This is a genomic window from Chryseobacterium sp. FP211-J200 (assembly GCF_001643375.1).
In the GTDB taxonomy this organism is placed as follows: Bacteria; Bacteroidota; Bacteroidia; order Flavobacteriales; family Weeksellaceae; genus Epilithonimonas; species Epilithonimonas ginsengisoli.
In genome coordinates, this window is record NZ_LSHB01000056.1 from 230687 (window position 1) to 288357 (window position 57671).

Consider the following 57671-nt stretch of genomic DNA (forward strand, 5'->3'; position numbering starts at 1 on the left):
TAACAAATGCGGAATGCGATGCAAATCGTGAGGCGCGATGGCAAATTTGGTTTCAGGAAGTTTTTTGACCAAGAGTTGGGCGATATCTTCCTCAGTTTGCCAAGAACTTCCGAAAACAATCAATTTCTGACTGCCTTTAAACTCTTCAATAAAATCGAGATGATTATCTCTATCCAAGAACTGTTTCACGCGGTCAAATCTTGTATCGCCGGAAACGGAGGAATTTATCAATCCGATATTTTTTGCCAGAGCTGAAGATTTGATGGTTTGATGAAAAAACCAGTTGATGTTATTTTTCAGTTGTTTGGCGAACCATTTTCCATAATTTTCAAAGAAAATCTGATGTTCATAAAACAAAGCAGAAATCACATAAATTTTTGTTTCTCTATTTTTCAGTTCAATTAAAAGATTGTACCAATAATCATATTTCACAGTGAAGAAAATCTGACAATCGAAGCTGGAAACAAATTCCTGAATTTCTTTATTTTTATCAAAAGGCAAATAACAAATTGCGTCTGCCATATGTTTTTTCTTCTTCACATTTTCATAACCGGAAGGTGAAAAGAACGTGATTAACACTTTATAATCCGGAAAATGTTCCTTCAGTTTCTCGAGAACTGGTAAACCTTGTTCGTATTCACCTAAGCTGGAAGCATGCATCCACAGGACTTTATCTTCTCGGGAAAAAGCATTTCTTACAATTTCCAAAGACTGTTTTCTGCCTCGGATTCCTTTTTTGGTTTTGCCATCGATGAGTGCAAAGACCTTCATCCCGAAAATCATCAGGCGGACGAAAAGATTGTATAGAGATTTCATCTTTTATTTTTCTAATGCAAATCTATCATTATTTGTGGAAGGATTGGATATGACCAAGAATTCCAAATCATTTTCTGTGTCATTTTCTATCAAATGAATTTGATTTGGCAGAATATGAAATCCTGAATTGGCGTAAACTTCATAAATATTCTCGTCTCTGTGAAATCTTGCTTTTCCTTTGAGAATAAAGAAAAACTGTTGTGCATTTCTGTGAAAATGAAGTTGCTCTTTCGTTTTTGGAGGCATCATTTCTTGTTTGATAGAAAGGTTTTCTGAGTTTAATAAAACCCAGCTGTCACAATTATTTCCCCAAATGTAATGCTCGGAATTTTCTTTTGAATTTATCATCGTTTGTTTTTCTGATTCAGGCAAATTTAATTATTAAGTAAGGATAACATTAAAATCTAAACGCAAAGTTCGCCAAGATTTTTTGAAATTATTGAAAATACTTTAGATTCGCAAAGACGTAAAACTCACCAAAGAAATACGAATTATTAAAACGTAATTTTGTCATTCCGTAGGAATCTAAACCGTCTAGATTCCTACGGAATGACAAAACAGCATTTCAATGCTGAATCTTGTTTTGTACTGAAACCCGCAGCCCGACTTGAGTGGAAATCCTTTTTTGCTTGTAATCAGGTTCAACTTAACTGGAATCGTGAGCAAAAAAGATTGGGAACGGAAGGCGGAAATAGCTGCCCAAATAAATCAAATCATAAGTTGTTGAAAATTATTGTAAAAAAGTTTTCAAATACTTGTGAAGCAAAATAAAAGCTGTATATTTGCAATCTGAAAATTTAATAGTAATTACGAACTAAATATATTAGTGATGAGTAAAAGAACATTCCAACCATCTGAGAGAAAAAGAAGAAACAAACACGGTTTCCGTGAAAGAATGTCTACACCAAACGGAAGACGAGTGTTGGCAGCTAGAAGAGCGAAAGGAAGAAAGAGCTTAACTGTTAGTGCATCTCGCGCTAAGAGATAATTTCTTCAAAAATTATCATATACAAAAAGTGTCTGGACATTGTTTCAGACATTTTTTGTTGTTAAAATTTCCCAAAATTGAAAGCAGGAAAATAAGTTTTTGCTATTTTTGATTTTCACAACCTTCAACTTGAAATTATGCCGCATAGAAACGACCCGGGAGTAGATATTATAGATTTGAGCAACGCTAAGATTGTTCAGAAAAACTTCACCGTCCTGAATGATGTTGACCTTCATATCAAGAAAGGGAAATTCTGCTACCTTATCGGAAAAACTGGCTCTGGAAAGAGTTCTCTTTTGAAAGTTCTTTACGGACAATTGCCTTTGCAAGGCGGAAGCGGACAGGTTGCCGGTTTCGATTTGAAGAAATTGAAGCAGTCAGAAGTTCCCAACTTGAGAAGAAAATTAGGAATCGTTTTTCAGGATTTTCAGCTTTTACCAGACAGAAATATTGAGAAAAATCTTCTTTTTGTCCTACAAGCGACTGGCTGGAAAGATAAATTGAAAATGGAAGCGAGAATTGATGAAGTTCTATCCAGCGTTGGGATGAAAACTAAAAAGCACAAAATGCCTCATCAGCTTTCTGGTGGAGAACAACAGCGTGCTGCGATTGCGAGAGCGTTGTTAAACCATCCAGAATTAATCCTTGCGGATGAGCCAACGGGAAATCTTGACCCAGAGACTTCCAACGATATTATGACACTTCTAAAGAATCTTGCGGAGGAAAACCATTGCGCAGTGGTGATGGCAACGCACGATTATCATATGATTCAGAATTATCCTGGCGAAGCAATCCGTTGTGAGAATGGACAGGTTTCTGTTTTGGATACGGCGGAACTTTTTGAATAATTATAGAAGTTAGAGATTAGAATTTAGATGTTAGATTTAGATTCTAATGTTTTTAAAATATAGAACCTTTCTGAAAATTTCAGAGAGGTTTTTTTGTGAATTGATGGAAGTCTTTTGTAAGTTCGAGATATTCATCAGAGTAAACTCTTGGAGATTTTTCTATGACGAAGTTTTCTATTTTAGCTTCTGAATTTTTAAATGAATATTCTAAAACTAAACGTTTCGGTTCCGAGGTTTTTATGCCTTTAATAATGACTTTTCTTTGGAGAAATAAATTATTGTTAAAACAAATCTCAGTGAATTCCTTCTCGGAATCGATTGGAATGATGACTGTGAAAAGTCCATTTTCGGAAAGTAATTGACTTGATTTTTTGATTAAATCAGAGAAATTCAATTCTAATCTTTGTCTTGCGAGAATATCTTTTTCGGATGAATTGATTTCAAAATATGGAGGATTTGAAATGATTAAATCAAATTTCTCCTCAGTTTCGAAGTTCTTTAAATCTTGAAGTTGGCTTTTGATTCTATCAGAAAAAGGAGAATTTATGAAATTGGTTTGAGAAATATTGACTGCTTCAGAATTAATATCGATTGCTAAAATCTTAGCTTCTGGGTTTCTTTGAGCAAGCATTAATGAAACAATTCCGGTTCCTGTACCTATTTCCAAAACTTTCTTCGCTTCGGAAACATTAGCTAAAGCGCCGAGCAAAACTGCATCTGTTCCCACTCGGAAAACGTCAGCGTTTTGTTGAATATCAAACTGTTGAAATCGAAAAGGTTTCATTAATTACATATTTGAAGGCATAGAAATCGTGAAGGTCGCGCCTTTGTCAACTTCAGAAACCACGGTGATTGTGCCATTGTAATCTTCCACCATTCGTTTCACCATTGTGAGTCCGATTCCCATTCCGCTGTTTTTGGAAGTGAAATTCGGGTCAAAAATCCTATCGAGTTTATCAGTCGGAATCCCAACTCCATTATCCTGAACGGTAATTTTGATTCGCTTTTCGATTTTCTCGAGGTCAACGTTGATGACGGATTTTCTATCATCGGACTTTGCCTGACTGGCGTTGGTCACGAGATTGGTAATGATCCTGGTCAGATAATCTTTATCGATTTTCATCCGGATATCATCGTGATTGGCGTGGACAAAAATATTTTCGTCACTGAAAATCGTGAGCGAATTTCGAACTTCCTTATTCAAAGAAATTTCTTCATCCGTCTTTTCCGGTAATTGCGCAAATTGAGAAAACGCACTCGCTACTCTACTGATAACATCGATTTGACCGATGACAATCTCACTTAGATTCTTAACTTTATTGGTAATATTCGGGTCGTTCGGGTCAAACTTTCTCTCGAAGTTTTGCATCATCAACTTCATCGGTGTCAACGGATTTTTGACTTCGTGAGCAACCTGCTTAGCCATTTCCTGCCAGGCGGATTGCTTTTCGATGTAGCTTAATCGTTCGCGCTGGTCGGCAATTTCGGCAATCATTTTATTATAAGCTTTCACCAAGGCATTCAGCTCATCATTTTTATAATATTTGATGGGTTGCAGATTTTTATCAAACAAATTAATCCTGCTAATCATCGATGTAAACCTGACAATAGCTTCCGTCAAATTGTTGGAAATAATCCAACTGAGCCAAATACTGAAAATGATAATCAAAATATTAACGCCAATAATATAAGCAAAGTAATGCTTGAAAACTTCCATATAAGCGCTCTCGTTGTGATAATACGGAAAATAGATATAGCCAATATCTTCCAGCATATTGTTTTTCAGAACCATATAAGAAGAGACGATACTCGCGTCCAATTTCTCGTCATAGGATTTGTCGTCGTATTGTTTTCCGTTTTTGCGTATTTCATTCAGGACATTGGCAGGCATTTTCTTTTGCTCCACAAGATTTGGGTCTTTGTTGGAGAGGAGATAATTTCCTTTCAGGTCATAAATGATAATATCGTGCTTGTTGATATCCGCAATCTCGTAGATTTCGTTCTCCAAAACCTTCGGAATATCATAGGTCTGAACCTGAGAATGGCCCAGCGCATAATCCAAAGAAGCCAAAAGCGCCTGTGATTTGTTCTGCATATCGGTCTTGCTCACCTTCTTAGCATTGTCCCGAAGAATTACGAAAGACAAAGCCGCCGAAGTGACAACACTCAAGATACAAATTGTGAGAAAGCCGATGAAAACCCTGTTTCTTAATCGGTAACCTTTATAATCACTTAATGGCATTCTGTTTTTTCAATAGTTTGGCAACGTACTTTCCGATAATATCGAATTCCAGATTTACCACATCGTCTTTCTGCAGGTTTTTCATATTCGTGAACTCCCAGGTGTACGGAATTATCGCCACAGAAAACTTCCCGTCTCCGCTCTCAGCAACCGTCAAGCTTATACCATTCACCGTAATTGAGCCTTGCGGAACAGTTGTATATTCAGCAGATTCGTCGTAATTGATGGTAATGAAATAACTTCCGTCCTGATTTTCGATGCTTTCCACAGTTCCCGTTTTGTCCACGTGACCTTGCACGATGTGTCCGTCCAGTCTTCCTTCGAAGCGCAAACAACGTTCCAAATTGACTTCCGTACCCACATTCCAAAAATTAAGATTGGTTTTTTCCAGCGTTTCGTTTATGGCCGTCACTTTATAAGTATTCTCCGTAATTTCAACAACCGTAAGACAGCAGCCGTTGTGAGCCAGACTTTGGTCGATTTTCAGCTCCTGAGTGAAAGGTCCGCTCAGCGTAAAATCTATATTACTTTCGTTTCTGTCAATTTTTTCTACTTTTCCCGTAGCTTCAATGATTCCTGTAAACATTCTTTCTTAATATTTTTAAATTTTTAGGAGCTGTTTCCCGCTTTCCACTATATCTTTTTCGCCATCGCTTTTTTCAAGCCACCGCAGAAAAAGGATGCCGTTGCAATCGGGGCTATGGGCTTTGTCATCCGTAGAAACTTTAGCCATTTAAATTAGCATCCGTTTCATAAGAAAAACTACCTAAAAAATTGTAATTTTGTAAATTCTTTATAAATGTCAAAGATAAACAAATGAGCTCCAAACACCATAAAATCAGAGTAGGAATTTCAATCGGCGATTTCAACGGAATCGGTCCGGAAATCATCCTCAAATCTCTGAAAGATAAATCCATCACAGACTTTTTTACGCCCGTCATCTTTGGTTCAGGAAAATTGTTCACTTATCAGAAAAATGTTTTTAAACTTCAGACCAATTTCAATTACATCAACGAAGCGAAAGAAGCTCAGGCGGGGAAGATCAATATGGTGAATCTGACCAAGGAGAACAGCAATATAGAATTTGGAGTCCCGACGGAAGAATCCACAAAAATGGCCATCGACTCTTTGAACGCAGCAACAGAAGCGCTATTAAACAAAGACATCGACGTTCTTGTAACAGCGCCAATCAACAAAGACGAAATGATGAAATATGGTTTTGCTCACGCAGGCCACACCGGATATTTCGAGGAAAAAGCAGGCAAAAAAGCCGTAATGTTTATGGTCAGCGAAGGTTTGAAAGTTGCTGTTTCCACGCATCACATTCCGGTTTCGGACATTGTAAATCACATAACGAAAGACAATATCAAAAAACAAGTGAAACAATTGGTTGCTACATTGAAAGAAGATTTCTGCGTAGAAAAGCCAAAGATTGCCGTTCTCGGACTCAATCCTCACGCTGGCGACGGTGGCGTTATCGGAAAAGAAGAAATCGAAATCATTCAGCCTGCTATTCAGGATTTATTTGACGAAGGCATTATGGCTTTCGGTCCTTATCCGGCGGATAGTTTTTTCCAACCAGAGAAATATAAAGCATTCGACGCAGTTTTAGCGATGTATCACGACCAAGGTTTGGCGCCATTCAAAACGATTGCTTACGAAGAAGGCGTGAACTACACTGCTGGCTTGCCTTTTATCAGAACTTCGCCGGACCACGGCGTTGCCTATGATATTGCGGGGAAAAATATCGCAGATGAGACTTCATTTTCCGAAGCAATTTTCACAGCCATCGATATTTTCAAAAGCCGAGACGAATATCAGGAATTGAGAGCGCATCGCCTCCGCCCGAAAGCGACACACGCAAACCACGGAGTAGACGAAGATTTACCGAAGGAAAGCTAAAACTTTCTTCAAAATTGAGACATTAAAATAAGTTTTTGGAGGACTAATTTTTTGCAATTCAAGTATTTCCAAAAAATATTTTGTTATTTGAAAAAATTAAATTATTTTTGCAAACCATTTTTATGGACAGATTTAGAAACTACGACATTGCTTTTGTAGGCTTAAAAGCTGGAAAGCACGATTTCAATTACGAAATCAATCAGGAGTTCTTTGATTTATTTGAGACTGAACAAGAGTTTTTCAACCCGGAAATTAGTGTAAATGTTCTTTTGGACAAGCATACTACATTTTTGGAATTCATATTCAAAGTTTCAGGAACGGTTCAATTGATTTGCGACATTAGCAATGATGAATTTTCCGAAAACATAGAAAATGACTTGAAAGTTCTTGTGAAATTTGGAGAAGAATACGATGACAGTAACGAGGATGTTATTACCATCAACAGAAAAGACAGCGATTTCAACATCGCAAACCTTATCTACGAAACGGTGGTTTTATCAATTCCAATGAAGAAAGTAGCACCTTCTGTAAAAGACAATGATGAATATCAGAATCTTTTAGATAAATACAGTCCAAAAATAATCGAGGAAGAAGAGGAACAAGTTGACCCACGATGGGCAGCTTTGAAGAAATTAAAAGATAACAATTAAGAAATAACAATATAATTCGAAAGAATTTTTTAAAAAGTACTAACAAATGGCACATCCTAAAAGAAGACAGTCGTCTACAAGAAGAGATAAAAGAAGAACACACTACAAAGCTGTAGTTCCTCAATTGGCTAAAGACGCAACGTCTGGCGAAATGCACCTATACCACAGAGCGCACTGGCACGAAGGAAAACTTTATTACAGAGGAAAAGTTGTAGTAGAGAAAACTGTAGAAACTATAGAAGAAAACTAAGAATTATCTTTGATAATCTTATACTTAGCATAAAAAACCACTCGGATTTTATTAATTTGGGTGGTTTTTTATTATATTTGGCGTTCAAAACATTTAAAATTTTATGGATATAAAAGACATTCAGAATCTTGTAAGATTTGTAGCAAAAGCAGGAGTTTCCGAAGTGAAATATAAAAATAAAGACTTCGAAATCTACATCAAAACACCACTTGGAGGCGAGCCTGTAAGCTATGTAACACCACAAGTTTCTTATCAAACTCCTTTTTCTGCACCGGCTGCAAGTCTAGTTTCTGCTTCTAACGATAATTCTGAAGCAGCAAATGCTGCCGATGACAGCAAATATATTACTATCAAATCTCCGATGATCGGGACTTTCTATAGAAAACCATCTCCAGACAAAGAGGTTTTTGCAAACGTAGGCGATTCTGTAACAGAAGGAAAAGTAGTTTGTGTGATCGAAGCGATGAAGCTTTTCAACCAGATCGAATCAGAAGTTAGCGGAAAAATCGTGAAAATCTTGGTAGAAGATGCTTCTCCTGTAGAATATGATCAACCATTATTTTTAGTAGACCCTTCTTAATATAATTGATAGATGATGATTGATAAGTGATGATTTTCACTTTATCTCAATTTTTAATTCTTAATTTTTAATTATAAAAAGATGTTCAAAAAAATATTGATCGCAAACCGTGGCGAGATCGCAATGCGAATTTTGCGTACGGCCAAAGAAATGGGCATAAAAACAGTAGCTGTTTATTCAACTGCTGACAAAGACAGTCTTCACGTTCGTTTTGCGGACGAGGCTGTTTGTATTGGTCCGCCAATGAGCAAAGATTCTTATCTTAAAATACCAAATATCATTGCTGCTGCAGAAATTACAAATGCAGACGCGATCCATCCAGGTTACGGTTTCTTATCAGAGAATGCAAATTTCTCAAGGATCTGTGCTAAGAATGGCATCAAATTCATTGGAGCAAGTCCTGAGCAAATCGAAAAAATGGGAGACAAAGCTACGGCTAAAGCAACCATGAAAGCAGCTGGAATCCCTTGTGTTCCAGGTTCTGAAGGTTTGATCGATTCTTACGAAGATGCTAAGAAAACTGCTCTGGTTGTTGGTTATCCGGTGATGATCAAAGCAACTGCCGGTGGTGGTGGAAAAGGAATGAGAGCTGTTTGGAAAGAAGAAGATCTGAAAGAACATTGGGATTCAGCAATCCAAGAAGCTGTAGCGGCTTTTGGAAACGGCGGAATGTACATGGAAAAACTGATCGAAGAGCCAAGACACATCGAGATCCAGGTTGCTGGAGATCAATTTGGTAAAGCTTGTCACCTTTCCGAAAGAGATTGCTCTATCCAAAGAAGAAATCAAAAACTAATTGAGGAAACGCCTTCTCCTTTTATGACGGATGAACTTCGTGAAAAAATGGGAGCTGCGGCTGTAAAAGCAGCAGAATATATTTCTTACGAAGGTGTTGGAACAATAGAATTTTTGGTGGACAAACACAGAAATTTCTATTTCATGGAAATGAATACGAGAATCCAGGTTGAGCATCCAATTACGGAACAAGTTGTTGATTTTGACTTGATCCGTGAGCAAATTCTTCTAGCTGCCGGAACGCCCATCAGTGGAAAAAATTATTATCCGAAAAGACATTCTATCGAGTGTAGAATCAATGCGGAAGATCCTTATGCTGATTTCCGACCATCTCCGGGAAAAATCACTGAACTTAATATTCCTGGTGGAAATGGTGTAAGAGTTGACACTCACGTATATTCTGGATACACGATCCCATCCAACTACGATTCTATGATCGCTAAATTGATTGTTACTGCTCAAACCAGAGAAGAATCGATTGCGAAAATGAAACGTGCTCTGGAAGAGTTCTATATTGAAGGAGTGAAAACTACGATTCCTTTCCACAGACAATTATTGGAGAACGAAGATTTCCTTGCTGGAAACTACACGACCAAGTTTATGGAAGACTTCGTGATGGACAGAAGTTTCGATAATCATATCTAGAAATTATCATTAATAAAGATATAAATGCCTGACTTTAAAAGTTGGGCATTTTTATTACCGTCTATTGAATTCAAATTTATTATTTTTACAAAAATTAAAAGTTATGTCAACAGCAGTTCAGGAAAAAAACTCACAATACTTCATCGACCTCGAAAACCAATATGGCGCGCACAATTACCATCCACTTCCAGTGGTTTTGGACAAAGGTGAAGGTGTTTTTGTTTGGGATGTAGAAGGTAAGAAATATTATGATTTCCTATCCGCCTACTCTGCTGTCAATCAAGGACATTCTCATCCAAAAATTGTGGAAGCATTGGTCAATCAAGCTAAAAAATTGGCTTTGACATCAAGAGCTTTTTACAATTCAAATCTTGGAGAATACGAGAAAAAGATCACAACGCTTTTCGGATTTGATAAAGTCCTTCCGATGAATTCTGGTGCTGAAGCTGTAGAAACAGCTGTAAAATTAGCCAGAAAATGGAGTTATGAAGTCAAAGGAATCTCTGAAAACGCTGCAAAAATTGTAGTTTGTGAAAACAACTTTCACGGAAGAACAACAACAATCGTTTCTTTTTCTAACGATCCAGATGCCAACCAGAATTACGGACCTTTCACGCCAGGATTTGTAAAAATCCCTTACAATGATCTGAATGCATTAGAAGAAACGTTTAAAAATGATGCTCAAAATATTGCTGCATTTTTAGTTGAACCAATTCAAGGTGAAGCTGGCGTTTACGTTCCAGACCAAAATTACCTCAAAAATGCTTCACAACTTTGTAAAAAATACAACGTACTTTTCATCGCAGACGAAGTGCAAACCGGGATTGCAAGAACTGGTAAATTGATAGCTTGTCATCACGAAAATGTTCAGCCAGATATTTTAATTTTAGGAAAAGCACTTTCCGGCGGAATGTATCCTGTTTCCGCAGTCTTAGCCAATGACGAGATCATGAATGTCATCAAACCAGGACAACACGGTTCAACTTTCGGTGGAAATCCGATTGCTTGCGCTGTTGCAATTGCTGCATTGGATGTTGTGGCAGATGAAAATTTATCAGAAAGATCTGAAGAACTAGGAAAACTCTTCCGTTCTGAAATTGAAAAATTAATTGAGAAAACAGACTTGATCACGAAAGTTCGTGGAAAAGGTTTGTTGAACGCAATTTTAATTAACGATTCTCCGGACAGCAAAACGGCTTGGAATCTTTGCGTTAAACTAAAAGAAAACGGATTGCTTGCAAAGCCAACACACGGAAACATCATTAGACTTGCACCTCCATTGGTCATTACCGAAGAGCAACTTTTGGATTGTGTTAAAATTATTGAGAAAACAGTATTAGAATTTCAAACGTCGTAGTTTGTATGAAAATTCTGATCATTCAAAAGAAATTCATGGGAGACATCTTGGTCACCTCTACCGTTATACCTTTGCTGAAAAAAAAATATCCGGACGCTGAGATTACTTTTCTTTTAGATGAGAACTATAGACAGATCTTGATTGGAAACCCCTTTTGGGACCATTTGATCTTTTGGAATAAGGAGAATTTTTCGGAAATGCTTTTCGATATTAGAAATCGAAAGTTTGATGTCGTCATAGACCTTTATTCCAAGATCGACACAGGATTCTTGACCTTCTTTTCCGGAGCGGAAAAAAGAATTGGCTTTTTTAAAAAGTACACGCAAATTTTTTATAATTATCCCATCAAAAGAAAGAAAGAATCTATATCAAAGAATATCACTTTGGCTATCGAGCATCGCTTGCAACTTTTAGAACCTCTTGGCATTTCTTTCCAAGAGGTTTTTCCTAAGACTTTTCTTTTGGATGAAGAAATTGAAAATGCTAAAAAACTCCTTGCTGACCATCAGCTCACCGAAAGTGATGATCTGATTATGATCAGTACATTTGGTAGTAATGAAATAAAGACCTATCCAATAGAATACATGGCGAATGTATTGGATCAAATTGTTGATATCGCACCGCAGTCAAAACTTCTTTGCAATTATCTGCCACATCAAAAAGAAAAGTTCATCAAGTTATTTGGTCTGATCTCTCAGAAAACCCAGAATGCTGTTATAAAAGATTTCGAAACAAAGGATCTAAGGGAATTTTCAGCGGTTACGAGTCTCTGTAAATGTTTGATTGGTAACGAAGGTGGCGCGACCAATGTCAGCAAGTCTTTGGGCATTCCTACATTCACTATTTTTGCACCTCATATAGAACCAAAAGGTTGGGCTTGGACAAGTCAACCGGATTTGGATAGATTTTTGCATTTAAACGACTTTGTGAAAGATTCAAAAGATTACAAGGATTTCAAACCCGAGTTTTTGAAGCTTTTTTTGAAGGAATTTTTAGAAAATGTCACGAAATCACATCCATAAATGTTTTAATAATCAGGGAAAAACAAAACTTCTAAAAGTAGAATGACAGAAAGTAAAAAGATTATATTACTCATAACCTTTGACAATTGGGGATACAACCAATATATTGCAGATGCTTTGGAAGAGAAATCTCATACGGTAAAACACATTAATTTTCATCAATTCCAATATCAATATCCCAGCGCTGGGCATAAGATATTTAATTTTTTCACTAAAAATTTGGGAATTGCAAATCTGAAATACATCCATTACCATAAGGTGATCTTGAAAGAACTGGAAAACATCAAAAATATTGACACTTCGATTTTCATCAAGGCTGATTTTCTTTCTCCGAAAACAATTCGGGAGATAAATGCGCGTTCAAAAAAATCGGTCTTGATCATCAGTGATTCTATCAACAGATATCCTAAGACGAAAAACATACTGCATCTTTTCGATCGTGTCTTTTCCTTTGAGAAAAAAGATTGCGAACGTTACAAATTGGACTTCAAAACCAATTTTATTTACAAATATATCGAAGAGGCAAAAACAAATCTTAAACATAAGGTATTCAACATCAGCTCGTTTGACAAAAGATTTCCTATATTTCAAAAAATAGCAAGATGTTTGGCAGAGAAAAAAATCGATTATAAGATCATCATTTTTACCAATAAAAATATTGATGATCCCTATTTGGAATTCTCAAAAAAACCTTTGTCAATATCAGAGATCAATAAGATCATGCAAGATTCAGAGGTCTTGTTGGATATCCACAGAGATTGCCAGCAAGGTTTGAGTTTCCGTGTCTTTGAAAGCTTAGGTTTCCAGAAGAAACTGGTAACCACCAACAAAGATATCGTTAACTATGATTTCTACAATCCCCAAAACATCTTTGTCATCAAAGATATCAACGACATCAATATTCCAGAACATTTTTTCAAAAGCCCTTACATTGCTGTTTCAAAGCAGATTATCAATAAATATCTAATAGAAAATTGGGTGGATGAGCTAATTCATTGATCTAATTTTTGGAATTGATTATTAATAATCCCAATTTTGTGTTTTAAATAAACAATTGTACAGTAACAGGTTTTTGCTAAAAATTTAATGATAAATTATAAAAGTCATTCAAAGATCATCATATTTTGTCCACCCAAAAAAGTTACGGGCGGGCCAGAAGCCTTGCACCAGTTATCTCATAAGCTGCATAAAATAGGCCTGAAGAATGTTTTCATGCATTATCTTCCAAAACGGCCAAATCCAAAAGCCGCGAACTATGCTATATATGACTCAAAGGAGATCAACATTGTACAAGATCATCCCGACAATATCATGATCATCCCAGAATCTATGACTTTTCTGATCAAAAAATATCCGAAAAGCCAAAAAATCGTATGGTGGTTGAGTGTAGAATTCTATAAAATATTGGTGGATTACAGAGTAAGGAAACAAAATATTTTCAAGAAATTATTCTACAAACAGTTTGACAAAGAATATCATTTTGAACCTCTACCCAATGTTTTCCATTGGGCACAATCATTCAGGTCAAGTCTATATCTCAAGGAGCATCATATCCCGGAAAGTCAAATCGATCATGTGTGTGATTATATCAATCCTATTTTTCTGCATGATAGTAGACAAATCAAAAAAAACCTTCGCAACAATAAAATTTTGTATAATCCAAAGAAGGGAAAAGAGGAGATTGCTTTGCTAATCCAGAATTCGCCCGAATTGGAATGGGTTCCGATTCAAAACATGACTGCAGATCAAATCAAAGAATTGATGTCACAATCATTGCTTTATGTTGATTTTGGAGAAAATCCGGGACGTGACAAGATGCTAAGAGAATCTGTTTCTCAGGATTGTTGCATTGTCTCCGGAAAAAATGGATCATCAAAATACTATGAAGACCTGATGATCCCAGATGACTATAAATTTGAATTTAGTGAAGACATAATCACTGAAATCATTTCTAAAATAAAGGCAATTTTGGAAAACTATCAGGGGCATATTGCAGATTTTATCATTTACAAAAATGAAGTGATGAAGGAAGAGATTGTTTTTGAGGATAAGTTGAAAGAAATTTTCAAGTTATGAATCCAAGGAAAATTACCATCATCTACCCGTTTGCATATGGTTATATTGACCTGGTTGTTAAGGAATTGAAATCACATTCGAATATTACTGTAACAGAGATCAAGACCGACACTATTAAATATCAATATCCAAATCCTTTTGCAAAAACCTGGAATGGCATCACAAAACTTTTTGGAAAGAACATCAAGAAAGAATATTTCAGGAATCAAATACTTGGTCAAGTTAGGGAGAAACAGGATATTACATTCATTATACGACCTGATCTTTTTGACGTTTCTTTGTTGGAAAAACTAAAAAAAAAGACTGAAAATTTCATTGCTTACTATTACGATAGTTGTAAAAAGTATCCAAAACAGGTGGATCTAATTCCTTTTTTTGATGAGATCTATTCTTATGAAAATGAAGATATAGAGAAATATAACTTTATTGAGACTTCAAATTTCATCTACGATGAATCGATTGTAACAGAAGATATTAGATATGATATTTTTAATATTTCATCTTATGATTCCAGAATCGATGAGATCAACAGGATTGCAAATGCTTTATCTGATGCGGGACTCAAAATCTATTTCATATTATTCTACTTCAAAAAATTATCGTTTCCCAATCTTATTTCTGTCACAGAATATCTTTCTCTTAAAGAAACAAAAAAACTGATTTCTGAGTCCAGATCTATGCTTGATGTCCAGCGAATTGACCAGAATGGCTTATCTTTTCGTACATTTGAAAGTCTCGGTTATCGAAAAAAGTTGATCACAACCAACAAAATGGTAAGGGAATACGACTTCTATCATCCGAATAATATTCTTGTTATCAACAGTAATAAAATTGACACAAACGAAATAAAAGACTTTTTGAGATTACCTTATGTGGAAATTCCGCAAGACATCCTCAAGAAATACAATTTGAAAAGTTTCACAGAAAAAATATTCAAGATCTAAGATGGGAATTAAAAGAAAAATAAAGAATTACATTCACATTAAAAAGCATTATCCGCTCTCGGAAAAAATAATTGCTCACGATGTAGAAAAAAAAACAATCTTGATTGTTGAGAGTCAGATTCCCACTTTTGATAAAGATTCTGCATCTAACAGGATCACTGAGATTGCGAAATTTTTAGCAAAGCATTATAACGTTTATCTAATGGATTGGCGAAAAGCAATCCCTGACGTAGATTCCAAAAAATATATCCGAAACCTCAATGACCATAATGTAATTGTTTACACGCCTTTCATTAATAAATTTGGTATTTTGAAAGGTAAGAAACATTTCATCAATGATCTACTTCCCAAGATTGATCATGTCTGGTGTCACAGACCCGAACTTTTCGAATATTATCTGGATTTTTTCAGAAGCAAGGCTCCAAAAGCGAAAATAATCTACGACATGGTAGATATCCACTACTTGAGAATGGAAAGAGGTCTTGAGATAAAATATGATAAGAAAAGAGCAAAAGAAGTAGAATATTATAAACATATTGAAACAGAACTTAGTAAAAAGGCGGACAAAATCGCAGTGATCAGTGACAAAGAGAAAGAATTCATGAGGGCTTTTGTAAACGAGTCAAAACTTTTCACTGTAAGCAATGTCCATAATCTGAAAGTCAAACCGGAAGACATGCCTGGTTTTGAAAAAAGAAGCGGCATCTTTTTCATCGGCACTTTTTTACATGACCCGAATGTAGATGCGGTAGAAATTTTGCATCAAAAAATAATGCCTTTGGTTTGGAAAACGTTACCTGATCTGAAAATCTCGATCATTGGTTCAGAAGCTCCAGAGTCCATTTTAAAAATGAATTCCGAGAGGTTCGAAGTGGTTGGCTATGTTGAAGACATCATTCCGTACTATAAAAAATGTTTTGCATCTGTCTCTCCTTTAAGATTTGGCGCAGGTGTGAAAGGAAAGATAGGGCAAGCTTTGGAATATACACTTCCTGTTTTGACGACCGAAATCGGGGCAGAAGGTATGTTTCTTCAAAACGGGTCAACTGCACTAATTGCAGGAAATGATGATTATCAGACATTCGCAGATAATATTATTAAGATCTGTACAGATAAAAATACCTGGGAAAAGCTACACAACAATTCTGAAAAAGCCATTTTTCCGTTTTCTATTGAGGCTCAGAAAGAAGAGATCTTTCAAATGTTAAAATAATATTGCATGCACAAATTAATTCTATTTATTAAGAGTTATCGTCCCGATTTTAACAATACTGAAAATTTACTGAAATCGATTCAAAAGTACAATTGCGATAATATACCTGTCTATCTTTCTGTTAATGATATTGATTATGACTATTTCAAAGAAAATTTGAAATATCCTACTGCGAAAATATTGAGAGATAGCGAAATATTCGAATATCCTCCCGATGATGGTTGGAGATATCAGCAAATCATTAAGTCTAATCTTTATCGTTTAAATATTTGCGAAAATTATCTTTGCATAGATTCGGACTCAGAATTTATCAGAAACTTTTATTATTCTGATTTTATGTATAATGAGAGTACACCTTATACCATCATGCACGAATCAAAAGGGTTTTTAGAAACTATGGAAAACATAGGGATAGATTCTGAAAATATATTTTTCAAAGAAGCATTACGAATTACCAGACCTTTTTTTGGAAATACTGGAAAGGAATGGGATTATGGTCCGTCACCCTATCTTTGGAATTGCAATGTATGGAGACATTTCAATGAAGTTTTTTTAAAAAATCAAAATATCAGTTTTATCGATTTTTTTAATAAAATAGACAAAAAAACACCACCCTCGGAATGTGTTATTTATGGAGAGTATCTACTTAAAACAAAACTAATTGATATTTTACCAATCGAAGGGCTTTTTAAAGTTTATCATTATCAGAAACAGTTTAAGTTAGAGAAGAAATTTCATAACCTAGAAAAGTTGAAAAAAAATTACATCGGGATCATCTTTCAAAGTAACTGGTCAAATAGAAGAAAAAAATGGTATAAGTTTTTATAAATGCAGGATGAAATAATTTCTTCAACTCGATTCTAACTGTCAAAATAAAAAATGGCTTTTATTTTTTTTATAAAACTCCAAAAAATCATTAGATCATAAACGAAAAAGCCGTTTTACAAAAATGTAGAACGGCTTTTTTATTTAATCTTACTCTCTATCATACTCATCCTCCAATCTCACAATATCGTCTTCACCAAAGTAAGTTCCTGTCTGTACTTCTATGAAAACAACTGGTTTGTCTGTAAGATTCATGATTCTATGTTTTGCTCCTAATGGGATGAAGATACTCTGTCCGTAAGCCAAAGGAATCTCTTCGCCGTCCAGAACGATTGTTGCATTACCTTCGATAATTGTCCACTGTTCCTGTCTTTTGTGATGGAACTGGTAAGATAATTTCTGCCCAGGATTGACTTCAATCCTTTTCAATTTATAATGAGGTTCATCTGCTAACACAAAATATTTCCCCCAAGGTCTTTCGCCTATTTCTAACATCGTTTTTATTTTAATTAACAAAAATAGTATTTCGAAAAAGATTAACCAAATTCAAAAGGCAAAATGCTCAGAATTTCTTAATTTTGCACCACAATTTTTTAGTCGTTCAGATGGCTTTTAAAAATCAATATTAATTATGAAAAAAGTAAGAGTGCGATTTGCACCCAGCCCAACAGGCGCTTTACATCTTGGAGGTGTACGAACTGCTTTGTATGATTATCTTTTCACTAAGAATCAAGGCGGTGAATTTGTTCTTAGAATCGAAGATACAGATACGGCAAGATATGTAGAAGGTGCTGAAGATTATATCATGAATTCTCTGGAGTGGTGCGGAATCATTCCTGACGAAAGCCCAAGAGTTGGCGGACCATACGCACCTTACAGACAATCTGAAAGAAGAGACATCTACGACAGATACAAAGAGCAGATCCTAAAAACAGATTATGCGTACTTGGCTTTTGACACGCCAGAGGAATTGGATGCGATCCGTAAAGACTTCGAAGCGAAAGGTGATGTTTTCTCGTACAATCATCAGACCAGACAACAACTTAAAAATAGCATTTCTCTTTCTCAGGAAGAAGTTCAGAAATTATTGGATGCAAATGTTCCCTATGTAGTTCGTTTCAAAATGCCGGTTGACAGAACTTTGAATCTTCAGGATATCATCAGAGGAAATTTTTCAGTAAATACAAATACTTTGGATGACAAGGTTTTAATTAAAAATGACGGAATGCCAACTTACCATTTTGCGAATGTAGTTGATGATTTCGAAATGAAAATCTCTCATGTGATCCGAGGTGAAGAATGGCTACCATCGATGCCTTTGCACGTTTTACTATATGAGGCAATGAATTGGGAAGCTCCGGAATTCGCTCACTTATCATTAATTTTAAAACCAGAAGGTAAAGGAAAATTAAGCAAAAGAGATGGCGCAAAATTCGGATTTCCGGTTTTCCCTATGAATTTCAAAGATCCTGAAAGCGACGAGATCTGGAAAGGCTACAAGGAATCCGGTTATTTTCCGGAAGCTTTTATTAATATGACAGCTCTTCTAGGCTGGACACCTGCAAATGACAGAGAAATCGTTTCTATGGACGAGATGATCGCTGAATTTGACCTTCATAAAGTTCATAAAGCGGGCGCAAGATTCGATCCTCAGAAAGCAAAATGGTTTAACCAGGAATATCTTAAAACTAAATCTAATGAAGAAGTTTTAGAATTATTAAAAGAAGTTGAAGAAGTAAAAGCTTTAAATATTTCTGATGATAAACTTTTGAAAATCGTTTCATTGATGAAAGAAAGAGCAACATTCGTCATTGATATTTACAACGATGGAAAATTCTTCTTTGAGGCGCCAACTTCTTACGACGAAAAAGCATTGAAGAAAGCCTGGAACGATACAACTTCTGCTATTTTAAAAGACTTTGCCGCTAAATTGGAAACTTCAGAATTTGATCCTGAAACTTTGAAAGAAGCCATCCATCATTTTGCTGAAGAACATTCTTTGGGAATGGGGAAAGTCATGATGCCACTTCGATTAGCATTAGTTGGTGAATTGAAAGGACCTGACGTTCCTGATATTATGAACATTATCGGCAAAGAAGAAACTTTGAAAAGGATAGAAAAAGCAATTGGCTCAAATTAATTACCTTTTTCAAAATCGATTTATAAAAAAAACATTATTTTTGAGGGTTTAATCCAAACAAAACATGGAATATTTAGAATTTGAACAACCTGTAAAGGAATTGATAGATCAGTACGAAAAATGTGTGCAACTTGGTACAGAAAGCGGCATTGATGTAGATGAATCCTGCAAAAAGATCAAAACAAAAATAGAAGAAACTAAGAAAAAAATATACGGAAACCTGACGCCTTGGCAAAGAGTTCAGTTATCGAGACATCCGGATAGACCTTACACGCTTGATTACATCAACGGTTTGGCAGATGAAGGTAGTTTTGTGGAACTTCACGGTGACAGAAACTTCGGTGACGACCCAGCAATGATCGGCGGAATTGCCAGCATCAGTGGAAACACAGTCATGCTTATCGGAACTCAGAAAGGAAGAACGACCAAAGAACGCCAGCACAGACGTTTCGGAATGTCGAATCCTGAGGGATACAGAAAGGCTTTACGTTTGATGAAGTTAGCAGAGAAATTCAACATCCCTGTGGTAACTTTGATCGACACACCTGGTGCATATCCAGGATTGGAGGCTGAAGAGCGTGGACAAGGTGAAGCGATTGCCAGAAACATCTTCGAAATGTGTTCTCTTAAAGTGCCAATCATAACGATTATCATTGGTGAAGGTGCAAGTGGTGGCGCATTGGGAATTGGTGTTGGGAACAAAGTTTACATGATGGAAAACACCTGGTATTCTGTGATCTCTCCGGAAAACTGTTCAGCGATCCTTTGGAGAAGCTGGGAATACAAAGAAACGGCTGCAACGACAATGAAGTTGACAGCGGAAGATATGCTGAAACAAGAATTGATAGACGGCATCATTCCAGAGCCATTAGGAGGTGCGCATTATGACGCTGCGACTACTTATGAAAATGTGAAGAAAGTGCTGTTAAAAGACATTAAAACATTATCTAAGCAAGCGCCAGAGAAATTGGTGAACGACCGTCAGGAGAAATTCATTGCGATGGGAGAATTCAAAGGGTAACAGTTGGCAATTTGCTTTTGGCTTAACACCTTTTAAACCTAATAAAATATAACCCTTTCAGAGTTTGAAACTTTGGAAGGGTTTTTATTTGTCTATATATGAATGAATGGAAATCTTGAATTCGTAAAACCAATGTTCAATATTGCGAAGCTGCAGCCCGACTTGAGTGGAGCTCTTTTTTGGATTGGGAAAAGCCTTGGCAAAAAAAGCGGGAACGGAAGGCGGAAATAGCTGCCCAAATAATTTTAAAGATTTAAATCAATTCAATTATAAATACAAAAAAAGCGGCTTCAAAATTTGAAACCGCTTTTCTATTTTAGATAAAATCCTTCAATTATTCAGCATCGAAATCAGCATCTGCGTCTGCAGAAACTTTTTCGCCTTCTTCTTTAGATTTTTCTTTGTCTGCTTTTCTTTGAGATAAACCTTCTTTGATAGATTCTGAAACTACGCTCAACAACATATCAATAGATTTGGAAGCATCATCATTTCCTGGGATTACGAAATCCACTTTTCTTGGATCTGAGTTGGTATCTACGATACCGAAAACTGGGATACCCAATTTTTTAGCTTCAGTCACTGCGATGTGCTCTCTCATAATGTCAACTACAAAAATAGCTGAAGGAAGACGAACCATGTCTGAGATAGAACCTAAGTTTTTCTCAAGATTTGCTCTTTGACGATCCACTTGTAGTCTCTCTTTTTTGGATAAAGTTTCGAAAGTACCGTCTTTCTTCATTTTATCGATAGAGTTCATTTTCTTAACTGCTTTTCTGATAGTTACAAAGTTGGTAAGCATACCACCTGGCCATCTTTCTGTAATATAAGGCATGTTAAGTTCAGCAGCGTGTTTTGCTACTACTTCTTTCGCTTGCTTTTTAGTAGCCACGAAAAGAACTTTTTTACCTGCAGAAGTTAATTTTTCCAAAGCTACACAAGCCTCGTCCAATTTAACAGCTGTTTTATGTAAATCTACGATGTGAATACCGTTTTTCTCCATGAAAATGTATGGAGCCATATTTGGATTCCACTTTCTAGTCATGTGACCGAAGTGTACGCCAGCCTCTAAAAGGTCTTTTACATTTGCTTTTGCCATGTTTTCTTGTTTTTTGTTAGTTTACTTTCCGCTTTTCCGCAATCAACTTTACTTTAGATGGGAGTAAAGTTTGGATGCTAAACGTAACGGGCAATATTTTGTTGATAAATAGAACCAAGAGTCGAGAACCAAGAAGAAAACATAAAGTCCTGAATCTTGTGTCTGAAATCTTGAATCCTGAAATTAACGTTTTGAGAACTGGAATCTCTTTCTTGCTTTTTTCTGACCGAATTTCTTTCTCTCAACCATTCTTGCATCTCTAGTAAGCAATCCGTGTGGCTTAAGAACCAAACGATATTCCTCATTGATCGCGCATAATGCTCTAGAAACTCCTAGTCTGATAGCCTCAGCTTGTCCAGTGATCCCTCCTCCGAAAACATTCACTTTAAGATCATATTGATCAACAGTTTCTGTCAACAAAAATGGCTGATTCACTTTATAAACCAAAACATCCGTACAGAAATAAGTTTTAGCATCTTTACCGTTTATGCTAATAACGCCAGTTCCTGGCTTAACAAAAACTCTTGCAACAGAAGTTTTTCTTCTTCCGATTTTGTGTACTGTAGACATATTAATTATTTGAATTCGTTAACATTGATTACTTTAGGCTGCTGAGCTTCATGTTTGTGTTCTGTTCCTTCATATAAATAAAGGTTTTTGAACAAAGCAGAACCTAGTCTGTTTTTAGGAAGCATCCCTTTGATAGATCTTTCCAAAACTTTCAGTTCGTCTTTTTTCTTAAGCTCCTCAGCAGTCATAAACTTCTGACCACCAGGATATCCTGTATGCCAGATGTAAGTTTTATCTGCCCACTTGTTTCCGGAAAGTGTAACTTTCCCAGCGTTCAAAACGATCACATTGTCTCCGCAATCTGCGTGAGGTGTGAAGTTCGTTTTGTGCTTACCTCTCAAAATCTTTGCAACGGTAGAAGCTAATCTTCCCAACGGTTGCCCAGCAGCGTCTACAACAACCCATTCTTTATTTGCTGTAGCCTTGTTTGCCGATACTGTTTTGTAACTTAATGTATTCACAATTTATCGTTTACGATTAAACATAATTTTCCCTTACGGGTGTGCAAAGGTAGCAAAATTTTTTCGCCTGAAAAATTTATCTGTAAAAAAGATTTTAAATTTCTAATAATTAATGAGTTATTGATCCAGATTTATTCTGAAGTCTTTAAAATTAATTAATATGAAGTCTATTATATAAGTGTCCTTTTTTATATTTTTGGTGAAAATTCTAAAATGAGCCACGGAAAACTGAGAGAAGAAAAAGACTGCCTGAATTGCGGACATACAGTTGAGGAAAAGTACTGCCCCAATTGTGGACAGCAAAACATCCAGACCAGACAGCCTTTTCATTATCTGTTCACGCATTTTGTAGAAGACTTTACGCATTACGACGGGCAATTCTGGGGAACTCTCAAAAACCTGCTCTTCAAACCCGGGAAACTCACGACCACTTATCTGGAAGGAAAACGTCAGATATTTGTTCCGCCAGTTAAGCTATACATATTTGTCAGTTTCATCACGTTCTTCCTTTTTGCTTTATTTCCGCCGTTCAATATCAATTTTGAAGGAAAGGGATCCTCTAAATTATTACCTCAAAAAAGCAAAATCACCGAATTACAGAAAGCCATTACCGATGCTAGGGCTAAGGAAAAACTAGAATATAAGGACAGTCTATATATTAATAAACTCAACGCTGTCCTCCAGGATTCTGCCAAACTAAATGAGATAGAGGGGACATTTGACATGAACAAGTCTTTGGATGACGACATAAAAGTTTCTGGGTACAACAACAAAAAGTCTTTTGATTCTGCAGCTGCAAAAAACCCGTCATCTTTTGATTTTATAAATATTCCATTTGCCCATAAATATTTCGAGCTCAAAGAAAAAGGGATTAAAAAAGGCGATATTCTTAAAAAATTATTCGAAACCTCTTTTCACAATCTTCCAAAAGCACTTTTCATCTACCTGCCGATTTTCGCCTTGTTTTTATGGATATTCCATAATAAGAAGAAATGGTGGTATTTTGACCACGGTATTTTCACCTTACATTACTTTGCGTTTTTACTTCTTAACATTCTGATTTTTTCGTTCCTGAACAAATTAACAGACTTTACTGACATTGGTTTTATTAATGGACTCATCCGTTTTATAATGTTAGTTTTTATGATTTACAGTGCAGTCTATTTCTTCATAGCACATCGCAGAGTATATCATTCTCACGGCGTCGTCAGTTTAATCATCGGCTTTATACTGTTTTCAATCAATTTGACCGCATTCTTATTCTTAGTTGTTGGACTGGGAATGATAAGTTTCCTGATGATTCATTAAACAAAATAAAAAAGCCAGATTTCCTAAGAAGTCTGGCTTTTTAAATTATATAATTAAGTTTAATACCTCAACGATTTGCTTTCCCTAAAACTCGCTATCATATAATAAGCTACGAAAACTGTAGAAAATTTGATGATGGAGGAAATCGCAGTCTCAAAATCAAAACGAATCAATCCTAAAACAACAAGGAAAATAATGCCTATAAAGGAAATTCCCATTTTCTTTGGCAAAGCCCAATCCGGATGGTCAACGAAATAAGCCAATCCCCAACCGATTCCAAAAGCAGAAGCCACATAAAGTTCTACCCAAAAATCCACTGGACTTCCCGTAAGACGTCTCAAGAAAAAACTAATTAACGTTCCGACCACAAAATACATCAGCGCTTTTACCATTTCAAATCATTTTTGCAAAAGTAAGAATTGTAAATTTTATAATGTCTCGAAACCACAAAATAAAATCAAATTAGAAATATTTCCAAAAGAGCAAAAAAGGAAAGGTTTTAATTTCACTCATCTTTTTTGAACTTTTGAAAAGCTAAAAACAATATCGCTTTGGTGACTTTTGTGGTTTAAAATTAAAATCAATCAACACCAAAATCTCCTCAACAAAATTCCTTAGATTTGTGTAAACGATATTTTTATGCGCGAAGTTCGGCTGAATTCTATTCTGGATAATGACTTTTACAAAATCACAATGCAAAATGCAGTCGTGAAATTATTTACCAACGAAATTGTAAAATACGAATTCATCAACCGCGGAAAGCACGAGTTTCCGGAAGGTTTTGCAGACGAACTCAGAAAATCTGTCAACGCAATGGCAGAACTGAAACTTACCAAGGACGAAAAAAAATACCTGAAAGTTACCTGCCCTTATCTAGCCCTTCCCTACCTCGATTTTCTGGAAGGTTTTCATTACGACCCTTCCGAAGTGAAGATTGAACAAATCGGCAATGAACTGAAAGTTTCCGTCGAAGGACTTTGGTACAGAACGATTCTTTGGGAAGTTCCTTTGCTGGCACTTATTAGTGAACTGCATTACGAAATGAATCATCTGGAAAGGCAAACCAACGAAGAAGTCATTGACAAAACCGTGGAAAAAGCCGTACATCTCACAGAACTTGGTGTTCCGTTTGCTGAGTTTGGGACTCGAAGAAGACATTCCTACAAAGTTCATAGACTGGTAATGGATGCTTTGATTCAGGACAAGAAATCAACTTTCACTGGAACTTCGAATGTTCATTTAGCAATGCTTTACAATGTAAAACCAATCGGTACACACGCGCACGAATGGTTTATGTTTCACGCGGCGGAATTTGGTTTCAAGATGGCGAATTCTATCGCGTTGGAAAATTGGGTGGATGTTTACCGTGGTGATTTGGGTGTTGCGCTTTCCGATACTTATACCACGGAAGTTTTCTTCCAACAGTTTGATAAAAAATTTGCGAAGTTGTTTGACGGCGTTCGTCACGACAGCGGCGACCCTTTGGAATTTGCGGACAAAACGATTGCGCATTATCAGAAACAAGGCATCAATCCACTATTCAAATACATCATTTTCTCAGATGGTTTGAATCTCGAGAAAGTGGAAGAAATCACGAATTACTGCAAAGGAAGAATCGGAATCTCTTTCGGAATCGGAACCAATCTTACGAATGACGTTGGACTCAAACCAATGAACATCGTGATGAAACTCATCAGCGTAAAAGGCATTAATAATGAATGGATTCCAACCGTGAAACTCTCCGACGAAAAAGGAAAATATACTGGCGACCCGAAAATGATCGAGTTGGCGAAGGAGTTTTTGAGGATTAAGTAAAATGTAAACAAATCAAAGAAGTCCATTAAAATGACAACTTTTCCAGTAACAGCTTCAACATTATCAGAAACAGATTTAGGAAATTTTATTAAAGAAAAATATCGATTTAATGAAAATTCTGAGTGTAAGCTGTTCCGAACTGGCGTAAATCACACTTACTTTTTGTCAGACTCCCAAAGTAAATTTGTTATCAGGGTTTATTGTCATCAATGGAGAACGAAAATAGAAATCCAAGAGGAATTAGAACTTTTAAAGTTACTTCAAAACCATAATCTTTCGATTTCATTTCCAATTCCTGATAAGGCGGGAAATTACATTCAGGAAATAAATGCGCCGGAAGGACTTCGATATGCTGTTGTTTTCTCATTTGCAGAAGGCGAAAAAATGAGATTTATGACCAATGAAACCTGCTTTGCCATTGGTTCACTTATAGCTAAAATCCATAATATTACAGCAACAAAAAAAATCGAAAGGATAAATTACGATTCTGATGTTCTTTTGAATAAACCTTGTGATTATCTGAAATCTTATTTTTCTGAAGATTTGGACGAAATGAAATATCTGAAGGAAATTAGTGCCAATATATCCGGGAATTTTAAAGAAAGTAATTTGTCTGAAAATCAAAAAGGAATTGTACATCTGGATATTTGGTACGATAATTTGAGTGTTAATTCCAACAATGAAATTACCATTTTCGACTTTGATAATTGTGGAAACGGATTGCTAATTTTAGACATTGGCTATTTCTGCAAACAATTATTTTTTATTGAATCTGACAAAAAAGTATATGAATCAAAAGTTGAAAGTTTCTTGAATGGCTACAGAAAAGAGAGAAATCTGTCGGATAATGAACTTAAATTGATTCCGGCCGCTGGAGCATCAATTTTTGTATTTTATCTTGGTGTTCAGGCTCAGAGATTTGATTGGTCCAATATATTTTTTACTGAAAACTATCTTAAAATGTTTGTTGGGAGAATAAAAAATTGGATAGACTATTACGAGGCTAATGAAGAAACAATAACTACAAATGGTTTAGCGTGACGCCTATTTTTCATTAATCATTCCACTTCTACTATATATTATCATTATCCCGACAACTTTCTTTTTAATAAATTTAAAATCTTAAAAAAAATAAAATTAGCGAAGGAGTTTTTAAGAATAAAGTAATATGACAACATAACTTAACAATGGGAATGCAATTGATTTTGTGTTCCCATTTTTTATCTAAAATATCAAGTCATCAAACAAATGTTAATTTTATTTAAAATTAATTTCTGTATCGAAAAAAAAAATTAAATTTACAATAAGTGAAAGTTTAAAATTTAAATGCCGGAAAAATCAACAAAAATCCTTTTGGCATTAATTTTACTGCTTAAAAAAAACATAAATTAATTTAATACTATGAGAAAAACAATTAAAATCGCTGCTCTTGCCTTAATGGTTTCAATGACGGCTGTTTCTTGTAAAAAGAAAGTCTCTGATGCAGAATTGACATCACAGGCAACTACCGTGATCACTTCTTACCCTGGAACTTCTGTGGAAGTGAAAGAAGGAAAAGCACACCTTAGCGGGGTTTTTGCAACCGAAGCTGACAAACAAGCCGCTATCGCAGCACTTAAAAAAGTGGAAGGCGTGAAAGATGTTCACGATATGGCTACTGTAGCACCCGTGGCTGCTCCCGTAGAAGTGAATATGGTAGACGCTGCTGTTCTAGCGAAAGTAAACACAGCTCTGAAAGATATCCAAGGTGTGAAAGCTGAAGATGTTGCCGGAACTTTGACATTGACAGGAACTACAACTGCTGCTAACGCAAGAAAAGTAAAAGAGTCTGTAGATGCTTTGAAAATTGGTAAATACGATAACAAAATAACAGTTAAATAATTATGAGCTTACAAGATAAATACGCAAGTGTAGTTTCTGCAGCTCAGTCTGCTGGACTTTCTGACCTTTCTGTTCAAGAGCAGGATGGCGTTTTGTACATCACAGGAAAAGCGGCTAACAGCGCTTCGAAAGATTCTGTTTGGAACGCTTTGGGCGCTATCGATTCTTCTTATACTGCGACCGACATCAATATCGATGTTCAGGTTTCTGGATTGGCAGCTGGTGCTTCTTTGACGGTTGCAACAGATGATTCTAATCTTAATATCCGTCAGGAACCATCTACGGATGCGGCGGTTGTTGGAAAAGCAGTAAAAGGGGAAACAGTGACGTTAGTAGAGCAATCTTCTGACGACTGGTGGAAAATCAAAACAGCTGATGGCGAAGAAGGTTATGCTTATGCAAGATATTTGAAAGCTTAATTTCAAAACGATTTAAAATCATATTAAAACCTCTGAATTTCAGGGGTTTTTTCTATTTTTAACAATTGGCATTTAACATTGGTCTTATTTCCAATCTAACTTCTAACCATTAAAAACTATTGATGAGAAAACTCCTTTTTCTTTTGATTCTGATTTGCCTGAGACTAAGTGCCCAAACTTACAACGTGAGCGGAAAAGTGACCGACAATAATAATTCGCCATTGGAAAACGCAACGGTTTCATTAATCAAACAAAAAGATTCTTCCATCATCAATTTTACCGGAACTAATAAAAACGGGAATTTCAGCTTTAAAGTTCCAACCCAAAACGAGCCTTCGTTTCTACAAATTACAGGCGATAAACTCAAAACCTATTCTAAAAAGTTTGAGGTCATTAATAAGGATGAAGAACTTGGAAGTATCAAATTAACAAAAGATTTGATAACGAGTATCGAAGAAGTTCAAATTACCGTTTCGCCTGTCAAAATCAAAAAAGATACAGTTGAATATACAGCGTCCTATTTGAAAGTGAAACCTGATGCGAAAATTGATGAATTACTGAAGGAAATTCCTGGCGTAGAAACGGATGAAGACGGAAAAATCACAATTAATGGAAAACCTGTCAATAAAATTCTCATCAACGGGAAACCGTTTTTCAACAAAGACGGAACGATTGCTCTGCAGACTTTTCCCGCAGACATCATCAAGAAAATCCAATTCACAACTTCGAAAACCAAGGAAGAAGAATTCACAGGAAGAACGTCGAAATCCGACAGTATGACGGTCAACTTCAATATCGATGAAAAGAATAACAAAGGAAATCTCAACAATCTGAGTCTCGGTTACGGAAGCAACAAACGTTATGAAGGCAATCTTTTTATGACAAGATTCCAGAAAGACCGCAACATTGCATTGATAGCCGCTTCCAATAACATCAACACCACCGGATTTTCCGTCGATCGCTTTTTTGACAGCGGCACCAAAAGTAAAAATTCTGCCGTGAATGGTCGCGCCGCCAACAGCGGAATTCTACGAACTTCGATGATTGGAATTAATTATGCGGATAAAATCGGTGATAAATTAGATCTGGAAAAACTCAGTCTGCAATATAATGACAGCAACTTGGAAACCTATTCCAAAACGTCGAGGACGACTTTTCTACCAGATTATAAATTGGATAAGAACTCGGAGCGGAATGGAAATTCGGACACGCGGAAATTCAATGCGAGTACGGATGCCAATATTAAAATCGATTCTCTGACAGACGTCACGATTTCTGCCAATTTTGCGAACACTTCTGTTGATAATGTGAGTGACAGCAATACTTTTACACTTCGGGACGACGAGAACCTGAACAGTAGTAAAATTTCTGTGAGAGGCAATTCTGAGAACAACAACTTCAGTCCGACGATTGGTTTGACGAGGCGGTTCAAAAATGAAAGACGGTCACTTTCGGCTTCCATCAATAATACGTTTGCGCAAAGTGTGAACCGGAATTACAACCTTCAGGAAACCTTGTTTTTCCAAACGCCTGAAGATAATGATTACCGAAATCAGTTTTCTCAAACCAAAAATTCCAGAAATAGTTTCGGAGCTGACTTCAAATATTTTGAGCCGATCTCAGATTCGGCGACGGTTTCTTTGGAAATGAATTTTGACCATCAGAATTTGAGCAATGAAAGAATCGTGAATGATTTTGACACTAATTCAAATGAATATTCAATTTATAATTCATTGTTATCGAATACATTAAATCAAAATAATGATTTTCTGAATACAGAAATCAATTACAACCTCAACAAAGAAAAACTGACGTTCCGCGCTGGCGCGAACCTTAATTATTCCAAACTTGACGTCAATTCCATTTACAATCAGGAAAATACGCCGCTTAAAAAGAATTTTGTTTTGCCCGAATATAGTTTGATGTTCCAGTACAAATTCACAAGAAGCAAGAGCCTGAGAATTACGAACAACGCCAATTACACGATTCCGGCGGCAATGGAACTGAATCCTTTTATTGATATTTCAAATCCGCTAATCACAGTTCAGGGAAATAAAGATTTGAAAAGTACTTGGCAAAACTCGACGAACATTAACTATAATTCTAATGATGTGGCAAGAGGAATCAACTTTTTTGCCTCGATGAATTTCCGTTATATCAATAATGACATTGTGGATTTTTCTTACTTTGATGAGTCCGGGAAACAGTTCAGCACTTACGCCAACATCAGCGGAAACAAGCGTGCGAACTTCAACACGTCGTTTTCCAAAAGTTACAAATGGAACGGAAACCGTTTGAGAATTGCGCCAACTTTCTCCACAAGTTACAGCTACAGAAAAGGTTTTGTAGATGCCACGCAATTCACGAATGAGATTTATACGCTTTATCCAAGACTGAATGTGACGCTCAATTGGAAAGACATTATGGATGTCCGCTCGTCCTTCGGAATCAATTATTCTTACTCGCATTACACCAATTACAGTCTGGATAAAACGAAAATTGCCAACCAAACGGTCAATATCGGAACGACCAATTATTTCCTGAAAAAGGACCTTTTTTGGGAAAATGATTTCCGATACGCGAACAATTCCAACATTTCTGCAGGTTTCAACCGAGCGTCTTATTTCTGGAATTCAAGTTTGACTTATCAATTTTATAAAAAACAGATGATGTTGAAATTCAAAGTTTATGATTTGCTGAATCAGCGTCAAAATATCACAAGAACGATTGGAGATAATTATGTAGAGGATAAAGAAGAACTGATTTTGCGACGTTACTTTATGCTGACTTTGATTTTTAAATTCAATAAAATCGGTGGCGGCAAATCTTAAAAATCAATTTATTTTCCCCAACCCTAAAGAGAGTAAATTGATTTTTCGCTCCCTTTAGGGCTGGGGAAAACGAAAAATTAATTGACGTTTATAACTTAATACAAAACCTCTTTTGTCAAAATACTTTCAATATTATCCGGGTAATTGACCTCGATCAAATTCTCAGCATTGATCCAATTCCTGATTTTGGTCGAATCCAATTTGGTCGAATTGGCAACGCCCATTTTTTCCAGCGCAAAAGCATTACATTCCTGTTCGTATTGATTTTCGATGGGGATCACGAATAATTTTTTGTCCATAAACATCGCTTCAGCAGGTGTTTCGAAGCCGGCGTTGCAAAGGATTCCTTCACAAGATTCGAATAGTTCCAGATATTTCTTCTCATCAATCGGGAAAATCTCGACATTGTTGAACTTCTGATGTTGCTTGGCATATTTAGAAAAAACCTTCCATTGGACATCAATTCTCGTCAGGAAATTAGTGATCACTTCATCCGAAAAACTAGGAAGATAAACGAGATAATGCCCCTGATTTGTCGGATTCAGATTTCTGATTTTTTGTCTGATGACCGGCTTTTTGATATGCGAATTATAATTCTCGAAATGAAAACCGATCTTCTTTTTACACGGCACATAATGATTTAGGATCAAACTTCCCAGCCAATCCTTTTTCTCAGGTTTCGGCGTTTCTTTAAAGGTCAAAGAAGCTTGATGACTGAGTTCCACAATTGGTAGGTTTTTTAATTTTGCAGCCCAACCCGTCAATGGTTCAAAATCATTGATAATCAAATCATAAGCAGACAAATCTAAATCCTTGATAACTTTCGCCGCCTTGCAGAAATTATTTTCCATAAAAGTCTTTTTATAGGATAATCCGCCTGTTTTATTATAAAGTAAGGAAACACCTTTGAAACGGAAATCGATATCAAAATCCGATTTCAACTGCGTCTGATGGCCGCTTATCAAAGTATCTACCAATGCGTGTTTTTTGAGAATCGGAATGATTTCCTGAGCTCTGGCGAGATGTCCGTTTCCTGTGCCTTGGAAGGCGTATAATATTTTCATTATTTGTGTTTTTATATTATTTGAGTCACGATTTTCATTAGTTCCTCATTATTCATTTCTTTTAATTCCTCAGGTTCATCATCAGTTAAAGTGTGCTTTTCATCTTCATAAACAAACAATTTCCATTCGCCATTTTGATATTCCAAAGCAGAGAGATTTTCCACCCAATCGCCGGAATTCAAGTAAGTACATTTTCCCTTTTTACCAATTACTTCACGAATTTGAGGCTGATGAATGTGTCCGCAAATCACGTAATCGAAGTTATTTTCTATTGCCAATTCGGAAGCCGTCAGTTCAAAATCACCGATATATTTCACCGCTTTTTTGACATTATTCTTAATCTTCTTTGAGAATGAATATTTCTCCCTTCCGATTTTCTCAAGAAACCAATTCACGAGATTGTTAAATGCAATTAGCAAATCATAACCTTGTCCGCCCAATTTCGCAATCCATTTGGAATGCTGAACAGACGCATCGAAAACATCGCCGTGAAAAATCCACGCTTTCTTGTCTCCGAGTTTCAAAACATGTTTGTTGCACAACTTCAGTTTTCCCAATTCAAAATCGGTAAAGTTCCGGAATGCCTCGTCGTGATTGCCTGTGATGTAGAAAACCTCCGATTCTTTGGTCGCAAATGATATTAATTTCTTTACTACTTTGAGATGCGATTTCGGGAAATAAGATTTCTTGAATTGCCAAATATCAATGATGTCGCCATTTAGAATCAAAGTTTTCGGACGGATGGAATTGAGATAACGCAATAATTCTTTCGCCTTGCAACCGTAAGTTCCAAGATGCACATCAGAAATAATGACAATTTCAACATCTCTTTTCATATTTGGATTAAGGGCGATTTCATTCACAATCAGATTTATACAAAGAACGATTTCTAATTTGAACTGTGCGTGAATGCTATTTTATATTTGATGATGCGAAACCCGATGAATTTGCTGATTGTCTTAATATTAATTTAAAAAATAAGTGGTTATTCTCTCAAAAATATTAGTTTTGTTCAGTTACAATTTACATTGGACATAAAAACTGTTTTGAGTTTCAATCGCTGTGAATTTTATCGCAAAGATTTTGATTGCTGAAAATAGTTCTAGGAAGCAGAGGTTTTGCTAAAGCAAATTGATGAAGCGAGCGCTTAGACAACGAATTCATTCGTTTCTTTGCTCTCTAAATATTGAGCCGCAAAAAAGAAACCCTTGCGTTAAAAAAATTAAAAGTTATAATAAAAGTTATGAAAGGTCAGAATAAACTGTTTATCGCAATTATCGTCGCATTGATTTTGGGCGTTATTTTAGGAGGAATCGTCCACACCAGTTATCCGGAATCAAATGCAGAATTTGCAAAGAACATCAAGTTGCTGGGAACGGTTTTTATCCGCCTGATTCAGATGATCATTGCGCCGTTGGTTTTCTCAACCTTGGTTGTAGGAATTGCAAAGATGGGTGACATCAAAATGGTGGGACGCGTTGGAACAAAGGCGATGCTTTGGTTTATCTCGGCTTCTCTGGTTTCATTGTCGATTGGTTTGGTTTTGGTCAATTGGCTGGAACCTGGTCACGTGACACAACTTCCGATTCAGGATGTCTCGTCCGCTTCTGACATTGTAAAAAACAGCAAAGGATTTTCTGCGGAAGACTTTGTGACGCACATCATTCCGAAAAGTTTATTCGAAGCTTTTGCTACTAATGAAGTTCTTCAAATCGTGGTTTTCTCCGTGATGTTCGGGATTGCGCTTTCTGCAATGGGCGAAGATTATGTAAAACCAGTTATTAAAGGCTTAGACATTATCGCTCACGCCATTTTGAAAATGGTAGGATACATTATGTGGGTTGCGCCGTTGGGTGTTTTCGGAGCGATTTCTGCGGTCGTTGCCACGAATGGTTTTGAGATTTTCAAAGTCTATGCAATTTACCTGAGAGATTTCTTTTTCGCACTCGGCATTCTTTGGCTGGTGCTTTTATTAGTTGGTTATATGATTCTCGGCAACCGACTTTTCGAATTGTTGAGAAGAATCAAAGAACCTTTGTTGATTGCATTTTCTACCACAAGTTCCGAAGCCGTTTTCCCGAAATTGGTAGAAGAACTGGAAAGATTTGGTTGCAACAGCAGGATTGTTTCTTTCATTTTGCCTTTGGGCTATTCCTTCAATCTGGACGGAAGTATGATGTATATGACCTTCGCCTCGATTTTCATCGCACAGATTTACGGCATCGATATGCCACTGGGACAACAAATCATAATGCTTTTGGTCTTAATGTTAACAAGTAAAGGAATCGCTGGCGTTCCCAGAGCGAGTCTGGTAATCATCGTCGCTGCGTGTGGAATGTTTGATATTCCGGTGGAAGGCATTGCTTTGATTTTACCAATCGACCATTTCTGCGATATGGGAAGAAGTATGACAAATGTGTTGGGTAATGCTTTGGCAACGTCTGCTGTGAGTAAGTGGGAGGGACAGTTGGAGAGTTAGTCTAAAAGTTTGTCTTATGGATATTGACATTAAGATAAGAACTCTTCGAGTAAAATTAAGAAAAAATTCTAAAGAAATTATAAAAGATGTTTTAGAAAGACATCTGCCTAGAATTACTTCAACCGCAAAATCAAAACAAGAACTTTGTGCTTTTTGTGCAAACAAAAATAATCTTACAAAAGAACACGTATTACCAAAATGGACATTTGAAAACTGTACTGAAAAATTCTTTGTCACGGGAATAAATGGGAGCGAACATACATATAATAAAACAACGATTCCTGTTTGTGCAGAATGTAATAATAATTTATTAGGGAGTTTTGAAAGCTATATAATATCTGTCTTAAGTAAGACTGATTTATCAAAATATTTTTTTACTGATGACGAATTACAAAATATAATCCGTTGGTTAGAGATTACTGAATATAAATTTCAACTTTTGGAAATTCGCAGGAAGTATATAAAATCAAAATCAGCAGCTTACATAGAATATTTAAGAGATGTTCCTATTTCAATTATGCGACAAGATATTGATTACTCGCCAAGTAAAGCAATAGGTCAAATTAGAATCGCTCAGAGAAGAGTAACAGAAAAATCTAAAGTTAACAATAAGAATTCTTTAGTAGTATTTAAAACAACAAATAAAAGTTTCCATTTTTTCCATCATTTGAATGATTTTATTTTCTTAGAATTACCTAAGTATAATATCGCATTATTTTATTTTTATTCTCGAAAATTTGAAAACGTGGAAGTTGCGAAAGACGAAGCAATGAAAATTATAAACAAATTTTATAATTAATAAAATAATCCCTTTGTTTGGATTCTTTCAGAATGACAAAATTGTGTTTAAACGATGTAATAAATCCAAGCTCACAATTGTCCTTATGTCGTAAACCGATAACTAATGAAACAAGCCTTCTTAATCCTATTCTTTTTAAATCTTTCATTTTTAGGATTTTGTCAAAAAACAGAGCAAACAAAATCCATCGACAATTACCTGCAAGACGTGATGAAAACTTATGAGATTCCAGGTTTGGCGGTTGGTGTTGTAAAGAACGATAAAATAATTTTTCAAAAATATTACGGCAGAGAAAACTTGGAATCTGATAAAAAAGTGGATTCCAATTCGCTTTTCAGGGTTTATTCTACCACGAAACTGATTACCAATGTTGCTGTTTTCCAACTGATTGAAAAGGGACAACTTTCGCTTGACGATAAAATCTCGAAGTATTTTGACAATCTTCCAAAAGAATGGCAAGATGTGAAAATTAAGAATCTTCTGTCGCATTCATCTGGCATTCCGGATTTTGAACGAAATAATTTACCCACAAATCTTTCCAATGCTGACGTTTTTGAACGACTATCCAAAGAAAAAATTGAATTCGAGACGGGAAATCAGTACAGTTATAATCAGACCAATTATCTGCTTTTGGCGATGACTATCGAAAAAATTACAGGACAAAAGTTTGAAGATCATGTTTTGAAAAATCAATTTTCTGATGCTAAGAATAAAATCATATTCAATTCTGATTCTTTTGAAGAAATCCCGAATCGCATTCAGTTTTACAGATATAATGATTCTCTGAAACAGTATAAAAAATCCACGCATGTTGGAGGTTTGAGAGCTCACCCTGCGAATGGACTGGCAATTTCCCTTCCCGATTTTCTGCAATGGAGCATCCATTTGGATAAAAATCAATTCCTGAAAGACGAGACGAAAAAGCTGATGTGGAAACCGTTTGATTACACCAATAAACAAAATGTTTTTGCACACGGCTGGGAAATTACCAAAACTGGAAATATAATGTCTTATGGGTTTTCCGGCGGAAATGTAAGCGCTTACAGCATTTTCCCGGAGAATGATTTGTCTATCATTTTTATGTCTAACGGTTACAAATACAATTCTTTTCCTCCTTTATATATTATAGTCAACCATATTGCAGGGTTGGTAGATAAACAATTGGCCAATCCGTATTGGTCAAGAGAAGAATCGGTAGCTTCTGAAATTATCAATAAGCCTGATGTCAAAAAAGAGATTTATGGTTATCGGATTGAGAATGATAAAGTGATTTTCACTTACAAAGTCCCAAAAGATTTAAACTCTGAAGCTATTGATAAAATGTCTGTTGCAGGTTCATTCAATGATTGGAATCCTGGGAATACAGCTTATCTAATGGTTTTAAAAGACAAAAATACGTTTGAATTGGTTCTGCCTAAATCTCAATTTGAGAAAGGCAAGACTTACGAGTTTCGATTTGTGATGAACAAAAATGGCTGGTTCACGACGCCTTACAGCGCACTCAACACCAATGGAAAACCTGATGATAATAATTTGACTTTGAAGGTTGATTAATCATATCTTAATTTTGAAAACACTTCGACTCCGCTTAGTGTGACATCGCTAATACTAATGCAGTAATTCAACAGTGTCAGTCTGAGCGGAGTCGAAGACTTGTATCTATTAAAAACATCCCTTATTGCATTTAGATTGACTTCGTCGAACCACTTTGTTAGGTTTCCTACGGAATGACAAAATTGTATTTTATTGACAAAATCTTGATTTGAAGTGGAAATTCCTAGCCCTGATGGTAGTGGAAATCCCACAGCAAGCGATGGGAAAGCGAAGGCGCGAGGAATTGCAACGGACAGCAGGTTCCCGGCTCCTAAAATGAGTTGGAGTGTGGAAGCTTTTGAGAGTTGGTGAGTTTTTACGTTACGCTTACATCTCGAACACTAATACGCTCCAACCCTCCGACCCAACATGCCTGTCAAAAATCATCAGCATAGACAAAATCACAAATCGTATTGATACTAAATTAATTTTAAAATCCGTAAATTTGCAGGATCAAGAATCAAAATTTTTATGCCGACGAAATCAAAAGTTCAGGAATTCCTGAAAGAAATAGAAGTGGAAGACCTGGTAAGTAATTTTCAGGTGATGGGAGACGATATCTATATTGATATGACGTCCCATTCTCCGGCAATGCACGAGAAAAAGAAACTGGAAGTGGCTATGAAGCAGGCATTTGCTTCGGAATTTGGAGAGCAGATCAATCTTAAATTGAAGATTACTTCTCCGGAATTACCTGCAACGCCAGTAACAAACGAAATCAAAGGAAAGCAAATCGCTGGAATTCAAAATATAATCGCAATCGCTTCCGGAAAAGGTGGCGTTGGGAAATCTACGGTCGCGGCGAACCTTGCGGTGACGTTGGCAAAAATGGGTTTCAAAGTTGGATTGCTGGATGCGGATATCTACGGACCGTCTGTACCGACAATGCTTGATACAGAAGGTCAAAAACCAATTTCTGTGGAAGTGAATGGCAGAAACCTAATGAAACCAATCGAGAATTACGGTGTGAAAATGCTGTCAATTGGTTATTTCTCAGGTGCAAACCAAGCGGTTGTCTGGAGAGGACCAATGGCTTCGAAAGCGTTGAATCAGATGATTCGTGATGCAGATTGGGGCGAATTGGATTTCTTGTTGATTGACCTTCCTCCGGGAACTGGTGACATTCATTTGTCTATCATTCAGGAAGTTCCAGTGACTGGAGCGGTGATTGTGAGTACGCCTCAACACGTTGCTTTAGCAGATGTGAGAAAGGGAATCGCAATGTTCAATATGGAAAGTATCAACATTCCGGTTTTGGGATTGATAGAAAATATGGCTTATTTCACACCGGAAGAGTTACCTGAGAATAAATATTATATCTTTGGCAAACAAGGTGCTCAGTTTATGGCAGAGGATCTGGGAATTCCGGTTTTGGGAGAGATCCCATTGATTCAGAGTATCAGAGAAGCTGGTGACGTTGGAAGACCAGCGGCGCTTCAGGAAAACTCTAAGATTTCTGAGATTTACATCAAGACTGCTCAGAATATGGTAGAAAGTCTTGTTGAAAGAAACAAAAATCTACCTGCAACCGAAGCCGTTAAAATTACAACGATGGCTGGTTGTTCTCCGAAAAAGTAGTTCGGAGTCATTAAAAGGAAAATATATAAAATGGATAATAATACAAATCAAATTCAGGAAGAACTGGTAACCAAAGTGATGGATGCTTTGGAAAGTATCCGTCCGTTTTTGCAGAAAGACGGTGGCGATATCGAATTGGTTGATGTTCAGGAGAAGAAAGTGTTCGTAAAACTTTTGGGAAGCTGCTCTAGTTGCGGCATCAGTAGTTCTACGATGAAGCTGGGTGTAGAAAGCACCATCAAGCAACACGCTCCGGAGATTGAAGAAGTCATCAGCGTTTAAAAAATAAAAATCCCGATTCAAAACTGAATCGGGATTTTTTTTATTCTACTATTTCAGCATCCTGAATTTCATGATTGCCTTTTCTAAGTTGACTTTCCCAAAGCAGGAATTTATCCACTTCTTTCATCAACATTGGAATAGCCAAAGCTAATATTGCCAAATCATCCAAAGCACCTACAACAGGCACAAAATCCGGGATGATATCAATTGGCGAGATGACATAGATTAAAGCCAAAGCTGGAATTAATACATCCGTGAATTTCATTTTATATTCGCCTCGGTACCATAGTTTGAACATTCGAACAACAGAAGGAATCTTTTGGAGGAATCCTTTGTGTTTGATGGCTTCTTGAGCCAGTTTTAATTTTGAATATTTCATTTTTGTGTTTGTTTTTTATTTTTCGACTAATCAAATTTCGCAAATTCTATTCCAATCAAATCATAGAAAATCGTAATGTTTTGTTAATTAATCACTAAGTCAATCGGTCAGTCAGTTTTGCAAATTGTTTCTCTGCACTTTTTCCTTCGTAAAGGATATCATAAACCGCATTGATAATCGGTAATTTCAACTTCTTCTCCTCACAAATCGAGTAAATCCCTTTCGTAGCGTAATAACCTTCTGCGACCATACTCATCGATTGGATGGCAGATTTTACCGTATAGCCTTTTCCAATTAAGTTTCCAAGATTTCTATTTCTTGAGAATAAGGAATAGGCTGTTACAATCAAATCGCCTAAATAAGCGCTGTCATTCACATCTCTTTTCTCGGGATAAATGGATTCCAGAAAAATTTCCATTTCTCGAATAGCATTGGAAACATAAACCGCAATGAAGTTGTCTCCATAACCCAAACCGCTTGCAATCCCCGCTCCTATTGCGTAGATGTTTTTCAGAATTGCAGAATATTCGTTTCCGAGTATATCGCAGCTTGTATTGACCTTAATATAATATGACGACAAAATGCTCTGTAAAACCTCCGCATCTTCTTTGGAAGCAACAGCAACCGTCAAATAAGACAATCTTTCCATTGCAACCTCTTCTGCGTGACAAGGACCAGCAATCACCGCTTGATTTTTGAATCCGATTTTGAATTGGTCTTTCAAATAATGTGCAACGATATCATTGTGTTTCGGAACTATCCCTTTGATGGCTGAACAAAACAACTTGTCCTGATATTCGCAGGTCAGTTTCTCCATGGATTCCGCCAAATAGATGGAAGGAACCGCCAAAATGATCACATCAGAATTGGACACTAGTTCGTTGATATCAGTTGTTATCTGGAGTTTTTTCAGATTGAAAGAAACGGTAGTTAAATAAGTGGGGTTGTGCCCACGCTGTTCTATGGCGCCTTTCACGAATTCGTTTCGGACGCACCAGTTCACGGTTTTACAGTTTTCTGCAAGCATTTTTACAATGGCTGTTGCAAAACTTCCGCTTCCCAAAACGCCTACACGTACATTTTTAGATGATTTAGTCGATTTCTTAGTCATTCTTTATCTGCATTTTCAATTATAAATATCTATTACTTTCCAAGATTACAAATCTAATGTAATTTGTGAATTTACCTAAATCTAAATTCCATTTTACAATATTTTAAGAATAATTAACTTTTATTAATCTAATTTACATTCATAATACCGATTAACATTGATAAAAATAAAATTTTATTACTTTTGCAGTCCATTTTAAAAATGAATTAATGGTCCAATTTCTGAAATCAAAAAAGAAAAAAAACATAGTTCTTATTCTATTATTGATTGCTTGCTTTGTTCAGGCTTTGATCATCGCCAAATTATACAATAGTGCGGATGATAAAGTTTACCAGGTCAACCTTGTGAAAATCAATAATGAGAAGGACAGCGTCGACCACCTCCAACTGAAAACCGATCTGGCAGTTGTCGATCAAAGCATCAGAAGCATCGATGGATTCTTGAAATCGAAAAACGTATCTGACCTTAGAATCGAAAAACTAGCGCAAGACAGTCTTCAGAACGAGGTTTATCTTGCAAAAGTCAGCAACCGCTACAGCCAATACCTGATCGACCTGGAACAAAAATTACAGCAGGTTCCTTTGGGAATTCCGACCGATGGTTACATTTCCTCTAATTTTGGAATCAGAAAAAATCCAATTCCACCGAAAGTTGATCTTTCAAAAACAGAACATCCATCACACATTGCTGAGGAAAAAGACAGCTTAGGAAATGTCATCAAAAGACAGGCAATCGTAAAAGAAGACAAAAACGCATCCAGCAATGCACCAGCTGAGAAAGACCAAATGCAGTTCCACAAAGGTCTGGACGTTGCCGTAGCTTACGGAAGTCCTGTAAAAGGCGCTGCATCTGGAAAAGTGATTTTCGCTGGCGTAAAAGGTGGTTATGGCAATTGTGTCATCATAGAACACGGGAATGGTTTGGCGACACTTTATGGCCATCTATCCGAGATTTTGGTTGAAGCGAATGACCGAGTGAAAGTAGGCCAAATCATCGCAAAATCTGGTAATACTGGACGATCCACGGGACCTCATCTTCATTATGAAGTTCATAAAAATAATCAACCGATCAATCCAAGGTTATTTTTGAATTTTTAAAATCATCTAACAATGAACTTTTTGAATTTGGAATATTTGAAAAATGGGTCTGAGATTCAGAAAAGGATATTTCAGGTTTTAGAAAATAGTCAGATCTTTCAAAAACTTAAATCTTACAAACCGATTCTTGCGGGGACTTTTCCTATTGGAATCAATATTGATGGAAGTGACCTTGATATTATTCTGGAAACTCGTGATCTTGAAACTTTAAAGAAATTATTGATCAGTGAATTTCAGGATCAAAAGCAATTCAGCATCAATTTGATTGAAATCAATGAAGTAGAATCTCTGATCTGCAAATTCCAACTGGGAGAATTTCCTGTGGAGCTATTTGCCCAAAACCAACCGACCCTTCTTCAAAATGCTTATCTACACATGATAAAGGAGTTTGAAATTCTTGAAAATGAGGGTGATGAATTTCGAAAAAAAATCATTGAACTTAAAAAACTCGGTTTGAAAACCGAACCTGCATTCGCCAAATTGTTAGGATTAAGCGGAAATCCTTACGTTGAACTTTTAAAGTATCAGTCATAAAAAAAGCGACCCAAATCTGGATCGCTTTTTTATTTATCATTGAGAATTAATTATTTCTTCAATTCTTCAAGAAACTCGTCGTGAGAGATCACAGTTTCTTTCTTTTTAGATTTTTCCAAGATCACATCTTTCAATTTTGCCATAGCAACTTCAGAAGAGATCTGTCTTACTTGGTTTTCGTCTTTCAACATTTCTGCTGCATATTTCTGAACTTCATCGTCACCCAAGTGGTGGATTCCGTAGATTGCTAGTTGGTTTCTTACCAATTGCTCAGCTTGTCCAAGAACTTCTGCATAGTCTAATTGGATATCATTATCGTTCATCAATTTCCCTTCTAGGATCTGACCTTTGATAATGTTTTTCTCGTTTTCAAGGATCTCTTTTGCTTGCTCTTCAGAAGTGATGTTCTGGTTTGAGAACAACAACCATTTGATTAAGAAAGCTTCAGGTAATTTGATCTCTTCTTTCTCATTTACTTGTTGAAGGATCTTGTTTACGAAATGAACATCAGCATTTTGTTGGAAATATTCGTCCAATTCAGTTTTCACTCTAGCTTTCAATTCTTCTTCAGTTGTGATCACGTCTTTACCGTAAACTTTGTCGAACAATTCCTGGTCAAGTTCTGCCAATTTCAATCCGTAGATATCTTTTACAGTCACTTCAACCTCGTTGTGGTGAAGGTGTTCTGCATCTTCTTTGGAGAATCCTAATTGAGTTGCCAATTCTTCTTTAGCTTGTAGGTCTTCTTTAGAAACTTTTACAGATTCGTCTTTTTTCAATTTTTTCACCAAATCGTAAGCTTCTTTCTGATCTTTAGAAATAGTTACGTTTTTTGGAGCGTGGTTGTGCTCACCTTCTGCACCTTCTTCTACAACTTGAGAGATTTCCAAAGCTACATAAGATTCTTTACCAATTTTTTCTTCTGGCAATCTTTCTGCGAAACGCTTTTGCATATTCTCAACACTTGTAGAGATCTCTTTGTCAGAAGCTTCTACTTTGTAATGAGGCGCTTCATATTTAGCAAGATCAACAGTGAATTCTGGCTCATATCCAACTTCAAAAGCTACAGAAAGAGATTCTGCATTGTGATTGAAATCGTTTACTGGCTGAGGAACTGGCTGACCTACCAATCTAAGTTTGTTCTCGTTTACATAACCGTTCAACGCTTCAGAAACCTGTTTGTTGATCTCTTCGAAAGCGATGCCAGCTTCATATTGTTTTTTAACCATACTCAATGGCACTTTCCCTTTTCTGAATCCAGGAACCTGCGCATTCTTTGCATAGTTTAGTAGTTGCTTTTCAACTTTTTCTTTATAATCAGATTTTTCCAATGTTACCGTAAGCAATGCACTTACATCGTCATGGTTTGTAGCTGTAACGTTCATTAATTGAAATTTTTAGGTTGCAAAAGTAGTCAAATTCTAAGGAACTTCAAAATTAAATGCACGCCTGGTTTTTATAAAAAATCATAAAGTTTCATTAAAAAAATAAAGATGCCTTAAAAAAGACATCTTTATTTTCAATATAAATATGAAATATGGGATTAATGTGCATCAACTGTGATATCAACATCGGTCTCGCCACCTGTAGTTTGACCTAACTGGTTAGCAGCTGAAGGATAATTTTGGTTAACAGTTGCAGGACCGTGGATCAATTTGATATTCATTTTTCCAGTTTCCTGAGCAGAATTAACAGTCCATTCTGTTCTAAGACCCAGTTTTTGCCCGTCTGTTCTTACGATATCATTTGCTGCTCTTAACACAACAATGTCCGCATTGGCAGGACCAAATGTGATGAAGTGGTGATCTTTCTCCTCCTCGATCTCATCAGAAGAATGGTAATGGTCGTCGTGCTTGATCTGGAAATCTAATACAGCCGAGTAAGTATCACCTGCGTGCAAATGCAAATGTCCGTCTGCAACTCCAGAAATCACGTTTACAATTTGAACATCAGACGCATCTGCTTTATTCGTAAGCGTTAAAACTACTTTTCCTATTTCGTCGTGCTCGTGAACATCTTCTGGAACAGCGTCGTCGTCATTTCTACAAGAGAAGATGAAAAGTGAAACTAATAGGACTAATGTAATATTGATGAATTTTTTCATTTTGATTTAAATTTTAAGTTGTTGTTATTAAAAATTGTATTTCAGAGTCACCACGAAATTTCTTCCTGGCTCGAACATATAATATCTGAGTCTGTTCAGATATTCCTTGTACTCTGTGTTAAATAGGTTGTTGATCCTGAAATTAAAATTCAGGTTTTTGAATAGGTCTGCTCCAATGGAAGCATTAAATAAAGTATATGCCGCCGGCGTAGAACTGAAGTCAACGGTTTCATTATACTCTACGCCGTCTTTAATAAATGTCACTGGAAGATTTCTTATCGGGAAACGATTTTGTTTGAATGTATTTTCATTCTCAAGACTGACGTAGAAATTTTTAGGTTTGCTGAGATTGATCTCGATTGAATTTCGAAGTTTTCCCGGCATCATTAAGATCAACGGCTCATCATTCGAAAGGTCGTCACCTCTCAAAATACTGAAACCTGATTTCCATTTTAGATTATCCAAAATATTAAGCTCTGCATCTGCATCCAAACCATAAATTCTAGCTTTGATTTGTTGATACGACCAAACCGGAAAAACGCCTCTGTTCGTATTCAAAACACTTGTCGGGATCTGGTTGACGAAATTGTCAGACATCATCACGTAAGGATTTGCCTCGATGTGAAGACCTCTCAACACATCGAAATGACCTGCCAAGGAAAGATTCACATTATAAACCGTTTCTTTTTTGATGTTAAGATTTCCTTCTTCCATCACAGCGGCTGAGTGGTGCAATCCGTCTGAAAAAAGTTCCGCCGCATTCGGCGTTCTGTCCGCTCTGGAAAGGTTTAACTTCAATTCAAAATTCTGAATAGGCTTATAATCCAACCCGAAATTTGCTGAGAAATTATGATAATCCAAAATTGGTCTTGTTAAAATTCTGCTTCCTGATTCACTCACAAAAAACTCAGGGAAAATGTCTGCATAATTGTCATTCCATTTATCGGCATCATAATATTTGTAAGCGTCATATCGGCTGAAGTCATACCTAACCGCAGCTTCTGCATTCAGTTTTGAATTGAATCGATATTTAAAAACAGAAAACGCGCCTGCGTCATATCGATAATAATCCGGAATCAAACGTCTCGCTTTTGTAGCCGGATCTGGGAAATTATCCTGAAAACTTCCGGAAATTCCACTTTCCAAACTCCAGTCCGAACGTTCTATCAAATGAACCAAACTCGCCGAATGGGTGATCAACCTTAGATCCATCGATGGAACATTGCTCAACTCACCTCGTCTGATGTCGTATTCTTTTCTGCGGTTCAATTGGAAGCTGTATTGAAAAGTCAGTTTTCCAAATTCTGCAAAACGTCTGTACGCCGAAAGCTTAGCAATATGATGCGCCACTTCCTGTTTCGGGTTGTCTATATTGTGCGTGAACTGATCCAGATAATAAGACTGTCCGAAATTAACCGCGTTATAAAAATCTTCCGGACTTGCTAAATGTGCGCCTTTATAAATACCAAATTCCTGATTGGTTCCACTGTAAGAGACATCAAAACCTTGCAAAAAACTATGTTTCCCAAAAGAGAAATTGAAGGAATTGAATTCCATTCCCGTGTTCTGCAGCGTGTGATGAGGAACATATTGGTCACCTGTTTTTCGGTAACTTCCGCCGGCTTTCACAAACCATTGGTTTTCCCAAACTTTAGCGACGTTTGCACCAAGCTCGCCTCCTCTACCATTGGAAATACCGGAAAGTCTTACACTTCCCATCACCGTATCTTTCTTTGGTAAAATAGCTGGCTCTAAGACGACAACGCCGCCGACACCTTCGTTTCCATACTTCAACGCGGAAGCACCTTTCACAACATCGATGTGTTCAAAATCATTGACATCTACATTTGGTGCGTGTTCTACGCCCCATTCCTGCTCGGCCATTTTCACACCATTATTCAGGACAGAAACTCGGCTTCCATACAATCCGTGAATGACTGGTTTCGAAATGTTATTTCCTGTCTTCAAAGCTGTAACGCCAGAAATTTTAGATAAGAGATTTCCCAGGTTTTCTGTGGAATTTCTTTCGATTTCGGTTTTATCCAGCGTTTTCATGATCACAGAACCTTTTGTCTTGTGACTTCCGTGGAGGTTTACGGTTTCGATTTCGCCAATATGATGTTCCAATGTGATTGCCAAATGCAAATCCTTATCAATTTTTACATTTTCAGTATAATCATCGCAAGCGGGATGTTTGGCAATGAGCTGATAAGTTCCTGCAGGAATTTTGTTGAATGAAAACTTGCCCTTTTTATCGGTCTTAGTCGAGAATTCTCCAATTTTGACCACTGAATTTTCCAGCATGGTCTTGTCGTGAAAATCTTGGACGGTTCCTTCAACAGCGTAAGTTTTCTGTGCGTTTGTCATTGCAAATCCACAAAAGATAAGCAGTAAACTATATATCAATTTCATTATAAATAGATAGATTTTGTACTTTTAAGACATTGATATTCAATCAAAATAATTGAATATTAAAATTCTAAAAAGTACGTTTCGTTAAAAAAATTGGATTTTACAATGTAGAATTACATTGATAGGTTTTGAACATTAAAACTAATAAGCGTCATCAAAATGGAATCAATCATCCATTAAGAATCATTTAAATCTTAAAAAATTCAAAGTTAAAATCCGAAAAGAATCTAAAAATTATGAAATGGCGGGTGGACCGCGAAGTTGAAAAGTGAATTTGGTCGCTGACCATATTTTTTCCTGTACAGAAAAAGTTTGTTGTGTCTCGTGTGTGTGGTTTTCAAAATGGAAAGAAAACTGCTCCGGAACCAAAGAATTACCCGTTGCTAAGAAATGACAAGCCAAACAATCGCCGGATTGACCTTTTGAAATGTCGGATGAAAACGTTTTTTCCGTCTTTTTGAAACCCGAATCCCTGAAAAAAGATTCGCCTTCGTGGCTGTGTAACTGAGAAGAAAACAAAGCAACAAAAAGATACATCCCGGCAAAAAATACCGAAATAAAATTCTTGAAAGATTGACTTCTCCTGTTCAACATAGCCACAAAGGTAGAACTTTTTAGTATTTTATATATGATGTTAAATCAAAATTATTTCTCTTCTTCGAAATACAAACGGTAATATTTTCCTTTGTCGTCTTGTCCGGTTTCCAATTTGTCTCGGTCGCCGTGGATGTAGATATGGAAATTTTTATCGAGCTTGATGATGGATTTGAAATGGCGTTGTTGTTTCTTAACAGCTTGATTGTTAATGGGAAAATCTTCCGAAATCGCAATCTGCATATCACTCTCATAATCAGATTTGAAGTTCGAAAAACTTTCTATGACACTATCATCAACCAAGACTTCTTTTACAAAATCATCGTATTTGAATTCTTCTTTTTCTTTGAAGAAATTGATAGACTTATTCAAAAAATCTGCTTGGTCTGCTTTAGAAACCTCAAATTCCTCAGGCAATTTTTGGGTAATGAAATCTTTATAAACTGACAAGGTTTCCTGCGTGTGGAAATACTCGTTGTCGCGTTGTTTCACTTTCAAAAAATCCTCAAACCAATAATAGATGTCGCCATTTTTGTTGTTGTCGATCACAGACAAAACGTAGCCACTTTCTTTCTCGCTGTTGTAGATCAAAGTCGCTTTATCGATTTTTGACAAGCTGATCCCGAAGTCTCTTTCGATTTCAAAAGATTCGTCCTGAGGATTGATTTTCAGGAAACCTTCTCTTTTTTCGGTTTTGAAAATCCCGATAGAATCCGTCTTCTCACTTTTCCCATCTGCAGACTCAAAAACTTCGCCTTCAAAATAAACCACGAACAATTCGCCCGCCTGAACTCTCGGATTTTCCGCTGCTTCGTAAAGATGCTTGGCAATGTTTTCAGATTCCCATTGGAACTTTGCTTTGTCTTCAAAAATCTCGGAAATAGAACTGTAAACCGGATTGTTGACCAAATAAGAATCGCTGTAAAACTGAAACTGCTCCTCAGATTTGAAAGCATTGATGAAGTAATTCCCCAGCAATTCTGTCATGTCCTCATCCAGCTGAAGCTCCTGCTGAGAAAGCGTTAAAGATTCCCCATTGATTTTATTCCCGACTCTGTGAACTGTGATTTTTGAAAACATTTTTTATCTTTTGAGTTTGCAAAGATAGGTTTTGAATTATTTTATTTAGAAAAAAAATTAAGGTAAAACAGAAATAATTATCTTCGTTTCAAAAAGCTTTGAAACTATGAATTTACATCTCTCAAAAAATTGCACACTCTTTTTCCTATTAATGACATTCATTTTTACAAACGCCCAAACCATCGAAGAAGAAGTTGCCAAAAAATCATGCGAGTGCATCCAGATGAAAGTTTCAACTAATGGGCAAATTTCGAAAGCAGAAACTCAAAAATGTGTAACGAAAAGTGGTGATGAAGTTTTGAAATCCAAAGACCTGCAAGAAGTGAAAAGGCTCACTAAAAATATGGAAGAAGTAGTCAAGCGGCTGAAAATCATCTATAAAATGGTAGAAAAATGTTTGCCTAACTCTCAATAAAAAAACCTCAAGTTTTCACTTGAGGTTTTTTACTATATCAGAAAGGGTTATTATTTTTTGATCAGTTTCACACCTTCTGCTGAATTGTTGATCTTAACAATGTAAACACCAACTGACAGATCAGAAACATTTACTTTGTTATCAGAAGCAATATTAGAAATAGATTTTACTAATGCGCCTGCAACATTATAGATTTTAACCTCTGAGATAGATCTTGCAGATTGTAGCACTACGAAATCTTTAGCCGGGTTAGGATATACAGATAATTTTTTATCAGAAGAAACATCATTCACAGCCAGTTGATTATCTACACAAGTCACTTGTGTAGGAACACTGCTATTAGTTGCAGTTCCATCACTATTACCTAACTGCCAGTAGCTATCAGCTCCCCAAGTAAATAAAGCAGTATCAGTCTTTATTCCTCCAGAAGAATTCTCTCCAGATCTTACAGGGATATTTTTCCAAGTGTTTTCTGTTCCCACTTTGGTAGGAGTACTCACACTTGTCGTAGTTCCAATTCCTAATATTCCATATCCATTGTAGCCCCAAGTCCATAGAGAGCCATCAGTTTTAAGGGCAGAAGAAGACTCGTTTGTAGCTCCAATTGCAGCCCAAGTTGTACCAGGAATTTGTTGTGGAGTAAAATATTGAGTTGTATTACCTAGCCCCAAATTTCCATAAAGACTTCTTCCCCATGACCATAATTCTCCGTTAGTTTTCAATCCAAGTGTATGATGTAAACCTCCAGCAATTGCTTTCCAGTTTGTGTCTGTACCTACTTGTGTAAAAGTATCAGTTTGAGAACCAACAGAAGCTGGAGTTCCTAAACCATTTTGCCCTTCAGCATTGGCTCCGGCTGACCATCATGTACCATCTGTTTTAATTGCAAATGAATTGTAATAAGTAGCAGTAACAGACGCCCAGTTTGTTGCTTTTGTAGCTTCTTGCTGGAATGTGTTGTACGAAAACGTGCTGGTTCCTACACCAAGACCACTGTAGTCATTATAACCAGCACCCCAAAGAGTCCCATCTGTTTTAACTATCAGAGTGTGGTAGTACCCTGCAGAAAATGCTTTAACATTTTGCTGGATCAATGTTGGTGCAGAAAGATCTGTATTATGTCCTAGTCCCTGTTCTCCATAATAATTAGCTCCCCAACCATAAAGGTCTCCATTGCCTTTTATAGCCAAAGCAAAATTACGCCCTGTAGATATATCTGTCCAATTGGCATCTGTACCAATTTGCGTAGGATGTTTAATTTCTGTGGCTGCAGCAGATCCATTACCAAGCAATCCATAAGTATTTTGTCCCCAGATCCAAATAGTACCATCTTCTTTGAGAGCAATACTGTAGTTCTCTCCTTGTGACACTTTTTTCCATCCTGTAGTGCTACATTGTGCACTAACAAAAATTTGTGCAGCTAATAATAATAATCCACCAGTCAACACTGTTTTTGTCTGGCCTTTTAGAGTTGATAAAAATTGACTCATAATTGTTTATTTTTTTGATTTCTTGTACAATATTACAATCATCAATGCTTGCAAAACAATCATTCAACTGAATAAATTCGGAAATCATTCAACTTTAAACACGCCTACAATAAACTAAAAACCAAACAATTAAAACACATTAACAAATAAAAATATTACAATTTCATTTTACCCTTAAGCAGAACATCTGATAGACTTTGCGTTCTGGTTTTAATTAATATTTAACGCAGCAGAAGCAAATAATTTATATTGAGTTTACCAATATCAGCGATCATTTATTTAAGAAACTTTTTTTATCTTTCAATTAAAATAATCGTATATCTTTTAAATATTTATATTTCTGACTAATAATTCAAATAAAAAAATCCCAAACCTAAGTTCGGGATTTTTTATTTATTTTTTTGCTGGATTATTATTAGCTGCCCTCGCATCAACGACTGTATTTTGTCCAGAAGCGATGAGCCATTTCCCTTTCTTCTTCACAAACACCAAGGTCAGGATATCATCACTCGCAGGCATTTTGTTGTTTCCGTGGTCGATGCCGTCTGGTGGGAAGAATTCGCCCACACTGGAAATCAAAGTTGCAACTGCGACATCTTTTGTCAAAAATCTGGTTTTCAAACTTTTCTGAGTAAACGGAACACCTTTGAAGAACGCTCCGAAATTCCCTTGATGTGCGGCCTTCACTTCTGCCCTGCCTTTCCACCACATACCTACGATATTCACCCATTCCACATCATCCGTCATATAGGAATCCATATTTTGGAACTCGTGCGTGTTCCAGTCGGAAACCATTTGAGCAACTTGTGACTGAATTTGTTTTTCATCGGTTTGAGAAAAACCAAAAACACTTGTCATTAATAATATAAAACTGAATATTACTTGGAAATTTTTCATCTTTAATTTTATTTCTTGATTACTAAAACAAAGCTAATCAATTTATTATTAAATAATTAAATAAAAAATCCCCAAGCTTTCGCCTGAGGATCTCTATTTATCAATTGACTCGCTGAGTGTTATTTTACTTCTTCGAAAATAACGAATACTATAAATCAATTAGTTATAACTTCAAGATACAAATAAGATACAAAATCAATGTAACTATTATATAATTTTCATTATGTCATCTTGCTTGAAAGAATATTAACAATTTGCTACGTATGTTGAGTTATCAATTATTCCTCCTCTCCTTTGCTTTTAATCATTTGTATAAAGGTCAATTTACGAAATTTATTTGAAGGATTTTCTGTCACATTAATAATTCTCAAATCTGAGAATCCTAACAATTCCATTCAAAATTGATTTTCGAATTGACTCAAAGGTTTGCTAACTACTATCAAATAAAAAAAGATACTTTCTCAAACAATCAAAATTTTCTTTTTCTGCCTGCTTTTACGAGAATATTCTGGAAATAATTTTCTCAAATGCTATCTTTCAGAACCTTCTTCCTTGTCTGTTGTCCACGCAATTATATGAAAGCCTCTTTCAACGTTTTTGGAATCTATTTCTAGACCGTAATGCTTTACTAAGTTTATAAACTTTTCTTTAATCTTACCAGCTTCCGACTCATCTTTATATACTAAAAGATGAGGAGCTATAACATCACGGTTGGAACATCCTACTACTTTGTAACCTTCACTTCAATTTAAAACATATGTATGAAACACTGTGAAATTTTGCAGCTGAATCAGGTATTATATTTAGCGATAAGTGCCATAAGTGATGTGTTTAACTTGAGAAAACATTTGTTGTGCAAAAAATTTTGTAATCTAAAAGTTTATACAATATTACTTTGTACCAACTGGGAAAATGTTTTTCTCAGTTAAAATAAAATAAACCGCCTTTAAAAAAAGCGGTTTTCAAAAGTTTTTTTGTGAATTTTATCTATTGATAATTTTTAGAAGATAAACAATAGTGTTTACAATATTTTGTATGGGCTTAAGAATATTATTTGACAATAATTTTTGCAGAATATTTCTCTTTATTATTTTCAATTTTCAAAATATAAGTCCCTGTCTTCAGATCAGCTGTATTGATTTGATTATTAGAAACAGTCAACTTTGCAACTTCTCTTCCTTCCATATCATAAATTTGTGCAGTTTCATTATTGATGTTATTTGCGGATTGAATAAATACATTTCCTTTAGATAGATTTGGATAAATCGTCATATTTTTCGTCTTTACATCATTTAATGCAAGATAAAGTCCGGCTATAACTCTTACCGTATTGCTGGTAGGATTTACAAAAACGGTGTAGTTGCCAGCAGAAGTTATTTGCCATTTATAATCTACGGATGGATTATTAAGACTTTGAGCAGCAGTATTACTGAATGCTTGGTGTTAGTTAACGGCATATAAAAACTTCCGCTGAAGTCGTTAAAAGCGCCCATAAAAATCTTAAATTCTCCAGCACTAAAATTTCCCTGATAATAGTATTCGGCAGAATTGTTTGGATTAACAGCAAATTTCTGATTAATCACGCTATCCATACTCCATCCTGCAGGTGTAGCATCACCAATTATCCAAAAATTTTTGTAAGAAGGTGTTGTAGATGTTTGAGCTACATTGATGCTCATTGTGTTAAGATTGACCGTAACATCAAACTGGGCAAGTTTACTTACGGCCCATTTGATATCACTTTAGTAGCATCATTTGGGTCTTTGACATAAAAATCTTGACACCAGCAATTGTCTTGACTGTTTGCAAATTTGTATTCACCCGCAAACAAGGGACCAGAATACTTATACAACCCACTCGATACCGTTTCGAATGCCAATGCTTTGGTGATCTGCCATCCCGTTGGAGCAGAACTTCCTACGATATACAATTTTAATGGCAATTGTGCCAACATTATTCCTGCATTAACAAGCAGGAAAACAAAAAAAAGAATTTTTATTTTCATAATAGTATGTTTAAAAAAGGTTTTCATTGTTATTAGTTTAAATTGTTTTTATTTTAGTTTTATCAATAATATTTACTGAGTTACTACAAAATCTTTCCGTTCAGAACCAACGCCTTTGATGGTGAGTTTTTTCCAGTGTTTAGGAAGAACGGTTTTATGCTGAACAATTCCGTTTTCTGTAATATCCAAACCGCCGAAACCATTGATGAAAGCCTGCAAAATGCCGCCTGCTCCTGTCATAAAATACGGATTGGAACTGGTTGCGGTTTCAGCCAAAACGCCAAATGGTGGTCTTTGGTTGGGTTGGTAAGCTTTTTTAAAATAAGAATAAGCCTTGTCTGCGTCACCCAATCTTGCATACTGAACAGAAAAAACCGAAAATGTCATCGCAGGACCGTTTTATTGATCCACTTTTGCAGCGTAATATTCCAAGTCTTTTTTGATCTGTTTGGGATCTGTAATAATGCCAAGCGGATAAGCCAACAGATTGGCATCTGCCTGTTTGATGGTTTCCCCTTTGTAGCCTTGATATTCTTGGGTTACTCCATTTTGCATTTGACCGATCACCAAATTATCACTGATCTCTTTCCAAATATGTAGCGCTGTTTTACCACAAATTGCTGAAGCAAGCGTTGCGTATTTCAATGCTTTTTTGGCTGCTGCGTTGGTAAAGGCATTGTCATCGACGCCTTCTGCATACTCATCTGCACCAATCACATAGCGGATAGAGTAACTTCCGTTTGTATTTTTGCTCGCCCGGGAAGTCCAGAATTCCGCAATTTTTCGCATCAAAGGGGAGCCTTCTTTGATGAGCCAGTCTTTGTCCTGCGTCATATTGTAATAATGCCACAAGGCCACAGCAACATCGGCGGTTATATGATGTTCAAACTGACCTGTCAATGCATTAATGGGTGTGGCTTCTTCTCCTTTGTCATCCGATTCCCAAGGGAACATTGCGCCTTTGTAACCATAGGTCATCGCTCGGTTTTCTGCTGCTTTCAGACGGTCTGTTCTGTAATCGATCATCGATTTGGCATGACTTTGGTTTAGGAACAACAACGGAGGATACATCCAAATTTCCGAATCCCAAAAGATATGACCACTGTAAAAAGTGCCGGATAATCCCATCGGAGAAATGCTCAACCTCGAATTTTCCAACGCATTAGAATAAAGATTGAACAACGCCGACCTTGCAACAAGTTGGGCTTCATCATCACCTTCTATTTCTATATCGCCTTTCCAAAGGTCTTCCCAAAGTGCAAAATGCTCTTTCAAAATTCTCTCTGTTCCCAAATATGAAACATAAATGACTTGTCTTTCCGATTCGCTTTTTGGATCGTTGAAATCTCGGCTGATGCAGACAGAACCTACCAAAGAAAACTTAACAGTCTCTCCTTTTTTCAATGCACCCTCAATGGTGTTTTTGCTTTGATCCTCATTCCTGATGGTCAATTTTTTATGATCGAAAATAAATTCGCATGAGGCAAAAACCTGATGTGCTTTGTGCGATGACTAGGCTTCCGTTTGGAGAATGGTCTCCTTACCACCGTCCAGACCTACATTCGCAGAAACAATTCTTTTTTTGATGTCATTATAACCATCGGGAATGTCCATCGTATTGATACCTTGCATCCGGATATTATCCAAAGCTTTGACCTCAACCTCTATCAATCCAGAATACGGCAGATTCCGCAACGCTGTGATATTGTATTTGATTTCCGCTTTCCCCGGAATAATGAAAGACGTGGTATGAACTGCTTTTTTAAGGTCTAAAGACTGTTTCTAGTTGGTTACCGATCTCATCTCTACTTTTTGCCCGTCCAGAGACAGTTCCAGATGAAAAGCATTGATGCCTTGCAACGCTTGGTTGACACCGGCATCACCAATATCAAAAACGTGATTCAGCATCACGTGGCACACAGAAAATGGCTCTTTCCAAGGGAGAATCCCGATTTTTCCATTTGCAATGGGTGCGCCTACATAATTTTCGGTGTTCATTGCATCAATCGTCCACAATGATCTTTTGCTTTGAGCAATGGCTGCTAAAACAAACAGAAAAACCAAAATAACCGTGATGCTGAATCTGTTTTTATACATTATTAAAATTTTATCTTAGAGTGATTTCAAACCTTTGATCTCAGCTTTATCCTTCACCGGAATAATGCTGATCGCATAACCACCACCGGGAACTGTAAGCTGCTCCAATTTTGATTTGCTTGTAACAATCACTTTACGAATGTTGTAAGCCTGTGGATTTTTAAGGTAGTCCGCATCTTTAGCATCAGAATAGATGGTTGCGATATACTGTTTGCCGGCATCCAGGAAATCAAAAGAAATTTTGGAAGTGAACGGCTGGTAACCACCAACATTCCCTATAAACCATTTGTCTGTTCCTTTAGCTTTTCTGGCAACGGTAATGTATTGTCCCGGTTCTGCCTCCAGATATTTGCTGTCATCCCAATCAACTGCAACATCTTTGATGAATTGGAAAGCATCAGAGAATTTCTCATAATTTTCAGGGAAATCGGCTGCCATTTGCAACGGGCTGTACATCGTCACATACAAAGCCAATTGGTTGGCAATGGTTGCATTCACGTGAGAACCGTTGGTCACATCCATCTGGAAAATCCCCGGCGTGTAATCCATAGGTCCACCGATCAATCTTGTAAATGGTAAAATGGATACGTGATTTGGATTGTTTCTATCATTTCCGAAAGCCTGATATTCTGTTCCACGGGCAGATTCGTTTCCTATAAGGTTAGGATAGGTTCTTGCGATTCCCGTTGGACGAACCGCCTCGTGCGCATTGACCATAATCTTGTAATCAGCAGCTTTTTCAATCGCATACTGAAAGTGATTGTTTGTCCATTGGCTGTAGTGCGTTTCTCCCACCGGAAGTATGTTTCCTACATAACCGCTTTTCACTGCATCGTAACCATATTTGTTCATCAGCTTGTACGCAGCATCCATATGACGCTCATAGTTACGTACAGAACCGGAAGTCTCGTGGTGCATGATCAGTTTCACACCTTTTGAATGGGCATAATCATTAAGATCTTTGATGTTGAAATCCGGGTACGGGGTCACAAAATCAAAAACATAATCTTTGTCATTCCCGAACCAGTCTTCCCAACCAATGTTCCAGCCTTCCACCAAAACGGCATCAAATCCGTTCTTAGCCGCAAAATCGATATAACGTCTTACATTGGCATTGTTAGCACCGTGTTTTCCGTTTGGTTTTGCTTTGGAATAATCGGTAATTCCTAACTGAACAGACGGAAATTCGTCTGTATAAGCCCAGCTGCTTTTTCCGGAGATCATTTCCCACCAAACACCTACATATTTTGTTGGTCTGATCCACGATGTATTTGCGATCTTACTTGGGTCATTCAGGTTATAGGTCATTTTAGAGGCCAGGATATTTCTTGCATCGTCGCTTACGATGATCGTTCTCCAAGGTGTATGGCGAGGTGCCTGCATTTTTCCTTTGTCACCATGAGAATCCGGTGTTAACCACGATTCAAAAACCATATTTTTATCATCCAGATTCAGATGCATACAAGAATAGTCGATCAAAGCTGCCTCGTGCAGATTGATATAAACACCCTCTTTGGTTTTCATCATCAATGAAGTCTGAACGCCGGTTGGTGAAAAGGCCGTCTGCGACGCATTCCCTTTTTGATAAGCTTTTTCCATCAATCCACGGATTTCTGTAAGCTTTGAAGTGGTATAATTATATTCCTGAGTATCGTAATCTCCCGGAATCCAGTAAGCCGTATGGTCACCAGTCATTGCGAACTGCGTACGCTCTTCTTTGATAGTGAAATAAACCAGATTCTGTTGTTGAGGAAACTCGTAACGGAAACCCAAACCGTCATCAAACAAACGAAAACGGATATTCATCAGCCGGTCTGTACCTTTCTGTTTAAGATCCACTAAAATCTCGTTGTAATGGTTTCGGATATTTTTGATTTCTCCCCAAACTGGTTGCCAGGTCTCATCGAAAGTGGCGGTTTTTGACCCAACGACCTCAAAGTTGCTGTACAGTGAGTTTTTGGAATCGTTTTCAGGAACATTTTTTGTTTTCAGCTCCAGTCCAAGTTTGCTTGGTTTAATAACTTCTTTGCCTTTATAACTAAGTTTGTAGGTTGGGACACCACCATTCTGAATTGAAAAATCCATTATAAATTTTCCATCCGGAGATCTCAGTTCCTGTGCGGAGATCAGGGCAATAAAACTTAATGCAATAAGCAACAATAACTTCTTCATTCTACTAATTATTTATTTTAACATTTATTTTTTTTCTTGTATCGGGAACTTTTATTATTATTTTTTTTCCATTCTCATCCCAACTCCACTGGATATTGGAAATATCTTTATTAATATCAAGCGTTTCCATATTTAAAAACACTGCATCTTTATTATTAACAGAGATTGCTTTTGGTTTGTTTTCGGTAAGGATACTTAAAACAAAATTTCGTTTATCAGATTGGTGAAAACCTTTGTCATCAGGTATTATATCTATATTATAACCATTTGTAACCGTTGTACAGACAATATGGGTCATTGAAAAAATATCTTTCAGGTAATCCTGATTTTCGCCCTCATCCTCATATAAAGTGAAACTTGCTTTCTCATCTTCATAATTCGGGAAAATATGGAAGGTCACAGGATAATCTTTTTTCTCGCCAATGTATTGCATGATCGGCATCATTGGAACAATAGAGCCTTTTTTCACAAAAATCGGAATCGTATTGAGTGGTGCTTTGTACGGCAGCTTTTCGCCACCCAGATATTCTGTTTTTTTATCATTGAAATCGATCCATTCGCCTTCGGGAAAATAGACACGTTTTACGCGCTCACCTTTTTTCAGGACCGGGGCAACAAGAATTTCTTCCCCGAACATAAATTGATTATCGATCCTGATCGCCTCCTGATCTTTTGGATATTCCATAAAAAGGCCTCTCGTGATCGGCAATCCGGTGTCGTGCGCTTTTCTGGAATAAGTGTACAGATAAGGGAAAAGCTGGTATTTCAGTTCAATTGCTGCTTTTGCATTTTTC

Annotated in this window: 62 protein-coding genes (2 of these 62 running past the window's edge); 31 read left to right on the forward strand and 31 right to left on the reverse strand. The window is 36.5% G+C overall.

Annotation, left to right across the window (positions count from 1 at the left end; translation table 11 throughout):
* Both AXA65_RS16630 and AXA65_RS16635 read right to left on the reverse strand, forming a co-directional pair.
* Positions 1–816: the 5' portion of a 3-deoxy-D-manno-octulosonic acid transferase gene (locus AXA65_RS16630; protein ID WP_063971179.1), read on the reverse strand. It extends 444 nt beyond the left edge of the window; the window shows 816 of its 1260 coding nt (coding positions 1–816); the start codon lies at positions 814–816; the stop codon falls past the left edge of the window.
* Between the two features lie 3 nt (positions 817–819).
* Complete coding sequence (locus tag AXA65_RS16635) at positions 820–1164, reverse strand: cupin domain-containing protein (protein WP_063971180.1); 345 nt, start codon at positions 1162–1164, stop codon at positions 820–822.
* 481 nt (positions 1165–1645) lie between these two features.
* Between AXA65_RS16635 and rpmH the strand changes: the two genes are divergently transcribed.
* Together rpmH and AXA65_RS16645 are read left to right on the forward strand one after the other, a co-directional pair.
* Positions 1646–1804, forward strand: coding sequence for a 50S ribosomal protein L34 (gene rpmH, locus AXA65_RS19635; RefSeq protein ID WP_007843334.1), 159 nt, complete (start codon positions 1646–1648; stop codon positions 1802–1804).
* Positions 1805–1941: 137 nt separating this feature from the next.
* Complete coding sequence (locus AXA65_RS16645; protein WP_034969772.1) at positions 1942–2652, forward strand: cell division ATP-binding protein FtsE; 711 nt, start codon at positions 1942–1944, stop codon at positions 2650–2652.
* Between the two features lie 79 nt (positions 2653–2731).
* Here the strand turns inward: AXA65_RS16645 and AXA65_RS20050 are convergent, their stop codons facing one another.
* From AXA65_RS20050 to AXA65_RS16660, 3 genes are read right to left on the reverse strand one after another with little or no spacing between them, the layout of a single operon-like run.
* Positions 2732–3436, reverse strand: coding sequence for a tRNA1(Val) (adenine(37)-N6)-methyltransferase (locus AXA65_RS20050; RefSeq protein ID WP_063971182.1), 705 nt, complete (start codon positions 3434–3436; stop codon positions 2732–2734).
* 3 nt (positions 3437–3439) lie between these two features.
* Entirely contained in the window at positions 3440–4894 is a 1455-nt protein-coding gene (locus AXA65_RS16655; RefSeq protein ID WP_063971183.1) for a sensor histidine kinase, read from the reverse strand.
* The gene (locus tag AXA65_RS16660) at positions 4881–5480 is read right to left on the reverse strand and encodes a riboflavin synthase (protein WP_034976370.1); all 600 of its coding nucleotides are present in this window, start codon (positions 5478–5480) and stop codon (positions 4881–4883) included. Before AXA65_RS16660 ends, AXA65_RS16655 begins: the two co-directional genes overlap by 14 nt.
* Positions 5481–5710: 230 nt before the next feature.
* On the opposite strand from AXA65_RS16660, the gene pdxA reads away from it, so the two are divergent.
* The 12 genes from pdxA to AXA65_RS16720 all read left to right on the forward strand — a co-directional run bounded on the left by pdxA (position 5711) and on the right by AXA65_RS16720 (position 17156).
* A complete protein-coding gene (gene pdxA / locus AXA65_RS16665; RefSeq protein ID WP_063971184.1) occupies positions 5711–6796 on the forward strand; it encodes a 4-hydroxythreonine-4-phosphate dehydrogenase PdxA in 1086 nt (361 codons plus the stop codon).
* Between the two features lie 122 nt (positions 6797–6918).
* Positions 6919–7446 (forward strand): YceD family protein, encoded by a 528-nt coding sequence (locus AXA65_RS16670; protein ID WP_063971247.1) that lies wholly within the window; start codon positions 6919–6921, stop codon positions 7444–7446.
* A 46-nt stretch (positions 7447–7492) separates the two neighbouring features.
* Positions 7493–7696: a 50S ribosomal protein L32 gene (gene rpmF / locus AXA65_RS16675; RefSeq protein ID WP_028121219.1), complete on the forward strand. Its 204-nt coding sequence runs from the start codon at positions 7493–7495 to the stop codon at positions 7694–7696.
* A gap of 103 nt (positions 7697–7799) precedes the next feature.
* Positions 7800–8276, forward strand: coding sequence for an acetyl-CoA carboxylase biotin carboxyl carrier protein (accB, locus tag AXA65_RS16680; protein ID WP_063971185.1), 477 nt, complete (start codon positions 7800–7802; stop codon positions 8274–8276).
* An 81-nt stretch (positions 8277–8357) separates the two neighbouring features.
* Positions 8358–9716, forward strand: a complete 1359-nt coding sequence (gene accC / locus AXA65_RS16685) for an acetyl-CoA carboxylase biotin carboxylase subunit (protein ID WP_034976364.1) — start codon at positions 8358–8360, stop codon at positions 9714–9716.
* 103 nt (positions 9717–9819) lie between these two features.
* Positions 9820–11073 (forward strand): ornithine--oxo-acid transaminase, encoded by a 1254-nt coding sequence (gene rocD / locus AXA65_RS16690; protein ID WP_063971186.1) that lies wholly within the window; start codon positions 9820–9822, stop codon positions 11071–11073.
* Between the two features lie 5 nt (positions 11074–11078).
* Positions 11079–12095 carry a glycosyltransferase family 9 protein gene (locus AXA65_RS16695; RefSeq protein ID WP_063971187.1) on the forward strand — a complete coding sequence of 339 codons (1017 nt, stop codon included), beginning with the start codon at positions 11079–11081 and terminating at the stop codon, positions 12093–12095.
* Positions 12096–12137: 42 nt separating this feature from the next.
* Positions 12138–13094, forward strand: coding sequence for a hypothetical protein (locus tag AXA65_RS16700; protein ID WP_063971188.1), 957 nt, complete (start codon positions 12138–12140; stop codon positions 13092–13094).
* An 87-nt stretch (positions 13095–13181) separates the two neighbouring features.
* Positions 13182–14171, forward strand: a complete 990-nt coding sequence (locus AXA65_RS16705) for a hypothetical protein (protein WP_063971189.1) — start codon at positions 13182–13184, stop codon at positions 14169–14171.
* Positions 14168–15115, forward strand: a complete 948-nt coding sequence (locus AXA65_RS16710) for a hypothetical protein (RefSeq protein ID WP_063971190.1) — start codon at positions 14168–14170, stop codon at positions 15113–15115. The genes AXA65_RS16705 and AXA65_RS16710 overlap by 4 nt, the downstream gene beginning before the upstream one ends.
* A 1-nt stretch (position 15116) precedes the next feature.
* Positions 15117–16328: a glycosyltransferase family 4 protein gene (locus AXA65_RS16715; protein WP_063971191.1), complete on the forward strand. Its 1212-nt coding sequence runs from the start codon at positions 15117–15119 to the stop codon at positions 16326–16328.
* Between the two features lie 6 nt (positions 16329–16334).
* A complete protein-coding gene (locus tag AXA65_RS16720; protein ID WP_063971192.1) occupies positions 16335–17156 on the forward strand; it encodes a DUF6492 family protein in 822 nt (273 codons plus the stop codon).
* A gap of 147 nt (positions 17157–17303) precedes the next feature.
* On the opposite strand, the gene AXA65_RS16725 is transcribed toward AXA65_RS16720, so the two are convergent.
* Positions 17304–17648: a phosphomannose isomerase type II C-terminal cupin domain gene (locus tag AXA65_RS16725; protein WP_063971193.1), complete on the reverse strand. Its 345-nt coding sequence runs from the start codon at positions 17646–17648 to the stop codon at positions 17304–17306.
* Positions 17649–17784: 136 nt separating this feature from the next.
* Between AXA65_RS16725 and gltX the strand changes: the two genes are divergently transcribed.
* Both gltX and AXA65_RS16735 read left to right on the forward strand, forming a co-directional pair.
* On the forward strand, positions 17785–19293 hold the full coding sequence (gene gltX, locus AXA65_RS16730; protein ID WP_063971194.1) for a glutamate--tRNA ligase: 1509 nt from the start codon (positions 17785–17787) through the stop codon (positions 19291–19293).
* A gap of 64 nt (positions 19294–19357) precedes the next feature.
* Entirely contained in the window at positions 19358–20314 is a 957-nt protein-coding gene (locus tag AXA65_RS16735) for an acetyl-CoA carboxylase carboxyltransferase subunit alpha (protein WP_063971195.1), read from the forward strand.
* A 334-nt stretch (positions 20315–20648) separates the two neighbouring features.
* Here the strand turns inward: AXA65_RS16735 and rpsB are convergent, their stop codons facing one another.
* The 3 genes from rpsB to rplM form a co-directional block, all read right to left on the reverse strand.
* Positions 20649–21410 carry a 30S ribosomal protein S2 gene (rpsB, locus tag AXA65_RS16740; RefSeq protein WP_028121230.1) on the reverse strand — a complete coding sequence of 254 codons (762 nt, stop codon included), beginning with the start codon at positions 21408–21410 and terminating at the stop codon, positions 20649–20651.
* 183 nt (positions 21411–21593) lie between these two features.
* Positions 21594–21980, reverse strand: a complete 387-nt coding sequence (gene rpsI / locus AXA65_RS16745) for a 30S ribosomal protein S9 (protein ID WP_034969720.1) — start codon at positions 21978–21980, stop codon at positions 21594–21596.
* A gap of 5 nt (positions 21981–21985) precedes the next feature.
* Positions 21986–22441, reverse strand: coding sequence for a 50S ribosomal protein L13 (gene rplM / locus AXA65_RS16750; protein ID WP_028121232.1), 456 nt, complete (start codon positions 22439–22441; stop codon positions 21986–21988).
* A gap of 213 nt (positions 22442–22654) precedes the next feature.
* On the opposite strand from rplM, the gene AXA65_RS16755 reads away from it, so the two are divergent.
* A complete protein-coding gene (locus AXA65_RS16755) occupies positions 22655–23749 on the forward strand; it encodes a DUF3667 domain-containing protein (RefSeq protein ID WP_063971196.1) in 1095 nt (364 codons plus the stop codon).
* Between the two features lie 59 nt (positions 23750–23808).
* On the opposite strand, the gene AXA65_RS16760 is transcribed toward AXA65_RS16755, so the two are convergent.
* The gene (locus AXA65_RS16760) at positions 23809–24141 is read right to left on the reverse strand and encodes a hypothetical protein (protein WP_063971197.1); all 333 of its coding nucleotides are present in this window, start codon (positions 24139–24141) and stop codon (positions 23809–23811) included.
* Between the two features lie 247 nt (positions 24142–24388).
* On the opposite strand from AXA65_RS16760, the gene pncB reads away from it, so the two are divergent.
* The 5 genes from pncB (at position 24389) to AXA65_RS16785 (ending at position 30695) form a co-directional block, all read left to right on the forward strand.
* Entirely contained in the window at positions 24389–25564 is a 1176-nt protein-coding gene (pncB, locus tag AXA65_RS16765; protein WP_034976347.1) for a nicotinate phosphoribosyltransferase, read from the forward strand.
* Between the two features lie 30 nt (positions 25565–25594).
* Entirely contained in the window at positions 25595–26605 is a 1011-nt protein-coding gene (locus AXA65_RS16770) for a phosphotransferase (RefSeq protein ID WP_063971198.1), read from the forward strand.
* Positions 26606–26965: 360 nt separating this feature from the next.
* Positions 26966–27445, forward strand: coding sequence for a BON domain-containing protein (locus AXA65_RS16775; RefSeq protein WP_063971199.1), 480 nt, complete (start codon positions 26966–26968; stop codon positions 27443–27445).
* Between the two features lie 2 nt (positions 27446–27447).
* Complete coding sequence (locus AXA65_RS16780) at positions 27448–27864, forward strand: SH3 domain-containing protein (protein ID WP_063971200.1); 417 nt, start codon at positions 27448–27450, stop codon at positions 27862–27864.
* Positions 27865–27986: 122 nt separating this feature from the next.
* Complete coding sequence (locus AXA65_RS16785; RefSeq protein WP_063971201.1) at positions 27987–30695, forward strand: TonB-dependent receptor; 2709 nt, start codon at positions 27987–27989, stop codon at positions 30693–30695.
* Positions 30696–30790: 95 nt separating this feature from the next.
* On the opposite strand, the gene AXA65_RS16790 is transcribed toward AXA65_RS16785, so the two are convergent.
* Positions 30791–31759, reverse strand: coding sequence for a glycosyltransferase family protein (locus AXA65_RS16790; protein ID WP_063971202.1), 969 nt, complete (start codon positions 31757–31759; stop codon positions 30791–30793).
* An 11-nt stretch (positions 31760–31770) separates the two neighbouring features.
* Positions 31771–32595 (reverse strand): UDP-2,3-diacylglucosamine diphosphatase, encoded by an 825-nt coding sequence (locus AXA65_RS16795; protein ID WP_063971248.1) that lies wholly within the window; start codon positions 32593–32595, stop codon positions 31771–31773.
* A 407-nt stretch (positions 32596–33002) separates the two neighbouring features.
* Here AXA65_RS16795 and AXA65_RS16800 point away from each other — a divergent pair, with 407 nt between their 5' ends.
* The 6 genes from AXA65_RS16800 to AXA65_RS16820 all read left to right on the forward strand — a co-directional run bounded on the left by AXA65_RS16800 (position 33003) and on the right by AXA65_RS16820 (position 38490).
* Positions 33003–34238, forward strand: a complete 1236-nt coding sequence (locus AXA65_RS16800) for a dicarboxylate/amino acid:cation symporter (RefSeq protein ID WP_063971249.1) — start codon at positions 33003–33005, stop codon at positions 34236–34238.
* Between the two features lie 16 nt (positions 34239–34254).
* Positions 34255–35037, forward strand: a complete 783-nt coding sequence (locus tag AXA65_RS16805; RefSeq protein WP_063971203.1) for a hypothetical protein — start codon at positions 34255–34257, stop codon at positions 35035–35037.
* Positions 35038–35142: 105 nt separating this feature from the next.
* Positions 35143–36591 carry a serine hydrolase gene (locus AXA65_RS16810; protein ID WP_063971204.1) on the forward strand — a complete coding sequence of 483 codons (1449 nt, stop codon included), beginning with the start codon at positions 35143–35145 and terminating at the stop codon, positions 36589–36591.
* Between the two features lie 213 nt (positions 36592–36804).
* Entirely contained in the window at positions 36805–36942 is a 138-nt protein-coding gene (locus AXA65_RS19960; protein WP_165596617.1) for a hypothetical protein, read from the forward strand.
* A gap of 159 nt (positions 36943–37101) precedes the next feature.
* On the forward strand, positions 37102–38208 hold the full coding sequence (locus tag AXA65_RS16815; protein WP_063971205.1) for an Mrp/NBP35 family ATP-binding protein: 1107 nt from the start codon (positions 37102–37104) through the stop codon (positions 38206–38208).
* Positions 38209–38238: 30 nt separating this feature from the next.
* Entirely contained in the window at positions 38239–38490 is a 252-nt protein-coding gene (locus AXA65_RS16820) for a NifU family protein (protein ID WP_034969612.1), read from the forward strand.
* A 40-nt stretch (positions 38491–38530) separates the two neighbouring features.
* Here AXA65_RS16820 and AXA65_RS16825 read toward each other — a convergent pair whose 3' ends face one another.
* Together AXA65_RS16825 and AXA65_RS16830 are read right to left on the reverse strand one after the other, a co-directional pair.
* The gene (locus AXA65_RS16825) at positions 38531–38869 is read right to left on the reverse strand and encodes a YkvA family protein (protein ID WP_063971206.1); all 339 of its coding nucleotides are present in this window, start codon (positions 38867–38869) and stop codon (positions 38531–38533) included.
* Positions 38870–38963: 94 nt separating this feature from the next.
* A complete protein-coding gene (locus tag AXA65_RS16830; RefSeq protein WP_063971207.1) occupies positions 38964–39980 on the reverse strand; it encodes an NAD(P)H-dependent glycerol-3-phosphate dehydrogenase in 1017 nt (338 codons plus the stop codon).
* 209 nt (positions 39981–40189) lie between these two features.
* Here AXA65_RS16830 and AXA65_RS16835 point away from each other — a divergent pair, with 209 nt between their 5' ends.
* Together AXA65_RS16835 and AXA65_RS16840 are read left to right on the forward strand one after the other, a co-directional pair.
* Entirely contained in the window at positions 40190–41077 is an 888-nt protein-coding gene (locus AXA65_RS16835; protein ID WP_086048242.1) for a M23 family metallopeptidase, read from the forward strand.
* Between the two features lie 12 nt (positions 41078–41089).
* Complete coding sequence (locus AXA65_RS16840; RefSeq protein WP_063971208.1) at positions 41090–41611, forward strand: DUF4269 domain-containing protein; 522 nt, start codon at positions 41090–41092, stop codon at positions 41609–41611.
* Between the two features lie 50 nt (positions 41612–41661).
* On the opposite strand, the gene AXA65_RS16845 is transcribed toward AXA65_RS16840, so the two are convergent.
* The 5 genes from AXA65_RS16845 to AXA65_RS16865 form a co-directional block, all read right to left on the reverse strand.
* The gene (locus tag AXA65_RS16845) at positions 41662–42996 is read right to left on the reverse strand and encodes a trigger factor (RefSeq protein ID WP_063971209.1); all 1335 of its coding nucleotides are present in this window, start codon (positions 42994–42996) and stop codon (positions 41662–41664) included.
* A gap of 158 nt (positions 42997–43154) precedes the next feature.
* Entirely contained in the window at positions 43155–43715 is a 561-nt protein-coding gene (locus AXA65_RS16850) for a hypothetical protein (protein WP_063971210.1), read from the reverse strand.
* Between the two features lie 27 nt (positions 43716–43742).
* Positions 43743–46127, reverse strand: a complete 2385-nt coding sequence (locus AXA65_RS16855) for a TonB-dependent receptor (protein WP_063971211.1) — start codon at positions 46125–46127, stop codon at positions 43743–43745.
* Between the two features lie 234 nt (positions 46128–46361).
* Positions 46362–46721, reverse strand: coding sequence for a hypothetical protein (locus AXA65_RS16860; RefSeq protein WP_063971212.1), 360 nt, complete (start codon positions 46719–46721; stop codon positions 46362–46364).
* Between the two features lie 51 nt (positions 46722–46772).
* On the reverse strand, positions 46773–47801 hold the full coding sequence (locus AXA65_RS16865) for a nucleoid-associated protein (RefSeq protein ID WP_063971213.1): 1029 nt from the start codon (positions 47799–47801) through the stop codon (positions 46773–46775).
* A gap of 106 nt (positions 47802–47907) precedes the next feature.
* Between AXA65_RS16865 and AXA65_RS16870 the strand changes: the two genes are divergently transcribed.
* Positions 47908–48216, forward strand: coding sequence for a hypothetical protein (locus AXA65_RS16870; protein WP_131797842.1), 309 nt, complete (start codon positions 47908–47910; stop codon positions 48214–48216).
* A 50-nt stretch (positions 48217–48266) separates the two neighbouring features.
* Here AXA65_RS16870 and AXA65_RS16875 read toward each other — a convergent pair whose 3' ends face one another.
* From AXA65_RS16875 to AXA65_RS16915, 12 genes are all read right to left on the reverse strand, one after another.
* A complete protein-coding gene (locus tag AXA65_RS16875) occupies positions 48267–48968 on the reverse strand; it encodes a T9SS type A sorting domain-containing protein (RefSeq protein WP_228391698.1) in 702 nt (233 codons plus the stop codon).
* Positions 48969–49079: 111 nt separating this feature from the next.
* The gene (locus tag AXA65_RS16880; RefSeq protein WP_063971216.1) at positions 49080–49706 is read right to left on the reverse strand and encodes an RCC1 domain-containing protein; all 627 of its coding nucleotides are present in this window, start codon (positions 49704–49706) and stop codon (positions 49080–49082) included.
* 393 nt (positions 49707–50099) lie between these two features.
* Positions 50100–50603 (reverse strand): SgcJ/EcaC family oxidoreductase, encoded by a 504-nt coding sequence (locus AXA65_RS16885; RefSeq protein ID WP_063971217.1) that lies wholly within the window; start codon positions 50601–50603, stop codon positions 50100–50102.
* A 1050-nt stretch (positions 50604–51653) separates the two neighbouring features.
* A complete protein-coding gene (locus AXA65_RS16890) occupies positions 51654–51875 on the reverse strand; it encodes a T9SS type A sorting domain-containing protein (protein WP_063971218.1) in 222 nt (73 codons plus the stop codon).
* Positions 51876–51994: 119 nt separating this feature from the next.
* Positions 51995–52282, reverse strand: coding sequence for a SusF/SusE family outer membrane protein (locus AXA65_RS16895; RefSeq protein WP_063971219.1), 288 nt, complete (start codon positions 52280–52282; stop codon positions 51995–51997).
* A 41-nt stretch (positions 52283–52323) separates the two neighbouring features.
* Positions 52324–52608 carry a SusF/SusE family outer membrane protein gene (locus AXA65_RS16900; RefSeq protein ID WP_063971220.1) on the reverse strand — a complete coding sequence of 95 codons (285 nt, stop codon included), beginning with the start codon at positions 52606–52608 and terminating at the stop codon, positions 52324–52326.
* Positions 52609–52680: 72 nt separating this feature from the next.
* On the reverse strand, positions 52681–52995 hold the full coding sequence (locus tag AXA65_RS20280; protein WP_218281590.1) for a hypothetical protein: 315 nt from the start codon (positions 52993–52995) through the stop codon (positions 52681–52683).
* A gap of 12 nt (positions 52996–53007) precedes the next feature.
* On the reverse strand, positions 53008–54060 hold the full coding sequence (locus AXA65_RS20285) for a hypothetical protein (protein ID WP_218281591.1): 1053 nt from the start codon (positions 54058–54060) through the stop codon (positions 53008–53010).
* A gap of 60 nt (positions 54061–54120) precedes the next feature.
* Complete coding sequence (locus tag AXA65_RS20290) at positions 54121–54303, reverse strand: hypothetical protein (RefSeq protein WP_218281592.1); 183 nt, start codon at positions 54301–54303, stop codon at positions 54121–54123.
* Positions 54304–54390: 87 nt separating this feature from the next.
* Entirely contained in the window at positions 54391–54705 is a 315-nt protein-coding gene (locus tag AXA65_RS20295; protein ID WP_218281593.1) for a hypothetical protein, read from the reverse strand.
* 15 nt (positions 54706–54720) lie between these two features.
* The gene (locus AXA65_RS16910) at positions 54721–56877 is read right to left on the reverse strand and encodes a glycoside hydrolase family 97 protein (protein WP_063971221.1); all 2157 of its coding nucleotides are present in this window, start codon (positions 56875–56877) and stop codon (positions 54721–54723) included.
* A gap of 4 nt (positions 56878–56881) precedes the next feature.
* Positions 56882–57671, reverse strand: the final stretch of a protein-coding gene (locus tag AXA65_RS16915; RefSeq protein ID WP_063971222.1) for a glycoside hydrolase family 31 protein. It continues 1691 nt past the right edge of the window; 790 of the gene's 2481 nt are visible here — the last part of the coding sequence; its start codon lies off the right edge, out of view; its stop codon occupies positions 56882–56884.

What these genes read in the sequence shown, in the direction of transcription:
- accB (WP_063971185.1), top strand. Translation starts at nt 7,800, where the DNA reads ATGGATATAAAAGACATTCAGAATCTTGTAAGATTTGTAGCAAAAGCA.
- AXA65_RS16660 (WP_034976370.1), bottom strand. Translation starts at nt 5,480, where the DNA reads ATGTTTACAGGAATCATTGAAGCTACGGGAAAAGTAGAAAAAATTGAC.
- AXA65_RS16785 (WP_063971201.1), top strand. Translation starts at nt 27,987, where the DNA reads ATGAGAAAACTCCTTTTTCTTTTGATTCTGATTTGCCTGAGACTAAGT.
- gltX (WP_063971194.1), top strand. Translation starts at nt 17,785, where the DNA reads ATGAAAAAAGTAAGAGTGCGATTTGCACCCAGCCCAACAGGCGCTTTA.
- AXA65_RS16870 (WP_131797842.1), top strand. Translation starts at nt 47,908, where the DNA reads ATGAATTTACATCTCTCAAAAAATTGCACACTCTTTTTCCTATTAATG.
- AXA65_RS20280 (WP_218281590.1), bottom strand. Translation starts at nt 52,995, where the DNA reads ATGACATTTTCGGTTTTTTCTGTTCAGTATGCAAGATTGGGTGACGCA.
- AXA65_RS16635 (WP_063971180.1), bottom strand. Translation starts at nt 1,164, where the DNA reads ATGATAAATTCAAAAGAAAATTCCGAGCATTACATTTGGGGAAATAAT.
- AXA65_RS16880 (WP_063971216.1), bottom strand. Translation starts at nt 49,706, where the DNA reads ATGAGTCAATTTTTATCAACTCTAAAAGGCCAGACAAAAACAGTGTTG.
- AXA65_RS16655 (WP_063971183.1), bottom strand. Translation starts at nt 4,894, where the DNA reads ATGCCATTAAGTGATTATAAAGGTTACCGATTAAGAAACAGGGTTTTC.
- AXA65_RS16830 (WP_063971207.1), bottom strand. Translation starts at nt 39,980, where the DNA reads ATGACTAAGAAATCGACTAAATCATCTAAAAATGTACGTGTAGGCGTT.
- AXA65_RS20295 (WP_218281593.1), bottom strand. Translation starts at nt 54,705, where the DNA reads ATGTATAAAAACAGATTCAGCATCACGGTTATTTTGGTTTTTCTGTTT.
- AXA65_RS16910 (WP_063971221.1), bottom strand. Translation starts at nt 56,877, where the DNA reads ATGAAGAAGTTATTGTTGCTTATTGCATTAAGTTTTATTGCCCTGATC.
- AXA65_RS16840 (WP_063971208.1), top strand. Translation starts at nt 41,090, where the DNA reads ATGAACTTTTTGAATTTGGAATATTTGAAAAATGGGTCTGAGATTCAG.
- AXA65_RS16795 (WP_063971248.1), bottom strand. Translation starts at nt 32,595, where the DNA reads ATGAAAAGAGATGTTGAAATTGTCATTATTTCTGATGTGCATCTTGGA.
- AXA65_RS16755 (WP_063971196.1), top strand. Translation starts at nt 22,655, where the DNA reads ATGAGCCACGGAAAACTGAGAGAAGAAAAAGACTGCCTGAATTGCGGA.
- AXA65_RS16720 (WP_063971192.1), top strand. Translation starts at nt 16,335, where the DNA reads ATGCACAAATTAATTCTATTTATTAAGAGTTATCGTCCCGATTTTAAC.
- pdxA (WP_063971184.1), top strand. Translation starts at nt 5,711, where the DNA reads ATGAGCTCCAAACACCATAAAATCAGAGTAGGAATTTCAATCGGCGAT.
- AXA65_RS20050 (WP_063971182.1), bottom strand. Translation starts at nt 3,436, where the DNA reads ATGAAACCTTTTCGATTTCAACAGTTTGATATTCAACAAAACGCTGAC.
- AXA65_RS16800 (WP_063971249.1), top strand. Translation starts at nt 33,003, where the DNA reads ATGAAAGGTCAGAATAAACTGTTTATCGCAATTATCGTCGCATTGATT.
- AXA65_RS16695 (WP_063971187.1), top strand. Translation starts at nt 11,079, where the DNA reads ATGAAAATTCTGATCATTCAAAAGAAATTCATGGGAGACATCTTGGTC.
- AXA65_RS16770 (WP_063971198.1), top strand. Translation starts at nt 25,595, where the DNA reads ATGACAACTTTTCCAGTAACAGCTTCAACATTATCAGAAACAGATTTA.
- AXA65_RS16775 (WP_063971199.1), top strand. Translation starts at nt 26,966, where the DNA reads ATGAGAAAAACAATTAAAATCGCTGCTCTTGCCTTAATGGTTTCAATG.
- AXA65_RS16735 (WP_063971195.1), top strand. Translation starts at nt 19,358, where the DNA reads ATGGAATATTTAGAATTTGAACAACCTGTAAAGGAATTGATAGATCAG.
- AXA65_RS16845 (WP_063971209.1), bottom strand. Translation starts at nt 42,996, where the DNA reads ATGAACGTTACAGCTACAAACCATGACGATGTAAGTGCATTGCTTACG.
- rpmF (WP_028121219.1), top strand. Translation starts at nt 7,493, where the DNA reads ATGGCACATCCTAAAAGAAGACAGTCGTCTACAAGAAGAGATAAAAGA.
- rocD (WP_063971186.1), top strand. Translation starts at nt 9,820, where the DNA reads ATGTCAACAGCAGTTCAGGAAAAAAACTCACAATACTTCATCGACCTC.
- AXA65_RS16850 (WP_063971210.1), bottom strand. Translation starts at nt 43,715, where the DNA reads ATGAAAAAATTCATCAATATTACATTAGTCCTATTAGTTTCACTTTTC.
- AXA65_RS16855 (WP_063971211.1), bottom strand. Translation starts at nt 46,127, where the DNA reads ATGAAATTGATATATAGTTTACTGCTTATCTTTTGTGGATTTGCAATG.
- AXA65_RS16865 (WP_063971213.1), bottom strand. Translation starts at nt 47,801, where the DNA reads ATGTTTTCAAAAATCACAGTTCACAGAGTCGGGAATAAAATCAATGGG.
- rpmH (WP_007843334.1), top strand. Translation starts at nt 1,646, where the DNA reads ATGAGTAAAAGAACATTCCAACCATCTGAGAGAAAAAGAAGAAACAAA.
- AXA65_RS16860 (WP_063971212.1), bottom strand. Translation starts at nt 46,721, where the DNA reads ATGTTGAACAGGAGAAGTCAATCTTTCAAGAATTTTATTTCGGTATTT.
- AXA65_RS16645 (WP_034969772.1), top strand. Translation starts at nt 1,942, where the DNA reads ATGCCGCATAGAAACGACCCGGGAGTAGATATTATAGATTTGAGCAAC.
- rpsI (WP_034969720.1), bottom strand. Translation starts at nt 21,980, where the DNA reads ATGTCTACAGTACACAAAATCGGAAGAAGAAAAACTTCTGTTGCAAGA.
- AXA65_RS16810 (WP_063971204.1), top strand. Translation starts at nt 35,143, where the DNA reads ATGAAACAAGCCTTCTTAATCCTATTCTTTTTAAATCTTTCATTTTTA.
- AXA65_RS16885 (WP_063971217.1), bottom strand. Translation starts at nt 50,603, where the DNA reads ATGAAAAATTTCCAAGTAATATTCAGTTTTATATTATTAATGACAAGT.
- AXA65_RS16725 (WP_063971193.1), bottom strand. Translation starts at nt 17,648, where the DNA reads ATGTTAGAAATAGGCGAAAGACCTTGGGGGAAATATTTTGTGTTAGCA.
- AXA65_RS16710 (WP_063971190.1), top strand. Translation starts at nt 14,168, where the DNA reads ATGAATCCAAGGAAAATTACCATCATCTACCCGTTTGCATATGGTTAT.
- AXA65_RS16900 (WP_063971220.1), bottom strand. Translation starts at nt 52,608, where the DNA reads ATGAAAATAAAAATTCTTTTTTTTGTTTTCCTGCTTGTTAATGCAGGA.
- accC (WP_034976364.1), top strand. Translation starts at nt 8,358, where the DNA reads ATGTTCAAAAAAATATTGATCGCAAACCGTGGCGAGATCGCAATGCGA.
- rpsB (WP_028121230.1), bottom strand. Translation starts at nt 21,410, where the DNA reads ATGGCAAAAGCAAATGTAAAAGACCTTTTAGAGGCTGGCGTACACTTC.
- AXA65_RS16670 (WP_063971247.1), top strand. Translation starts at nt 6,919, where the DNA reads ATGGACAGATTTAGAAACTACGACATTGCTTTTGTAGGCTTAAAAGCT.
- AXA65_RS16895 (WP_063971219.1), bottom strand. Translation starts at nt 52,282, where the DNA reads ATGAGCATCAATGTAGCTCAAACATCTACAACACCTTCTTACAAAAAT.
- AXA65_RS16820 (WP_034969612.1), top strand. Translation starts at nt 38,239, where the DNA reads ATGGATAATAATACAAATCAAATTCAGGAAGAACTGGTAACCAAAGTG.
- AXA65_RS16715 (WP_063971191.1), top strand. Translation starts at nt 15,117, where the DNA reads ATGGGAATTAAAAGAAAAATAAAGAATTACATTCACATTAAAAAGCAT.
- AXA65_RS16815 (WP_063971205.1), top strand. Translation starts at nt 37,102, where the DNA reads ATGCCGACGAAATCAAAAGTTCAGGAATTCCTGAAAGAAATAGAAGTG.
- AXA65_RS16890 (WP_063971218.1), bottom strand. Translation starts at nt 51,875, where the DNA reads ATGACGATTTATCCAAATCTATCTAAAGGAAATGTATTTATTCAATCC.
- AXA65_RS16790 (WP_063971202.1), bottom strand. Translation starts at nt 31,759, where the DNA reads ATGAAAATATTATACGCCTTCCAAGGCACAGGAAACGGACATCTCGCC.
- AXA65_RS16835 (WP_086048242.1), top strand. Translation starts at nt 40,190, where the DNA reads ATGGTCCAATTTCTGAAATCAAAAAAGAAAAAAAACATAGTTCTTATT.
- AXA65_RS16780 (WP_063971200.1), top strand. Translation starts at nt 27,448, where the DNA reads ATGAGCTTACAAGATAAATACGCAAGTGTAGTTTCTGCAGCTCAGTCT.
- AXA65_RS16700 (WP_063971188.1), top strand. Translation starts at nt 12,138, where the DNA reads ATGACAGAAAGTAAAAAGATTATATTACTCATAACCTTTGACAATTGG.
- AXA65_RS16760 (WP_063971197.1), bottom strand. Translation starts at nt 24,141, where the DNA reads ATGGTAAAAGCGCTGATGTATTTTGTGGTCGGAACGTTAATTAGTTTT.
- AXA65_RS16805 (WP_063971203.1), top strand. Translation starts at nt 34,255, where the DNA reads ATGGATATTGACATTAAGATAAGAACTCTTCGAGTAAAATTAAGAAAA.
- AXA65_RS16705 (WP_063971189.1), top strand. Translation starts at nt 13,182, where the DNA reads ATGATAAATTATAAAAGTCATTCAAAGATCATCATATTTTGTCCACCC.
- AXA65_RS16825 (WP_063971206.1), bottom strand. Translation starts at nt 38,869, where the DNA reads ATGAAATATTCAAAATTAAAACTGGCTCAAGAAGCCATCAAACACAAA.
- pncB (WP_034976347.1), top strand. Translation starts at nt 24,389, where the DNA reads ATGCGCGAAGTTCGGCTGAATTCTATTCTGGATAATGACTTTTACAAA.